46 protein-coding genes, 2 tRNA genes, 2 pseudogenes and 1 riboswitch (1 of these 51 running past the window's edge) are annotated in these 57671 nt (G+C 58.0%); of the genes and pseudogenes, 39 read left to right on the top strand and 11 right to left on the bottom strand.

Annotated features, from left to right (window positions below; genetic code table 11):
* From F3H58_RS22655 to F3H58_RS22610, 10 genes are all read left to right on the top strand, one after another.
* Positions 1–77, top strand: the 3' portion of a protein-coding gene (locus F3H58_RS22655) for an ABC transporter substrate-binding protein (RefSeq protein WP_149743862.1). 1216 nt of this gene lie to the left of the window's left edge; 77 of the gene's 1293 nt are visible here — the last part of the coding sequence; its start codon lies off the left edge, out of view; it ends in the stop codon at positions 75–77.
* Positions 78–143: 66 nt separating this feature from the next.
* Positions 144–944: a phosphodiesterase gene (locus tag F3H58_RS22650; RefSeq protein WP_149743861.1), complete on the top strand. Its 801-nt coding sequence runs from the start codon at positions 144–146 to the stop codon at positions 942–944.
* Between the two features lie 291 nt (positions 945–1235).
* Positions 1236–2732 carry a succinyl-CoA:acetate CoA-transferase ScpC gene (gene scpC / locus F3H58_RS22645; protein ID WP_149743860.1) on the top strand — a complete coding sequence of 499 codons (1497 nt, stop codon included), beginning with the start codon at positions 1236–1238 and terminating at the stop codon, positions 2730–2732.
* A gap of 186 nt (positions 2733–2918) precedes the next feature.
* Complete coding sequence (locus F3H58_RS22640; RefSeq protein WP_035265045.1) at positions 2919–4241, top strand: alpha/beta hydrolase; 1323 nt, start codon at positions 2919–2921, stop codon at positions 4239–4241.
* A 127-nt stretch (positions 4242–4368) separates the two neighbouring features.
* Positions 4369–5406, top strand: coding sequence for a 4-hydroxyproline epimerase (locus tag F3H58_RS22635; protein WP_149743859.1), 1038 nt, complete (start codon positions 4369–4371; stop codon positions 5404–5406).
* A 112-nt stretch (positions 5407–5518) separates the two neighbouring features.
* Complete coding sequence (pyrC, locus tag F3H58_RS22630) at positions 5519–6556, top strand: dihydroorotase (RefSeq protein WP_080856948.1); 1038 nt, start codon at positions 5519–5521, stop codon at positions 6554–6556.
* A gap of 167 nt (positions 6557–6723) precedes the next feature.
* Positions 6724–7422, top strand: a complete 699-nt coding sequence (locus tag F3H58_RS22625) for an orotate phosphoribosyltransferase (protein WP_003520012.1) — start codon at positions 6724–6726, stop codon at positions 7420–7422.
* Between the two features lie 100 nt (positions 7423–7522).
* A complete protein-coding gene (locus tag F3H58_RS22620; RefSeq protein ID WP_149743858.1) occupies positions 7523–8449 on the top strand; it encodes a carbohydrate kinase family protein in 927 nt (308 codons plus the stop codon).
* Between the two features lie 124 nt (positions 8450–8573).
* Positions 8574–9539, top strand: coding sequence for an acetylxylan esterase (locus F3H58_RS22615; RefSeq protein ID WP_149743857.1), 966 nt, complete (start codon positions 8574–8576; stop codon positions 9537–9539).
* Complete coding sequence (locus F3H58_RS22610) at positions 9536–10264, top strand: esterase family protein (RefSeq protein ID WP_149743856.1); 729 nt, start codon at positions 9536–9538, stop codon at positions 10262–10264. Before F3H58_RS22615 ends, F3H58_RS22610 begins: the two co-directional genes overlap by 4 nt.
* Positions 10265–10326: 62 nt before the next feature.
* Here F3H58_RS22610 and pgi read toward each other — a convergent pair whose 3' ends face one another.
* Together pgi and F3H58_RS22600 are read right to left on the bottom strand one after the other, a co-directional pair.
* On the bottom strand, positions 10327–11952 hold the full coding sequence (gene pgi / locus F3H58_RS22605; protein ID WP_149743855.1) for a glucose-6-phosphate isomerase: 1626 nt from the start codon (positions 11950–11952) through the stop codon (positions 10327–10329).
* Between the two features lie 139 nt (positions 11953–12091).
* Positions 12092–13804 (bottom strand): long-chain fatty acid--CoA ligase, encoded by a 1713-nt coding sequence (locus F3H58_RS22600; RefSeq protein WP_149743854.1) that lies wholly within the window; start codon positions 13802–13804, stop codon positions 12092–12094.
* Between the two features lie 356 nt (positions 13805–14160).
* Between F3H58_RS22600 and F3H58_RS22595 the strand changes: the two genes are divergently transcribed.
* The 6 genes from F3H58_RS22595 to F3H58_RS22570 all read left to right on the top strand — a co-directional run bounded on the left by F3H58_RS22595 (position 14161) and on the right by F3H58_RS22570 (position 22015).
* Positions 14161–15216 carry an ABC transporter ATP-binding protein gene (locus tag F3H58_RS22595; RefSeq protein WP_149743853.1) on the top strand — a complete coding sequence of 352 codons (1056 nt, stop codon included), beginning with the start codon at positions 14161–14163 and terminating at the stop codon, positions 15214–15216.
* Positions 15217–15365: 149 nt separating this feature from the next.
* Entirely contained in the window at positions 15366–16382 is a 1017-nt protein-coding gene (locus F3H58_RS22590; protein WP_149743852.1) for an extracellular solute-binding protein, read from the top strand.
* A gap of 73 nt (positions 16383–16455) precedes the next feature.
* Positions 16456–18132 (top strand): ABC transporter permease, encoded by a 1677-nt coding sequence (locus tag F3H58_RS22585; RefSeq protein ID WP_149743851.1) that lies wholly within the window; start codon positions 16456–16458, stop codon positions 18130–18132.
* 179 nt (positions 18133–18311) lie between these two features.
* Positions 18312–20501, top strand: a complete 2190-nt coding sequence (locus F3H58_RS22580; RefSeq protein WP_149743850.1) for a TonB-dependent siderophore receptor — start codon at positions 18312–18314, stop codon at positions 20499–20501.
* Between the two features lie 109 nt (positions 20502–20610).
* Positions 20611–21492 (top strand): helix-turn-helix transcriptional regulator, encoded by an 882-nt coding sequence (locus F3H58_RS22575; RefSeq protein ID WP_188129033.1) that lies wholly within the window; start codon positions 20611–20613, stop codon positions 21490–21492.
* A gap of 130 nt (positions 21493–21622) precedes the next feature.
* Positions 21623–22015 (top strand): PRC-barrel domain-containing protein, encoded by a 393-nt coding sequence (locus F3H58_RS22570; RefSeq protein WP_149743849.1) that lies wholly within the window; start codon positions 21623–21625, stop codon positions 22013–22015.
* Positions 22016–22110: 95 nt separating this feature from the next.
* Here the strand turns inward: F3H58_RS22570 and F3H58_RS22565 are convergent, their stop codons facing one another.
* Both F3H58_RS22565 and F3H58_RS22560 read right to left on the bottom strand, forming a co-directional pair.
* Positions 22111–22353 (bottom strand): DUF982 domain-containing protein, encoded by a 243-nt coding sequence (locus F3H58_RS22565; protein ID WP_065654540.1) that lies wholly within the window; start codon positions 22351–22353, stop codon positions 22111–22113.
* A gap of 317 nt (positions 22354–22670) precedes the next feature.
* Positions 22671–22829 carry a YqaE/Pmp3 family membrane protein gene (locus F3H58_RS22560; protein ID WP_020811433.1) on the bottom strand — a complete coding sequence of 53 codons (159 nt, stop codon included), beginning with the start codon at positions 22827–22829 and terminating at the stop codon, positions 22671–22673.
* A gap of 602 nt (positions 22830–23431) precedes the next feature.
* On the opposite strand from F3H58_RS22560, the gene F3H58_RS22555 reads away from it, so the two are divergent.
* Positions 23432–24337 carry a retron St85 family effector protein gene (locus F3H58_RS22555; RefSeq protein ID WP_149743848.1) on the top strand — a complete coding sequence of 302 codons (906 nt, stop codon included), beginning with the start codon at positions 23432–23434 and terminating at the stop codon, positions 24335–24337.
* Complete coding sequence (locus F3H58_RS22550) at positions 24337–25272, top strand: retron St85 family RNA-directed DNA polymerase (RefSeq protein WP_149743847.1); 936 nt, start codon at positions 24337–24339, stop codon at positions 25270–25272. The genes F3H58_RS22555 and F3H58_RS22550 overlap by 1 nt, the downstream gene beginning before the upstream one ends.
* 269 nt (positions 25273–25541) lie before the next feature.
* Here F3H58_RS22550 and F3H58_RS22545 read toward each other — a convergent pair.
* Together F3H58_RS22545 and F3H58_RS22540 are read right to left on the bottom strand one after the other, a co-directional pair.
* A tRNA-Thr gene (locus F3H58_RS22545) sits at positions 25542–25617 on the bottom strand.
* Positions 25618–25753: 136 nt separating this feature from the next.
* Complete coding sequence (locus F3H58_RS22540; RefSeq protein WP_149743846.1) at positions 25754–26716, bottom strand: NAD(P)H-dependent flavin oxidoreductase; 963 nt, start codon at positions 26714–26716, stop codon at positions 25754–25756.
* Positions 26717–26971: 255 nt separating this feature from the next.
* On the opposite strand from F3H58_RS22540, the gene F3H58_RS22535 reads away from it, so the two are divergent.
* Positions 26972–28117: a hypothetical protein gene (locus F3H58_RS22535; RefSeq protein WP_149743845.1), complete on the top strand. Its 1146-nt coding sequence runs from the start codon at positions 26972–26974 to the stop codon at positions 28115–28117.
* A 52-nt stretch (positions 28118–28169) separates the two neighbouring features.
* On the opposite strand, the gene ppk2 is transcribed toward F3H58_RS22535, so the two are convergent.
* Positions 28170–29051 carry a polyphosphate kinase 2 gene (ppk2, locus tag F3H58_RS22530; protein ID WP_149743844.1) on the bottom strand — a complete coding sequence of 294 codons (882 nt, stop codon included), beginning with the start codon at positions 29049–29051 and terminating at the stop codon, positions 28170–28172.
* A gap of 48 nt (positions 29052–29099) precedes the next feature.
* Positions 29100–29225, bottom strand: a complete 126-nt coding sequence (locus F3H58_RS27600; RefSeq protein WP_286169974.1) for a hypothetical protein — start codon at positions 29223–29225, stop codon at positions 29100–29102.
* Positions 29226–29284: 59 nt separating this feature from the next.
* Here F3H58_RS27600 and phoR point away from each other — a divergent pair, with 59 nt between their 5' ends.
* The 7 genes from phoR to phoB all read left to right on the top strand — a co-directional run bounded on the left by phoR (position 29285) and on the right by phoB (position 37219).
* Positions 29285–30556: a phosphate regulon sensor histidine kinase PhoR gene (phoR, locus tag F3H58_RS22525; protein ID WP_149743843.1), complete on the top strand. Its 1272-nt coding sequence runs from the start codon at positions 29285–29287 to the stop codon at positions 30554–30556.
* 195 nt (positions 30557–30751) lie between these two features.
* Positions 30752–31786 carry a substrate-binding domain-containing protein gene (locus tag F3H58_RS22520; RefSeq protein ID WP_149743842.1) on the top strand — a complete coding sequence of 345 codons (1035 nt, stop codon included), beginning with the start codon at positions 30752–30754 and terminating at the stop codon, positions 31784–31786.
* Between the two features lie 263 nt (positions 31787–32049).
* A complete protein-coding gene (gene pstC, locus F3H58_RS22515) occupies positions 32050–33534 on the top strand; it encodes a phosphate ABC transporter permease subunit PstC (RefSeq protein ID WP_149743841.1) in 1485 nt (494 codons plus the stop codon).
* Positions 33531–34853, top strand: coding sequence for a phosphate ABC transporter permease PstA (gene pstA, locus F3H58_RS22510; RefSeq protein ID WP_003519987.1), 1323 nt, complete (start codon positions 33531–33533; stop codon positions 34851–34853). The genes pstC and pstA overlap by 4 nt, the downstream gene beginning before the upstream one ends.
* A 14-nt stretch (positions 34854–34867) precedes the next feature.
* On the top strand, positions 34868–35683 hold the full coding sequence (gene pstB, locus F3H58_RS22505; RefSeq protein ID WP_003519986.1) for a phosphate ABC transporter ATP-binding protein PstB: 816 nt from the start codon (positions 34868–34870) through the stop codon (positions 35681–35683).
* 96 nt (positions 35684–35779) lie between these two features.
* Positions 35780–36505: a phosphate signaling complex protein PhoU gene (gene phoU, locus F3H58_RS22500; protein ID WP_003519985.1), complete on the top strand. Its 726-nt coding sequence runs from the start codon at positions 35780–35782 to the stop codon at positions 36503–36505.
* A 30-nt stretch (positions 36506–36535) separates the two neighbouring features.
* Positions 36536–37219, top strand: coding sequence for a phosphate regulon transcriptional regulator PhoB (phoB, locus tag F3H58_RS22495; protein ID WP_003493692.1), 684 nt, complete (start codon positions 36536–36538; stop codon positions 37217–37219).
* Between the two features lie 381 nt (positions 37220–37600).
* On the opposite strand, the gene F3H58_RS22490 is transcribed toward phoB, so the two are convergent.
* The gene (locus tag F3H58_RS22490) at positions 37601–38134 is read right to left on the bottom strand and encodes a GcrA family cell cycle regulator (RefSeq protein WP_003519984.1); all 534 of its coding nucleotides are present in this window, start codon (positions 38132–38134) and stop codon (positions 37601–37603) included.
* A gap of 431 nt (positions 38135–38565) precedes the next feature.
* On the opposite strand from F3H58_RS22490, the gene F3H58_RS22480 reads away from it, so the two are divergent.
* The 3 genes from F3H58_RS22480 (at position 38566) to F3H58_RS22470 (ending at position 41972) form a co-directional block, all read left to right on the top strand.
* The gene (locus F3H58_RS22480) at positions 38566–39765 is read left to right on the top strand and encodes an aspartate aminotransferase family protein (RefSeq protein ID WP_149743840.1); all 1200 of its coding nucleotides are present in this window, start codon (positions 38566–38568) and stop codon (positions 39763–39765) included.
* 57 nt (positions 39766–39822) lie between these two features.
* Positions 39823–40740 (top strand): ornithine carbamoyltransferase, encoded by a 918-nt coding sequence (gene argF / locus F3H58_RS22475; protein WP_003519982.1) that lies wholly within the window; start codon positions 39823–39825, stop codon positions 40738–40740.
* 242 nt (positions 40741–40982) lie between these two features.
* Positions 40983–41972: an Hsp33 family molecular chaperone gene (locus F3H58_RS22470; protein WP_065654528.1), complete on the top strand. Its 990-nt coding sequence runs from the start codon at positions 40983–40985 to the stop codon at positions 41970–41972.
* A gap of 49 nt (positions 41973–42021) precedes the next feature.
* Here F3H58_RS22470 and apaG read toward each other — a convergent pair whose 3' ends face one another.
* Together apaG and F3H58_RS22460 are read right to left on the bottom strand one after the other, a co-directional pair.
* Positions 42022–42414: a Co2+/Mg2+ efflux facilitator ApaG/CorD gene (apaG, locus tag F3H58_RS22465; protein ID WP_003503545.1), complete on the bottom strand. Its 393-nt coding sequence runs from the start codon at positions 42412–42414 to the stop codon at positions 42022–42024.
* A gap of 233 nt (positions 42415–42647) precedes the next feature.
* Positions 42648–43832, bottom strand: a complete 1185-nt coding sequence (locus F3H58_RS22460; RefSeq protein ID WP_149743839.1) for an O-succinylhomoserine sulfhydrylase — start codon at positions 43830–43832, stop codon at positions 42648–42650.
* Between the two features lie 42 nt (positions 43833–43874).
* Positions 43875–43953, bottom strand: a riboswitch (SAM riboswitch).
* Positions 43954–44025: 72 nt separating this feature from the next.
* Here F3H58_RS22460 and F3H58_RS22455 point away from each other — a divergent pair.
* The 10 genes and pseudogenes from F3H58_RS22455 to F3H58_RS22415 all read left to right on the top strand — a co-directional run.
* Entirely contained in the window at positions 44026–45123 is a 1098-nt protein-coding gene (locus F3H58_RS22455) for a 2'-deoxycytidine 5'-triphosphate deaminase (protein ID WP_149743838.1), read from the top strand.
* 56 nt (positions 45124–45179) lie between these two features.
* Positions 45180–45253 (top strand) — tRNA-Gly (locus F3H58_RS22450).
* 163 nt (positions 45254–45416) lie between these two features.
* A pseudogene (locus tag F3H58_RS27825) lies at positions 45417–45940 on the top strand (tyrosine-type recombinase/integrase); the annotation flags it as partial.
* Between the two features lie 111 nt (positions 45941–46051).
* Complete coding sequence (locus F3H58_RS22445) at positions 46052–46639, top strand: tyrosine-type recombinase/integrase (RefSeq protein WP_502706422.1); 588 nt, start codon at positions 46052–46054, stop codon at positions 46637–46639.
* 452 nt (positions 46640–47091) lie between these two features.
* On the top strand, positions 47092–48972 hold the full coding sequence (locus F3H58_RS22440; RefSeq protein ID WP_149743837.1) for a ShlB/FhaC/HecB family hemolysin secretion/activation protein: 1881 nt from the start codon (positions 47092–47094) through the stop codon (positions 48970–48972).
* Positions 48973–48990: 18 nt separating this feature from the next.
* Positions 48991–49443, top strand: coding sequence for a hypothetical protein (locus F3H58_RS22435; protein WP_149743836.1), 453 nt, complete (start codon positions 48991–48993; stop codon positions 49441–49443).
* A 36-nt stretch (positions 49444–49479) separates the two neighbouring features.
* Complete coding sequence (locus F3H58_RS22430) at positions 49480–56556, top strand: hemagglutinin repeat-containing protein (protein WP_286169966.1); 7077 nt, start codon at positions 49480–49482, stop codon at positions 56554–56556.
* The gene (locus tag F3H58_RS22425; RefSeq protein ID WP_149743835.1) at positions 56553–56765 is read left to right on the top strand and encodes a DUF2283 domain-containing protein; all 213 of its coding nucleotides are present in this window, start codon (positions 56553–56555) and stop codon (positions 56763–56765) included. Before F3H58_RS22430 ends, F3H58_RS22425 begins: the two co-directional genes overlap by 4 nt.
* 132 nt (positions 56766–56897) lie before the next feature.
* Complete coding sequence (locus F3H58_RS22420; RefSeq protein WP_188129032.1) at positions 56898–57347, top strand: hypothetical protein; 450 nt, start codon at positions 56898–56900, stop codon at positions 57345–57347.
* Between the two features lie 12 nt (positions 57348–57359).
* Positions 57360–57671, top strand: a pseudogene (locus F3H58_RS22415) (transposase); the annotation flags it as partial.

Genomic DNA, 57671 nt, shown 5'->3' with positions numbered 1-57671 from the left:
CCGTCATGCGCGGTGAGGTGACGCCGGAAGCTGGTCTCAAGCAGATCGTCGAGCAGACCAACGCCCTGCTGAAATAAGCAAAACCATCGAAAAGGCTGCGGGGAAATCCGTTCCCGCAGCCATTTTGCGCAGAAAGACCTGTTATGAAGATCATCCAGATCACCGACACTCATCTTGTACCCCCCGGCATTGCTGTAAACGGCGTCGACCCGGAAAAGCAGCTGCGCGCGGCGGTGGCCGATATTGTCGAAAAACATGCCGATGCCGATCTTCTTGTGATGACGGGTGATCTCTGCAATTACGGCGAGCCGGAAGCCTATGAGCTGCTTCGCGAAATCCTCGCGCCCGTCTCGATCCCCGTGCGGTTGATGCTGGGTAATCACGACCGCCGCCCGGAATTCGTCGCGGCCTTTCCGGAACAGCCGCGTGACGATAACGGCTACATCCAGTCCGTCATCGATACCGAATTCGGTCGGCTGCTGTTTCTCGACAGCCACGAGGCCGATGTGGTCGGCGGCATATATGGTGCGGATCGTCTGGCATGGCTGGAGAGTGCGCTGGAAAGGGCGGGCGACCTGCCGGTGACGGTGTTCATTCATCACCCGCCGATGGATTGCGGCATCCGCCATTTCGAACATATCGGCATGCATGATGACGGTGCTGTCATGCGCCGTCTCGCCGCTCATCCGGCCGGTATACGTCATATCATTTTTGGCCATATCCATGTGCCGATGGCAGGCACGACCGCCGAAGGCATCGCCTATAGTTCCGGTCAGGCCTGCGCACACCGTTTCATCACCGATATCGATGTTGTCGATCCGCTGTGGACGGGCGGCAATCCCTGTTACCGGGTCATAAGCATGGGTGCATTCGGTCTGCGCGCCTATGATGCGGAAGTGGGGCAGGTCGTGCTCGGTCAGGCGCCTGTCTGCGAAGGCCCCTGACATCGGACGTTTCCGTGTTGCACGGAGATGACCTTCGCCTCCTCGCCTGTTGCCGGTGGTGAGGGAGGGGTTTTTGACGATTGCAAGGCTGCGGTGGTCGGAAGACACCCGTGGCCTGTCGCGCCGATGCGCCACTTCTGGTTTGTTGAACGCGATGTGATGCATCGGAACCATGGTTCCCTGCGCACCCTTGATCTATGTCAGTTTCATCGATGAAACTGCACGCCATAGTCGACGAAAGGTGGCCAGCCGGATGCCGTGCCATCGTGATGACAGATCATGGAGAATTGCATGCTTGAAAAGCGTATCCGCAACGCGTCCCTCTTGAACAGGATCGTCAGTGCCGAAGAGGCCGCCAGTCTCATTCAGGACGGCATGACGGTGGGCATGAGCGGCTTTACGCGCGCCGGCGAAGCGAAGGCGGTGCCGCTGGCGCTGGCCGAGCGCGCCAAGACGAACCCCATGAAAATCACCCTGATGACCGGCGCCTCACTCGGCAACGATCTCGACAAGACCATGGTGGAGGCGGGCATGCTGGCGCGCCGCATGCCGTTCCAGTCCGATCCGGCTTTGCGCAGGGCGATCAATGACGGCAAGGTGATGTTCATCGATCAGCACCTTTCCGAAACGGTCGAGCAATTGCGCGGCGGCCAGATTCATGGCGTCGATATCGCCATTGTCGAGGCGGTAGCGATCACGGCGGAAGGCGGCATCGTGCCAACCACCTCCGTCGGCAATTCCGCAAGCTTCGCCATTCTGGCCGATAAGGTCATCGTCGAAATCAACCTCTCGCAGCCCGAGGTGCTGGAGGGGTTGCACGACATCTTCATTCCCGCCAGACGCCCGACCCGCATGCCCATTCCGGTGGTGGCGACGGATAGCCGTGTCGGCCTGCCATTCATTCCGGTGCCGCCGGAAAAGATCGCCGCCATCGTGCTGAGCGACAAGAGCGACAGTTTTTCAACGGTGCTGCCACCGGATGACGAGACGAAGGCCATTGCCGGGCATCTCACCGAGTTCCTGTTGAACGAAGTGCGTCACGGCCGCATGACCCATGAACTCCAGCCGCTGCAGGCCGGCATCGGCACCATCGCCAATGCCGTGATGCACGGTTTCATCGATACGCCGTTTCACGATCTCAAAATGTATTCGGAGGTCCTGCAGGATTCGACTTTCGAACTGTTTGATGCGGGCAAGCTGACTTTCGCCTCCGGGTCGTCGATCACGCTGTCTTCCGCCATGAACGGGCAGGTGATGCCGCGACTGGCGGAATATAAGAGCAGGCTTATCCTGCGGCCGCAGGAGGTCAGCAACCACCCGGAAGTCATCCGCCGCCTCGGCATTATCGGCATCAACACGGCGCTGGAATTCGATATCTACGGAAACGTCAATTCCACCCATGTCGGCGGAACGCACATGATGAACGGCATCGGTGGCTCGGGGGATTTCGCCCGCAACGCCTATATGTCCATCTTCGTCACCAAATCGATCGCCAAGGGCGGGGCCATTTCAAGCGTCGTGCCGATGGTAAGCCATGTCGATCATACCGAACATGATGTCGATATTCTCGTCACCGAAATCGGTCTTGCCGATCTGCGTGGGCTGGCGCCTCGTGAGCGCGCGGCGGTCATCATCGCGAACTGCGTGCATCCTGATTATCGCGATGCGCTGATGGATTATTACCGGCGGGCGGTGGCGCGGGGTGGACATACGCCGCATCTCATCGAAGAAGCGCTATCCTGGCATGCGGCTCTGCGCGAAAGGGGCACGATGCTGCCGCAGAAATAGGCCTGCATTTTAGAAGGCGCTCCCTTGCCGGTGTGACAGCTGTGCAATTGGGTCCGTTTGGACACACCGGGGCGGAAAGTGTCCGCTCCGGTGCTGTGGTTGCTGGCGCGGCGGTTCCGCCTCCGGTAGAAAATCCTCTCCCCCGGCTGCTGTCTGGCTGCCTCTGGGTTGTAGGAGAGTAATGTGATGCCCATTCGCTTCGTGGCCATGATCGCCATTGTCGCCCTGCTCGCCGGCTGCGGGGGGCGTCCGATTGGGGTCATGACGCCGACGGGGCAAACCGTGGCGGGAACCACGCCGGTCAACCTTCTGGTCGCCACCACCCGTGCACCATCGGAAAACGCCGCCGTGCTTTTTGGCGGCGAGCGTGGAACGGGTCTGAAGGTGGATGCGGTAACGGTTTCCATTCCGCCCAATGCCAACCGCAAGGTCGGGCAGGTGCAATGGCCGAAGAAACTGCCGCCGAACCCGCTCAAGGATTTCACCACGGTTGCGGTGGAGCCCATTCGCTCCGAAGCGGAAACACGAAGCTGGATCAGCAAGCATATCCAGAAAGACCGCCGCGTGCTGGTCTTCGTGCATGGTTTTAATAATCGTTACGAAGAATCCGTCTATCGCTTCGCCCAGATCGTCCATGATTCCGGCACGGATGTCGTGCCGGTGGTCTTCACCTGGCCATCGCGGGCGAGCATTTTCGATTATAATTACGACAAGGAAAGCACCAACTACTCTCGCGATGCGCTGGAGGAAATGCTGACGCGACTCGCCAAGGACAAGTCCATCGGCGAGGTCACGGTCATGGCCCACTCCATGGGTACCTGGCTTGCGGTGGAGGCGCTGCGCCAGATGGCCATCCGCAATGGCCGGGTCGATCCGAAGATCGGCAATGTCATTCTCGCCGCGCCGGATCTGGATGTGGACGTGTTCAGCCGGCAATTCGCAAGCCTCGGCAAAACCCCGCCGAAATTCACTCTGTTCGTTTCGCAGGATGATCGCGCTCTCAGCCTGTCACGCCGTATTTCCGGCAATGTCGATCGTCTCGGCCAGATCGACCCATCCGTCGAGCCCTATCGCAGCGAGCTTGAAAAGGCCGGCATCACTGTTCTGGATTTGACCAAGCTGCAATCCGGTGACCGCCTGAACCATGGAAAATTTGCCGAAAGCCCCGAGGTTGTCCGGCTTATCGGCGACCGCCTTATCGCCGGGCAGACGGTGACGGATTCCGATGTCGGCTTGGGTGAGGCGCTGGGCGCCGTCAGCATCGGGGCTGCGCAAACCGTCGGGACGGCGGCGAGCGTCGTGGTCAGCGCGCCGATTGCGGTCTTCGATCCGCGCACGCGTGAAAATTACGGCAGGCAGGTGGAACGGCTCGGCCGCTCCGTGGAAAATACCGTCGGATCGGTGGGCGATACCGCCGGTTCCGTGGTGGACGATCAAGCTGTTCAGTCATCGAGAGTGAATTGCGAGGCGGCCCCCAATCGAAACCGGGCAGAGTGCCGTAACCGATAGATCAAAGATCAAAAGCGAGATGGTGAAACCGTAAGGGGTTTTCATCATCTCGCCCTCGCAGATTTGTATACAGCTTGTATTTTTATCTGTATGGTCGGGTCTACAAACAACTTCCGGAGTAGACCCCATGCGTTGGAAACGCACCCTCCAGCTTCTCGATGTTCATTGCGAAGGCGAAATCGGCCGTGTCGTCACCGGCGGCGCACCGAAAATTCCCGGCAATACGGTGGCCGAACAGCTTCACTGGATGAATACCGATCCGCAGGGAGAGGCGCTTCGTCGCTTCCTGACGCTGGAGCCGCGCGGCACGCCGATGGGGTCGGTTAATCTTCTCCTGCCGCCGAAGCACCCGGATGCACACGCGGCTTTTGTCATTCTCCAGCCGGATCAGGCGCATGCCAGCTCCGGGTCCAATTCCATCTGCGCGACGACGGCGCTTCTGGAAAGCGGCATGGTGGAAATGCAGGAGCCGGAAACCGTCATCATCCTCGAAACAGCGGCCGGTCTGGTCAAGGCCACGGCCACCTGCCGCGACGGTCGTTGCGAAAAGGTCAAGCTGACCATGGTGCCATCCTTCGCGCATGAGCTGGATGTCAGCATCGACACGCCCGAATGGGGCAGGGTGACGATGGATATTTCCTATGGCGGCATTTTTTATGCGCTGGTCGATGTCCGCCAGATCGGCCTCACCATCGAAAAGGCCAATGCGGCCAAACTGGTCTCGGCGGGCATGATCCTGAAAGATCTGGTCAACCGTGAAATGACCGTCGTTCATCCGGAAATTCCGGCCATTTCCGGCGTTGCCTATGTCATGTTCCGCGATGTGGATGCGGATGGCTCCATCCGCACCTGCACCACCATGTGGCCGGGCCGGGCGGATCGCTCGCCCTGCGGCACCGGCAACTCCGCCAATCTCGCCACGCTATATGCGCGCGGCAAGGTGAAGGTGGGAGACGAGTATAAATCCCGCTCGATCATTGGTTCGGAATTCGATGTCGGCCTTTCCGCCGTCACCGAGGTGACCGGCCGCCCGGCTGTCATCCCCACCATTGCCGGGCGTGGTTTCACCTTCGGCCTGCATCAGGTGGGTCTCGATCCCTTTGATCCGCTGGCCGATGGTTTCGCCATGACCGATGTCTGGGGGCCGGAAGCGGGCAACATCTGAAGCGCGCTTCAAAAAAATGACATTTACGGCTGCCTGATCGTGTCGGGCGGCTGTTTTCCCGCGACAAAAGATGCTAAGCGGGCGCAATTCCATCATGCTCCGAGGTATCCCGATGAAGTCGCTCACCCTGCGCCGCCCTGATGACTGGCACCTGCACCTGCGTGATGGGGCAATGCTGGAAGGGGTGATCGGGGATACGAGCCGCCATTTCGCCCGCGCCATCATCATGCCGAACCTGGTGCCGCCGGTCGTCACCACGGCCGATGCCCGCGCCTATCGCGAACGCATCGTCAAGGCAATTCCAGCGGGTGACCGTTTCGAGCCGCTGATGACCCTCTATCTCACCGAGGACACGCAGGCCGACGATGTGGAAGAGGGCAAAAAAAGCGGCCTCATCACTGCCGTAAAGCTCTATCCGGCGGGTGCGACCACCAATTCCCACGGCGGCGTGCGCGATTTCAACAAGGCCATGCCGGTTCTGGAACGCATGGCGAAGATCGGCCTGCCGCTCTGCGTGCATGGTGAGGTCACGACGCCGGAAGTCGATATTTTCGACCGCGAGAAAGTGTTCATCGATACGGTTCTGGAGCCACTGCGCCAGCGCCTGCCGGAACTCAAGGTAACGATGGAGCACATCACCACCCGCGACGGCGTGGACTATATCAAGTCGTCCAAGGCCAACATCGCCGGCTCCATCACCACCCACCATCTCATCATCAACCGTAACGCCATTCTGGTTGGCGGTATCAAGCCGCATTATTATTGCCTGCCCGTCGCCAAGCGCGAAGAACACCGGCTGGCGCTGCGGGCTGCCGCGACTTCGGGCGATGCACGCTTCTTCCTCGGCACGGATTCCGCCCCACATGTGGACCCGCTGAAGGAATGCGCCTGCGGCTGCGCCGGCATCTATACCTCGATCAACACCATGAGCTGTCTTGCCCACGTCTTCGAGGATGAAAACGCCCTCGATAAGCTGGAAGCCTTCGCTTCGCTTAACGGCCCGGCCTGGTACGGGCTGGCTCCGAACGAGGAGACGATCACGCTGGTCAAGCGCGAGGAAGCGGTGGCCTTTCCTGAAAAAATCGAGACGGGCGCCGGGCCGGTCACCGTGTTCGATCCGATGTTCCCGCTCCATTGGGATGTGAGTTGATTTTTTAGTAACCGCCGGCACTGCCGGCGGTTTTGTTATGGTCCCTAGGCATTCGCCCTTCGGCGCCGCCTGCGGATGCCTGCAATGCTGAACCGAGACGTTGTGCTTTCCGAAAACCGATCCGGGTTTTCGGAGCGATAAACCAAGGCCGAAAAAGGAGAACGCCTATGAACCATTTCACATTCACTGACCGCGCCGTCGTTGCGGAACTGGTTGCGAAGATGTTGTGGGAAATCAAGGCGGTCCATTTTAATTCCGAAAGCCCCTATACCTTCGCTTCGGGCATGAAGAGCCCGGTTTACATCGATATGCGCAAGCTCATCTCCTTCCCGCGCATCCGCTCGGCAGCGATGGATTTTGCGGCGGCGGCGGTGATGCGCGAGGCCGGTTTCGAGAAGTTCGACTGTGTGGCAGGTGGTGAAACGGCGGGCATTCCCTTTGCCGCTTTCCTTGCCGAGCGCCTTGGCCTGCCGATGATCTATTGCCGCAAGAAGCCGAAAGGCCATGGCCGCAACGCTCAGATCGAAGGCCATATGCCGGAGGGAGCCCGCGTTCTCGTCATCGAGGATCTGACGACGGCGGGCGGCTCGATGTTCACCTTCATCGACGCCATCCGTGCGGCGGGCGGCATTGTGGATCACGGTATCGCGCTGTTTTATTACGGCATCTTCGAAGAGGCGGAAGCGCGCTTCGCCAATGGCAATGTCAAGCTGCATTACCTGACCACCTGGCGCGATGTTCTGGCCGTTGCCCGGGCTGAGAAACTGTTTGACGAAAAGACCCTCTCGGAGGTCGAGGCCTTCCTCGATAACCCGCTGCCATGGTCGGCAAAACGCGGCGGTGTCAGCGAATTGCCGCAATCTTAATTTCGGATGCGGCCAGCCCGGTTTTGCGGCTGGCCTTCCGATCGATCTTGGTCTAAATCGATTTAAGTCCATTTGATTTGCTGTTTTGAGGAGGACCGTAATGATCCTGTGTTGTGGTGAAGCCCTGATCGACATGCTGCCCCGGCAGACGACGCTGGGTGAGGCAGGTTTTGCCCCCTATGCAGGCGGAGCGGTCTTCAACACGGCGATTGCGCTGGGGCGTCTCGGCGTTCCATCCGCCTTCTTCACGGGCCTTTCCGATGACATGATGGGCGATATCCTGCGGGAAACCCTGCGCGCCAGCAATGTCGACTTCAGCTATTGCGCCACCCTTTCGCGGCCGACCACCATCGCCTTCGTGAAGCTGGTGGATGGCCATGCGACCTATGCCTTCTATGACGAAAACACCGCTGGCCGGATGATCACCGAAGTGGAGCTTCCGGCGCTGGGCGCCGATTGCGAGGCGCTGCATTTCGGTGCGATCAGCCTCATCCCGGAGCCTTGCGGCAGCACCTATGAGGCGCTGATGACGCGCGAGCATGAAAGCCGTGTCATCTCGCTCGATCCGAATATCCGCCCCGGCTTCATCAAGGACAAGCAGTCCCACATGGCCCGCATCCGCCGCATGGCGGCCATGTCGGATATCGTGAAATTCTCGGATGAGGACCTTGCCTGGTTCGGGCTGGAAGGTGATGAGGACACGCTTGCCCGCCACTGGCTGCATCACGGCGCAAAGCTGGTCGTCGTCACCCGTGGCGCCAAGGGCGCGGTGGGGTATAGCGCCAATCTCAAGGTGGAAGTGGCCTCCGAGCGGGTGGAAGTGGTCGACACTGTTGGCGCGGGTGACACATTCGATGCCGGCATTCTTGCCTCGCTGAAAATGCAGGGTTTGCTGACCAAGGCGCAGGTTGCCTCGCTCACGGAAGACCAGATCAGGAAGGCTCTGGCACTCGGCGCGAAAGCGGCCGCTGTCACCGTTTCGCGGGCCGGCGCGAACCCACCCTTTGCGCATGAAATCGGTTTGTGATGAGCGCGGTTGAACCATTTTGAAAAGGTGGTTCAACACTCTTCCCGGCTTTAGAACCGTAAAAAACCGTTATTTCGATATTATGAAGCTTGTGTCCGCTGTTTTTTCACGAAACAAGCATCGCATGAGCGTTCCCAAGTCCCATCCTTTCGATTTCGACCCGACCTATGGCATGCAGCGCGAGCAACTGCTGGCCATCACCCCGCCCGAAGCGCCGCCGGGCTTCGATGATTTCTGGAAAAAGCGCTATCGCCGCGCGCTCGCCACGGATTGCCGGCCGGTGCTACGCAAGAGCAGGCTCACCGACCCCCGCTGGCATGTCCTTGATATGACCTACACCTCCACCGGCGGTTTTCGCATCGGCGGGTGGCTGCTTTTGCCGCGCGAAGGGCAGGTGCGCCGCGGCCTCGTTGTGGGCCATGGTTATGGCGGGCGAGGGGAACCCGATTTCGACGTGCCGGTGGAAGAAACGGCCGTGCTGTTTCCCTGTTTTCGCGGGCTTTCGCTGAGCGCCTGTCCGCCGATCTCGTCCGACCCGGCGCTTCATGTTCTCTATAATATCGACAGGAAAGACGATTACATCATCGGCGGCTGCGTCGACGATCTGTGGGTTGCCGTTTCCACGCTCATCAGCCTTTATCCCTGGCTGGAAGGGCAGGTAGGTTACAGCGGCATCAGTTTCGGCGGCGGCATCGGTGCCCTGGCCATCCCTTTCGACGAGCGCATTGATCGCGGCCATCTTGTCGTGCCGACATTCGGACACCGGCCTTTCTGGCTGACGTTGCCCACCGTTGGCAGCGCGGATGCGGTTCAGACCTATCAGAAGACCCATGCCAATGTGCTTGAGACGCTGCGCCTGTTCGATGCCGCCAGTGCCGCCACCCGCATAAAAGTGCCGATGTTGGTCGCGCCCGCGCTTTTCGATCCGGCGGTCGCGCCGCCCTGCCAGTTCGCGGTGGCCAATGCGCTGCCGAAATCAAAATTTAATGAAATATTCATCCTCGACGCCGGGCATTTCGATTACCCTGACAGCGCATCGCAAGATGCGGTCCATAAGGACAAGGTCAGACGGTTTTTCAAGGTGCCATGAAACGCGAATATCTCCGCTGGTATAGTCAAAGGCTCCATCGCGACATGGAGCTGTTAATATTCGGACATTCCGGCGCCAGGGTGCTGATGTTTCCCACCCGCGACGGGCGTTTCTTCGAATATGAGGAACTGGGTCTTGTCGGCAGTCTGGCCGACAAGCTGGAGGCGGGCCACCTTCAGCTCTATTGCATAGAGGGGTTGGCCAGAGAGACCTTCTATGCGGCCGGGCATCATCCCGCCGATCGCATTCGCCGCCATGCCGCCTTCGAAGAGTATATTCTGAACGAAGTGCTGCCGCTGATGGCCGAGAAAAACCCGAATAGCGATACGATCGTGCAGGGTTGCAGCCTGGGTGCGTTTCAGGCCGCCAGTCTCGTTTTTCGCCACCCGCATCTTTTTCGCAAGCTCGTCGCCTTTTCCGGCCGTTACGATCTGACGATGAAGGTGGAATTCTTCGGCGATCTGTTCGATGGCTATTACGACGACGACATCTATTTCCACATGCCGAGCCATTTCCTGCCGGGCCTCGCCTGCCCATGGCGGCTTGAACACCTGCGCCACATCGACATGGTTTTCACCATCGGCGATGCTGACCCGTTTCTGGACAACAACCATCATCTGAGCCGGGTTCTATCGGAGAAGCAGGTGGGGCATCAAATGCATGTCTGGGATGGCCGCGCCCACCGGGCCGGAGCGTGGCGCAAGATGGCGGCGCTTTATATTTAAGGCCGCCGCATAAAAAAAGCCGGAGGTGTCTCCGGCTTTTAAGATTGAGGTCGTAACGTCCCTCAGCCTGCCAGACCGGCCAGCGCCTTCACCAGTCCCTGCGTAGAGCTGTCATGACCGGCAGCGCTTTCCTTGCCCTCAACGACGGGAAGCAGGCCGGTTGCCAGTTCCTTGCCAAGCTCCACGCCCCATTGGTCGAAGGAGTTGATGCGGAACAGCACGCCTTCGACGAAAACGCGGTGCTCGTAGAGCGCGATCAGACGGCCAAGCGCGAACGGCGTCAGCTTGTCGTAGACGAAGGTGATGGAGGGGCGGTTGCCGGTGAAGACGCGATGCGGCGCGATAAAATCGGCGAGTTTGTCTTCCATGCCCTTGGAGGTGAGCTGGGCTTTCGCTTCGGCGAGCGTGCGGCCCTTCATCAGCGCTTCCGATTGCGCCAGGCAATTGGCGATGAGAAGCTGGTGCTGGTGGCGCAGTTCGGGCTCGAAACCGTTGGCGGCGATCATGAATTCGGCCGGAATGACGCTCGTGCCCTGGTGGATCAGCTGGTAGAAGGCGTGCTGGCCATTGGTGCCAGGCTCGCCCCAGACAACCGGGCCGGACTGGCCTTCGACGGGCGTGCCGTCGATGGTCACACCCTTGCCGTTCGACTCCATGTCAAGCTGCTGCAGATAAGCCGGGAAACGCGAGAGCCGCTGGTCATAGGGCAGGATCGCCCGTGTCGGGTAATTCAGCACGTTGCGATTATAAAAGCCGATGAGACCGAGCAGCATCGGCAGGTTTTCGCGGATCGGCGCTTCGCGGAAATGCCTGTCCATGGCATGCGCACCATCCAGGAACTTGCCGAAATTATCCGGCCCGATGGCGATCATCAGCGGCAGGCCGATGGCCGACCAGATCGAATAACGTCCGCCAACCCAGTCCCAGAAACCGAAGATGCGGTCGCTTTCGATGCCGAAGGCGGCAACCTTTTCCAGTGCGGTGGAAACGGCGGCGAAGTGATGCTTGACAGCTGCCTCACCCAGTTTCTCGGCGATGAAGCGACGCGCGGTGGCGGCGTTCGTCATCGTCTCGATGGTTGTGAAGGTCTTCGACGCGACGATGAACAGCGAGGTTTCCGGGTCGATAAACTTGAGAGTATCGGCGATATGGGCGCCATCGATGTTCGAGACGAAATGCGCGCGCGGGCCGTCATGGAAAGGCGCGAGTGCCAGCGTCGCCATCACGGGGCCGAGATCGGAACCGCCAATGCCGATATTGATGACGTCGGTGATCTTCTTGCCGGTCGCACCCTTCAGCGAACCGGAACGGATCGCCTCGGCAAACTTGCCCATGGCGGTGAGAACGGCGTTCACGTCAGGCATCACATCCTTGCCGTCCACGAGAACCGGCGTGTTGGAGCGATTGCGCAGCGCAGTATGCAGCACGGCGCGGTCCTCGGTGAAGTTGATCGCCTTGCCCGAGAACATCTCCTCGCGCTTGGCTTCGACACCGCCCTCGCGTGCGAGCTGTTCGAGAAGCGTGACGATCTCTTCGTTCACGGCGCATTTGGAATAGTCCATCAGCAGGTCATCGAATTTGGCGCTGAAACGGCTGAATCTCTTGTCGTCGGCCGCAAAGGCGGCGCGAAGATCGGTTGCGGCTGTGCTGCTCGCCGTTGCTTTCAGTTTTTCGATGGTGGCCTGCATCTTGTGCTCCTCGGCTTCCGTGGAAGGATGAGGAAACTATTCTTTTTCAGGCGGCCAAATCAAGGCGACTTTGATAAAAGAAAAGGGCCAGGATGAAAGAAAGAGCCGGTCGCCCGGCTCTCCCCATTGCGCGAGACAATCAGTTCAGATTGCGCAATTCGCGCCGCAAGATTTTGCCGACATTCGATTTCGGCAACTCGGTACGGAACTCGATGATTTTCGGCCTTTTGTAGTTCGTCAGGTTCTTGGCGCAAAAGGCCTTGAGCTCCGCTTCCGTGAGCGACTGGTCCTTCTTGACCACGAAAAGCTTTACGGTTTCGCCGGAATGTTCATCCGGAACACCGATGGCGGCGCATTCCAGCACGCCCGGATGGCTGGCGGCCACTTCTTCCACCTCGTTCGGATAGACGTTGAAACCGGAAACGAGGATCATGTCCTTCTTGCGGTCGACGATCTTGGTGTAACCGCGCTCGTCCATGAAACCCATGTCGCCGGAACGGAAGAAGCCGTCGGCGGTCATGGCTTTTGCGGTTTCATCCGGCCGCTGCCAATAGCCTGCCATGACCTGCGGTCCGCGAATGCAGATCTCGCCGACTTCGCCTGTCGGCAGGCTGTTGCCGTCCTCATCGCGAATATCGATTTCCGTCGAGGAGATGGGCAGGCCGATGGTGCCGCTGAATTCCGTGGAATCGAGGCGGTTGACGGTGGCGACCGGGGACGTCTCGGAGAGGCCGTAGCCTTCGGCAATCGGGCAACCGACGATGGAAAGCCAGCGTTCCGCAACCGGCCTTTGCACCGCCATGCCGCCGCCGAGAACCAGAATAAGCGACGACAGATCGAGCTTGCGGAAATCCTCATTGTTCATCAGCGCGTTGAAAAGCGTGTTGATGCCGGGGAAAATATGCGGCTGATAATGCGTCAGCTCCTTCACGAAGCCGGGAATATCGCGCGGATTGGCGATCAGCAGATTATGACCGCCGAGCGCAATGCCCATCAGCGAATTCACCGTCAATGCGAAGATGTGGCAGAGCGGCAGCGCGCAGATGAAGTTGAGAACTTCCGGGCGGTCCTTTCGGCCGTTGAAGGCGGCGTCCAGCCACAGGCTGATCTGAAGCTTGTTGGCCAGAAGATTGGCATGGGTGAGAACCGCACCCTTGGATACGCCGGTTGTGCCGCCGGTATATTGCAGGAAGGCAATGTCCTGCGCCGTGAGGCTGACAGGCCTCAGCGAGAAACCCTGACCTTCCTTCAGCATGGCCTTGAAGCTGATGGAACCGGGGATGGTATAGGCAGGCACCAGTTTCTTGACCTTGCGAACCACCAGATTGACGATATGTCCCTTCAGGCCGAGGAGATCGCCCATCGCCGCGACGACCACATGCCGCACCGCGGTTTTAGGCACCGCCTGCTGGGCCACATGGGCGAAGTTTTCCAGAACGAAGATCGCCTTTGCGCCGGAATCCTTGAGCTGATGTTCCAGTTCGCGCGGGGTGTAGAGCGGATTGACATTGACCACGATCATGCCCGCCCGCAGGATCCCGTATACCGCGACGGGATTTTGCAGGATATTCGGCATCATCACGGCAACCCGGTCGCCTTTTTCCAGCCCTCTGGATTGCAGCCAGGCAGCGACCGCGCGGGTTTCAGCGTCCAGTTCCCGATATGTCAGGGACTTTCCCATGCTGGAAAAGGCCTTGCGGTCGGCAAATTGCGCACAGCTCTTTTCGAGAAGTTCGACAAGGGAGGCATGGGCGGATGCGGGGATTTCGGAAGGTACGCCCGGCGGATAGGATGCCAGCCAACGCTTCTCTGCGCTGACATTTTCCGGGTGTCCCAGGGACAGTTCACTCATGCTTCTCCTCCCAGAGTCTTTGTCGCGCCGCGCATTCCTTGAAACGCGTGAAGGGCGCTTTCGGCTGCCTGATGTTCACAAAGCTCCCGCATTCAGCCGGCTCAATCGGCCGGGTTGAGGGAACCTCATGTGGCGTCACCGGATCGACCGCTCCTCTCGCTCCCCGGTGACGAATGATAGACGCCTAATCCCTTGACGTCCATCTCGTAGGCAACCTATTTAACTCTAACGTAAACGTCAATATTGCTGCCTCACATCTCGCCAACTCGTGAAGGGAAAGCATTTTGCCCGGCTTTTTTGACTTTAATCCTGATTTGAGCGATCAACATAATTCGCAACGCAGGGCAGGATTGGAAATGGCAGGCAGGGCAGCGCTTGAACTGAAATCGGTCGGGAAGAGATTCGGCGAGACGGAAGTGCTGTCCGATATCGATCTTTCCGTTGAACGCGGCGAAATCATTTGTCTGGTGGGGCGCTCCGGCTGTGGAAAATCGACCCTGCTGCGCATCGTGGCGGGCGTGGAGACGCCGGACCATGGCAGCGTTTCCCTGAACGGCGCTGTTGTTGCCGGTCCTGCTGTTTTCATTGAGCCGGAAAAGCGCAATATCGGTTTTGTCTTTCAGGATTATGCGCTGTTTCCGCATCTGACCGTCGAGCAGAATGTCATGTTCGGTCTTCGATCTCTGTCGAAGGTGGAAGCCCGCCGCCGCGCTGCCGAGATGATAGAACATGTTCACCTGCAGGAACTGGCGAAACGTTATCCGCATACGCTGTCTGGCGGCGAGCAGCAGCGTGTGGCGCTTGCCCGCGCGCTTGCCCCGCAGCCCGGCCTGCTCCTGATGGACGAGCCCTTTTCCAATCTGGACAGGGGATTGCGCGACAGCGTGCGCGAGGAAACGCTCGGCCTGTTGCGGCAACTGGGCACGACGGCGATCATGGTGACGCATGATCCGGAAGAGGCGCTTTCGGCAGGCGACCGCGTGGTTCTGATGCAGCGCGGGCGCATCGTGCAGAGCGGCACGGGTTACGAAATTCACGATCATCCCAAGACCCGTTATGCCGCCGATTTTTTCTGCGCCTTCAACAAGATCGAAGGCCGGGTAAGACAGGGCCGCGTCGAAACGCCGCTCGGGCTTCTGGGCGATGCGTCCGATCTGCCTGACGGTCTCGCTGCCGTTGCCTATGTTCGCCCAAATGCGATTTCGATCATCGAGGACGGTGCGGCGAAAGAAGGAATTGCCGGCGAAATATCGAGCCGTGTCTTCCTCGGGGAAATCGAGCAGCTTGGCATAGCCGTGCCCGGACTGTCGGCAGATCTGCGTGTGAGGACGATGCAGCGCACACCCGCCCGGACGACAGCGGTGCGCTTCGGTATCGACCCCAAGGGAGTGCTGATATTTACTGCAAGTTGAGTGAGCGGATTTGTATGTTTATTTCCGCTCCATTTTCAACTCTTGGTGATCCAATCCGCCCGAAAAACAGAGAAATAAAACTTGATTTGGGTCATCAGGTATGATGTCTGCTCCCTCTATATTGCCGCTATCGGAGAGGGAGACAAAACATGACGAAATTTACCAGATTTGCCCTGCTTGCCAGCACGGTTGCCTTTGCGGCCGGAACGGCCAGCGCTGCGGAACTCAACATTTACACCACCCGCGAACCGGGCCTGATCCAGCCGCTGCTGGAATCCTTCACCGCCTCGAGCGGCGTCAAGGTCAACACCGTGTTCCTGAAGGACGGTCTTGCCGAGCGCGTTCTGAGCGAGGGCGCAAGCTCGCCTGCCGACGTTCTGATGACGGTGGATGCCGGCAACCTCGTCGATCTCGCTGAAAAGGGCGTCACCCAGGCAGTCGAATCCGAAACCCTGACCAAGGCCATTCCGGCTGAACTTCGCGACGCCAAGGGCCATTGGTTCGCACTCTCCATGCGCGCCCGCGTTCTTTATGCGGCGAAGGATGTCGATCTCGCCTCCTTCAACTATGAAGATCTGGCGGATGCGAAGTGGAAGGGCAAGGTCTGCATTCGCGCCGGCCAGCACCCCTATAACACGGCGCTCTTTGCCGACTACATCGCCCATTACGGCGCTGCGGACACCGAGAAGTGGCTTGCCGGCGTCAAGGAAAACCTGGCCCGCAAGGCAGGCGGCGGCGACCGTGACGTTGCCAAGGATATCCTCGGCGGCATTTGCGATATCGGCATCGCCAACTCCTATTATGTCGGTCTGATGCGCTCGGGCAAGGGCGGCGAGGAGCAGGTGAAGTGGGGCGACGCCATCAAGGTGGTTCTGCCGACCTTCAAGAATGGCGGCACGCAGGTCAATATCAGCGGCGCGGCCGTGGCCAAGAATGCACCGAACAAGGCGGAAGCCGTCAAGCTGCTGGAATATCTCGTCTCCGACGAAGCCCAGAAGATCTATGCTGAAGCCAACTACGAATATCCGGTCAAGCAGGGTGCGGCTCTCAACGAGATCGTCGCTTCCTTCGGCACGCTGAAGATCGATAACAAGCCGCTGACGGAAATCGTCTCGCACCGCAAACAGGCGAGCGAGCTGGTCGACAAGGTCGGTTTCGACAAGTAAGGGCCAATCAGCGATAACATGGTGGAAGGCGTTCGCATTCGCGGGCGCCTTTCCGCGTATTTTCTAGAAGCACATGAATCCAGACGCCATCCAGCCACTGACACCTCGTGCCCGAGCCAGGTTTTCATCCTCCTTCTGGTGGCTGTGCCTTTCCGTGCTGGCGGTCTGCGGCGCCATGGTGCCGGTTCTAGCGCTTGTATCGCAGGCGTTGCAGGGTTCTGAAGGCCTGTGGGCGCATCTCGGCTCGACCGTGCTCTGGACGGCGCTTCCGGATACGGCGATCCTTCTCGCCGGGGTCGGGTTGCTGGCCGGCGTCGTCGGAACCTATGCCGCCTGGCTGGTCACTGCCTATGATTTTCCTGGCCGCAAAATATTGGAATGGGCGCTGCTGCTGCCGCTGGCCATGCCCACCTATATCGTGGCTTACGCCTATCTGGATATTCTGCATCCCATCGGCCCGGTGCAGGGCGCGCTCCGCTGGCTGCTCGGTTATTCCAGCCCGCGTGAATTTCGTCTGCCGGACATAAGGTCCATGACGGGCTGCATCGTCCTTCTCGGCTTCGTGCTGTTTCCCTATGTCTATATTCCCGTCCGCGCCATGTTCCTGACGCAGGCGGGCAACCTGCTGGAAGCGGCACGAACGCTCGGCGTTTCCAGACGCACAGCCTTCTTCAAGGTCGCGGTGCCGCTGGCGCGCCCGGCGATTGCGGTCGGCATCAGCCTTGCCTTGATGGAAGCGCTGAACGATATAGGCGCATCGGAATTCCTCGGCGTCCGCACCCTCACCGTTTCCGTCTACACCACTTGGGTCACGAAATCCGACCTGCCGGGTGCGGCGCAGATCGCGCTTTCCATGCTGTTCATCGTTGTCGCCCTCGTGGCGCTGGAGCGCTGGGCGCGGCGCAGGCAGCGTTATGCCGTTTCGGCGCAGAAAAGCAGGGAACTGGAGCCGCTGCGGCTCAACGGCCTGAAGGGCTGGGCCGCTTTCGTACTCGGCGGCCTGCCGGTCCTGATCGGCTTTGTGGCGCCGGCCAGCTATCTCGTCATCGAGGCATGGAAACGGTTCCGTTTCAGCGGCCTCTCCGCCCGCTTTGCCGATGAGGCTCTGAACACCATCGTCTTTGCCGGCCTGGCGACGGTTATCACCCTTATCCTCGGCCTCGCGGTTGCTTACGCCATGCGCCTTGCACCGGGGCGTCTCTCGCTCTGGTCCTATCGCCTTTCGACGGTCGGATATGCGGCCCCCGGCACGGTCATCGCCATCGGCGTGCTGATCGCGCTTGGCGGCTTCGACCGGTTTGTCGACCAGACCATGCGTGACTGGTTCGGCATCTCTACCGGCCTCATCTTCATCGGCAGCGGTGCCGCGCTGATCTATGCCTATTCGGCGCGTTTCCTCACCATTGCGGCGGGCGGTGTGGATGCCGGCCTCAGCCGCATACCGCAATCCTTCGATCACGCCTCGCGAACGCTCGGGCGATCCGCGACGCAGACATTCCGCCAGATTCATCTGCCGCTATCCAAGGCGTCGCTTGCGGCAGCGGCGCTGCTGATCTTTGTCGATTGCGTCAAGGAGCTTCCCGCCACGCTTCTGTTGAGGCCGCTGAATTTCGAAACCTTCGCTACCCATCTTTATGGCGAAGCGGCGCGCGGCACCTATGAGGAGGCGGCAATCGCAGCGCTGGCAATCGTCGTCATCGGCATGCTTCCGGTCATGCAGCTTGCAAGGATCGGCCGGCGCAAGGGTTGATATCGAAGCCCTGCTTGATAAATGATGGACGCAAAACTGTGCGAGAGGCCAATAAGCTTCAAATCCCGCCAGAAAACGACAAGCATCCTGCCTTAATCCTGATGTAAATACTCAGCTTAATTGAGGTGCCGCGGCCTGTCGAATTTGGACATCGGCCGCGATCTGTTTCGGGGCATATCTTGAAAAATTTGCATGGGATGTTTTTGAGCCGTCTGGCTTTGGGCACGGCCGCCGTTGTTTTGCTGGCGCCAGCGATGGGTCACGCGCAGGACACGACCGTTCTGCAGCAGATTACCGTTGAAGGGCAGGGCGCGGAAAACGCGACGGGTCCGGTCCGGGGTTATGTCGCGAAGAAAAGCGCGACCGGTTCGAAAACCGAGACGGAAACCAGGGATATTCCGCAATCCGTATCGGTCGTCGGCCGCCAGGAAATGGATGACCGCGGCGCAGTGACGAAAATCGACGAGGTACTGCGTTACACCCCCGGTGTGACGGCGGAGCCCTTCGGTACGGACCCGGATACGGACTGGATTTACATCCGTGGTTTTCAGGCCACCCAGACCGGCGTGTTTCTGGATGGTCTGAACCTGTTCAGCTACGGTTTCGGCGGTTTCCAGATGGATGCCTACGGTCTGGAGCGCGTGGAAGTTCTGAAAGGCCCCGCCTCGGTGCTTTATGGCGGCGCCAATCCCGGCGGTATCGTGCAGATGGTCCGCAAGCGCACGCAGGATGAGCCGGTGCGCGAAACGGAAATCGGCATCAATAATTTCGGCAATGCCTTCTTCGGTTTCGATCTCGGCGACAAGGTCGATGGTGAAGGCGTGTGGAAATATCGCGTCACCGGCAAGGTCTCCGGCGGCGACAATTACACCGATTATTCCGAGGATTTGCGCGGCTTCATCATGCCGCAGATCACCTTCGAGCCGGACGCGCAGACGAGTGCCACGCTTTACGGTTATTTCTCGGCGCTCGACCAGGTTCATATCGGCAACGGTTTCCTGCCCTATGTCGGCACCGTGGTCGACGCGCCCTTCGGCAAGCTCGACCGAAAGGCCTTTTATGGCGAGCCGGATATCGACAATGGCCGCGTCTACCAGTCCATGGTGGGTTACGAGGTCAGCCACGAATTCGACAATGGCTGGAAGATCAGCCAGAACGCCCGCTATGGCCACCTCTACAAGCACGAAACCGGACCCTATGCCGGTGGCTGGGCCAATACAGACGCAAACGGCCAGCCGATCCTCGATGCCACCACCAACGACTATATGTTGACCCGCTTCGGTTACGATGGCGTGTCGAAAGTCGACAGTTTCGGCGTGGATAATCGGGTCGAAGGCCAGTTCGATACAGGCGCGGTCAACCATTCGTTGCTTTTCGGTCTCGACTATAAATATTACCGGCTGGACCAGGTGCAGGCCTGCTGCGGATCGAATGCAATCGGTGCGCTCAACCCGGTCTATGGCTCCACGCAGGGAACGAATTTCGTTTATGCCGACAATATCGTGACCCAGCAGCAGATCGGCATTTACGCGCAGGACCAGCTGCGTTTCGGCGATGGCTGGCTGGTCACGCTGAATGGCCGTTACGACTATGTCGACACCGAGCTGAACAACAGGCTCCCGGCGGGCCTCTCCCGCCGCTCGAATGACGATGCGCTGAGCGGCCGCGCCGGTCTCGCCTATGAATTCGACAATGGCCTGACACCCTATGTCTCGGCCGCCACTTTCTTCAATCCGCTCATCGATACGCTTGCGGATGGCACTCCCGCTTCGCCGGAAGAGGGACACCAGTTCGAGGCTGGTATCAAATATGAGCCGACCTTCTTCGACGGCAGCATCACGGCCTCCGTCTTCAAGCTGGTCAAGGACAATGCCATCGTTTCCTATACGGCCGGTGGTGTGACCACGAGCGGTCAGTTCGGGCAGGTGGAATCCACCGGCTTCGAGCTGGAGGCCAAGGCCAATCTCAGCGAGAACTGGAAGGCGCTCGCCTCCTATTCCTATACGGATCTCGAGATTACTCGCGATGCCAATCCCAATCTGATTGGCAAATCGCCATGGATCGTGCCCGCCCACACCGCCTCGCTGTGGCTGGACTATGCCTTCACCACAGACGCGCTGGAAGGCCTGAGCCTCGGCGGCGGCGTGCGGTATCAGGGCAAGTCCTGGGCGGATGAGGCAAATACGTTGCGCGTTCCGGATGCTGCCGTCTTCGACGCCGCAATCCGCTATGAGAAGAACGACTGGACCGCATCGATCAACGTCGCCAATGTCTTCGACAAGGAATATGTGAAGAGCTGCGCCGGCGTCTCCGTCTGCGGCTGGGGCGATAGCCGCACCATCACCTTCAAGCTTTCCAAGAAGTGGTAAGAGTTGGCTGAAGGCCGGCAGTTGCGGGGAAAGCAGTTTGCCACTATAAACATGAATAGATTTATCATGTTTATAGTGGCGCCATGGCGCCCTGTCGGATCGAGAGGCCATGGCTTTCCGCGTGCGGATGGAAAATGAGATCGAGGGTTTTGCCGTCATTGGCGGGCCGCGCTCGCGGGTCTGGAACGGCATCGTCGCCGATCTCTGGGATGTGCGTTGTGCCCCGAAGGCCGGCGGCCGTTATGTCGGCAAGGATCCGCGTTTCGTTTTCCTGCTGGATATGGACGGGACGGATGACGGCCGGTTCATGATGAACCGCTGCCGTCGCGACAATTACAGCTCGTCAAAGGCGAACCGTATTTCCTTCGTGCCCGCCGATCTGGATGTGCATGCCGAACTGAGCAACGTCTCCTTCGTGCGCCACCTCGATCTGCATTTCGATGCGGGATTGCTGGGTGCCCGGCTGGTGCAGGGCTTCGACCCGCACAGCCTGCTCGATCCGCATCTGATGTTCGAGGATGAGCGCCTGCTGGCGCTGGCGCGACTGATTGCCGCCGAATGCGATAATCCCGATCCGCTGCATGACCTTTATGGCGAAAGCCTCGTGCTGGCGCTATTGACGGATTTCCTGAAAGTGAAGCGGGAGCCGGTCAAAAAACGCAGCAAGCTCGCCGCCTGGCAGTTGAGGGCGGCCACGGATTACATTCGCGAACATTGCCTGCGGTCGATCCGGCTGGAGGAACTTGCGGAACTCACCAACCTGTCGCAATCGCATTTCAGCCATGCCTTCAAGGCCTCCACCGGCGTGCCGCCCCACCAATGGCAGATGCAGGCGCGCATTGATCACGTGAAGGAACTGATGATGCGGACCGACATGGCACTGACCGACATCGCCATTGCCGCCGGTTTTTCGGATCAGGCGCATTTCTCCCGTGTCTTTCGCAAGATGGTCGGTGTTTCTCCCTCCGTCTGGCAGAAAATCCGCCAATAAAGACGCGTTTTCGTTCCGTTCTCCTTCAAAAAAATTCCCGCCGAAGCGCCTGAAACGCCGCGGAACGAATTGTCCGTCGAGGGGTTTACCAGACGTGACACAAACGAGGAAAATCAAGGAGGAAAGGCAGATGATGCATCAGGAACCCCGCGCCGGACAGGACCCCTATGTCAAGGATACGCCGAGCCTGATCGCCAGCGACAAGGTGGAAGGCACGCGTGTTTATGGCGCCGACGGCAAGCATATTGGCTCGATCCAGCGCATCATTCTGGAAAAGCGCGGCGGGCGCGTTGCCTATGCTGTCTTGAGCTTCGGCGGCTTCCTCGGCATCGGTGACGACTATTATCCGCTGCCCTGGGAAAAGCTGCACTACGACGAAGAACTCGACGGCTACCGCATCGATCTCACCAAGGAAGAGATCGAAAACGCGCCGCACTTCGCCAATCTCGATGATAACGACCTGCTGAACGCCAAGGACAGCAAGGTCTATGATTATTACGGCGTCGCACCCTATTGGATGTAACGCCGAGAGAAAAAGCGCTTCCGGCCCATCGATCGCCGAAAGCGTCGCAAATAAAAGAACGGCTCCTTTTCGGGAGCCGTTCTCTTTTGGGTGCGTCAATGCGGGTTTTTCTGCATCTCGGAAACCGCGTCGGTGAAGCACTTGCGCGCTTCTTCGGGCGATTTACGGCCGTCAAGGGCGGCACGGCAGGCGCTTCTCGCTCTCACGAAGCTCAATCCGCCAGTTTTGGGCCAGCCTTCCGTCAATAATGTCAACGCTTCGAAGGGGCCGGCGATGACGCTCTTGCCATTCGCCTCGAGATTGACCTCGACAGGCTCTGTCCATCTCTCGTTCTTCATCGTGCACCTCCCAGAGCAACGCGATCCCGAAATACACTCGACAGCGAAGCAACCCATGAACGCAGTCGTGTGTCACTGCTGCTTAGGATATGCGCAAGCAATCGAATTGACAACGGGGATCAGCGGAAGCCGAAAAACGACAGGATCGCCAGAACGATGACGACAAGACCGACGATGTAGATGATCTGATTCATGATTTTCTCCTTGGCTGGTGTCATCACCATAACGTGAGGGAGAAGACGAGGTTCCAGCAGCCAATGAGAATTTAATCACGTACTAAAATGTTGCGGACGTCCCATCGCCGGTGAGAGAGGATATCACCTCCGCAGGATCACCCAGATCGCGTGGATAATGCCGGGAACATAACCGCACAGCGTCAGGAGAATATTCAGCCAGAAATGCAAGCCGAGCCCGACCTGAAGAAACACGCCGACGGGCGGAAGGATGATGGCGATCAGGATACGAATGACGTCCACGATGACAGGCTTTCCAGTTAACAAGATTCGGCGATCAACGTCCGGGAAGGCGAGTTTGTTTCAAACGTTTTCAGTACAAGGGAAGGACGGCAAACAATGATCAACTCGTGAACAGTGATCGTGCATTGATTGACTTAAGGAATAAAAATGGTTCCGCTTACGTGACTCGACCACGTGACCCTGTTATTACGAAGCTTATGACAGAGTTTCTATTGCATTGATTTATATGATTCTTTTTTTGACTGTATGCATCTGTAGGCAGACGCAAAATCACACATCATGTATTAGATTGTCAGTTATCATAACTATGCATGCTTGAAAATACGCATTCACAAGAGGGATTCTTGAGGGTGGGTAAAAATTTCCACATCTAAAAATTGCATTGAGCTTTTCTTTAATTGGCAACCGGCGAATCTCTGATATTATCAATATCGCCTCTTAGTTGGGTGTGTGTAGCTACAGCTCACTCTATGCCGGGTGTTTAGCCAGGCTGAATCTTATTGTGCGACATTGGGCGCCGGCTTCGGGAATCCGAGGCGGCACCGGCATGCGCTCGGCACCACCTCGGATTCCCGAAGCCGGCCGCTTAAAGTAAGGGGTCATTGGAATTGGATCACCCGTTAATCAGCGAAGCTCAAAAAGGACTTCGTCGGCGGGTGCTCCTTTTTCTCAAGGAAGCATTCAAGGTACAGCGAGAGAGCAATGTCGTGTTCGTTTGCGGTGGCAATGCCGCGACTGACATGCGTAGTCTGTTCAAAGTTTTTGCCGCAGATCACGCTCCTGATTACGATATTTTTCAGCCAGAATTTGCGATGGAGAACTTATTTTCCAGCGGGTTCCCAGAGCCATTTGATATTACCGATTTCGAAGCATTGATAGGGAGTTTAAGCAGGGCGATAATTATCTTCCCTGAGGCTCCCGGGTCTTTTGCTGAAACAGGATATTTTTCAGCGAAAGAAGACCTCTGCAGGCGAATAATTCTTGTTCTCGATTCCGACAGGCAACGCGATGACAGTTTCATATCGCTCGGCCCGGCGAAAAAAATCGGACAGGCATCGATCTTCTATCCCGTAATTCAAATGAGCTATTCCAATCCAAAGTTCGATGTTGTGGTAGAGCGTTTGAAGCGAGTGACGTTGAAAAAGACGCTAAAACAACTTCGGTGGAACGAGCTTTCGGAGCTATCAGATTTTGAGTTGTTTTGTTTGGTTCATGAAATTGTGCGCGTCCTGACCGTTGCAACTATTGAGGACCTGAAGTTCATATTTCGAGGCATGTCCGAAGGACATTTGTCCGTCTCAAAGCTTCATCAGATCGCATCCATCTTAGTAGGCTCCAAGTACCTACTTGAGTATGGTGAGTTTGGTCATTTGCGGGCTAATCCTGACAAAGGTGTTCTTCTCGATGTCTCTGACGGAAAGGTGTCTGAATACAACGAGATAAAGCTAGAGCTTGCGAACCTGTATCTGGACGATCCAGATTTTAATGCATTGATCGGAGGCCTCTAATGTTGATCGAGGCCCTTATCAAGCAATCAGGGATGAATGATGTCAGCCTAGAGTGGTTGGCCCTGACTGCGTCCAAGCGATATAAAACGTATGATATACCGAAACGGAACGGTGCCACTCGGACAATCCATCATCCGAGCAAGAGCATTAAGAGTATTCAACGGTGGGTCAGCAAATTTCTGCTTCGCCGACTTCCGGTCCACGTAGCTGCGCAAGCCTATGTGCGTGGTGCGAGTATTAGGAAAAACGCCGAACTCCATGCGGGTAGCAAATTCACCCTCCGTATCGATTTCTCAGATTTCTTTCCTAGCTTCTCTCGTGAACACGTTGAGCTATTTCTGGCGGCGGTTGAAAGAGATCGGTCAATTGGGTTAACCAACCGTGACATTTCATTTCTCAGTAGGATTGTGTCGCGCCACGGTCAGCTTACCATTGGTGCGCCGTCGTCTCCGATATTGACTAATGCGATGATGCATTTTTTCGATAGTCAAATTGCCGAATTCGCAGATCGCAAAAATCTGATTTACACACGCTATGCTGACGATCTCTTCTTCTCCAGCAATAAGCCGGACAATTTGACTGACGTGCTCGCCATAGTTCAGCAGGTATCTGCAACTTATCCTTATGCCAACTTACGCATAAACCCTGACAAGACCGTTTTCCTTTCTCGACGCTATTCGCGGCGGGTCACCGGACTAGTTCTCACCACAGATGGGAAGGTCTCGATTGGGCGTGCGCGAAAAAGAGCGGTGAAAGCCCAGGTCCATAAGCTTATTCAGGGAGAATTCGATAATTTCGAGCTTCCCACGTTGCGCGGCTATCTAGCATTCATTCAGGACGTTGAACCAGAGTTTTGGGAGAGCCTGAAGAGTAAGTATGGGGCTGATGCCATGTTGACCGTTGTCGGAAAACAGCATTTTTCGAATCTGCTGTAGATAGCCTTTTCAGCATAAAAAACTGAGTCAGAAAATCTGTCGTTGGCGTTCGTCGTATCGCGAGTAACGCACGCAGGCCGTATGCATTACATGCAAAGGCAGTGGAGTGACATAGTCCTGCAAGGCTCCAGAAGGCTGAAATAGGCCAAAAAAGGCCAGAAAAGGCTTAAGTCAGGGCGAAGTTGGCAGGGTGGAAAATAATGTGACAGTATTTTTGACTACAAGGTTTTGTTGTAAATCATTGAATTTAATGGAAGATTTTAAAAAAATGGTGCCGCTTACGTGACTCGAACACGTGACCCCGTCATTACGAATGACGTGCTCTACCAACTGAGCTAAAGCGGCCCGATTGTGACCCGTTTGTTGCGGATCAGCTTCATGGCGGGCTGATACAGGCAATGCTGACGGATTTCAAGCCTTGAATGTGCTGGTTTTGAAATTTCCGCAAAAAGCTTTGCCTGTCCATTGTTTGCCGGAGACTTCAGCCTTTCCCGCAGATGCGCTTTTTGGCTGTTTCATATTCATTTGCCAGACGATCGACGAGCGCCGCCACCGGTTCCACCGCCTTGACGGCGCCGATGCCTTGCCCTGCGCCCCAGATGTCTTTCCAGGCCTTGGCGCCGCCGGAGACCGTTTCGAAGTCCATTTTCGAAGGGTCGGCTTCGGGCAGATTGTCCGGGTCCATGCCGGAGGCGACGATCGAACTTTTCAGGTAGTTGCCGTGCACGCCCGTGAAGTAGTTCGAATAAACGATATCCTTGGCCTGCGCGTCCACAATCGCCTGCTTGTAGCCTTCGGAAGCGCGCGCCTCCTCGGTGGCGATGAAGGGGGAACCGATATAGGCCATATCGGCGCCCATGGCCTGCGCCGCGAGAATGGAACCGCCATTGGCGATAGCACCGGCCAAGAGCAGCGGGCCGTCAAACCATTCGCGGATTTCCTGAACGAGGGCGAAGGGCGAAAGCGTGCCCGCATGTCCGCCCGCACCGGCCGCCACCGCAATCAGCCCATCCGCGCCCTTGCGAATGGCGGAGCGGGCATGGCGGTCGTTGATGACGTCATGCAGCACGATGCCGCCATAGGAATGCACGGCCGCATTGACCTCCGGTACCGCGCCAAGCGAAGAAATCACCACCGGCACCTTGTATTTCACGCAAAGGCCGAGATCGTGCTCCAGCCGCCGGTTGGACATGTGGACGATCTGGTTGACCGCGAAGGGCGCCGCGGGGCGTTCGGGATTGGCCCGGTTGTGAACGTCAAGCTCCTCGGTGATCATTGCCAGCCACTCGTCGAGCTGGCTTTCGGGCCGTGCATTGAGCGCCGGGAAAGCGCCGATGACGCCGGCCTTGCACTGCGCCAGCGTCAGTTGCGGATGTGAAATGATGAATAGCGGTGATGCTATGACCGGAAGACGCAGATTGTCTTTCAGCACGGACGGTAGCATGTCTCCTCCCACGAATTACGTTTACGCGCACGTAAGTCAATATCGTGTTCAGCAGCAGATTGAAAGCGAAAACAGCGTGGCATTCGCCTCCCGAATCTGCGTTCGTAGCGCCACAATGAATTGATTTTCCCCAAGGCAATCCGGTCTTTATCACAAACGATGCTTGCGGAGGGGCGGTATAGCCGTTACCGAATCGTGAACCCATGGCGCAGCGCCGCATATTTTTTGCAAAGCGTAATAGAACAAGGATCGGTCGTGAGCGGACTGGAAACGGCAATCAGAAATGCTCTGGAAAAATCGGACAGATCGAACGCCGAAGTTCGTGCACGGATTTACCAATCCTCCCGCCAGGCACTGGAAGCGGGCCTGCGCAAGCAGGGCATAGACGATCCGCAGATTGTCTCCCAGCAGCGCCAGCGGCTTGAAGGCCTGATCCACCAGATCGAGAATGAAGAGCGCAACCGGCTTCTGGACAGGGTGGAGCAGCAATTGCGCCCGCCCGCACCGGAAAGTCCGGCGCAGGACGATCACTCCGTCGATCCCGTTTCGCAGCCGTCCCACCACGGCGATATGGGTGTTGAGCCGGAGCTGCGTGGCGAAACGCGCGATGTGCGGCCGGGCGCCGCCGCTGCTCCGGAACCGCTGAGTGCGGGGCAGCGCAATGGCAAGCCGCCGAAGAGAAGCTCCCGCGCGGGCGACTCCTCGCTTGCCTTCCGGCCGGAAGGCGCGGTTGGCCGCCGCAAGCGCCGGGGGCTTTTCGCCCGGCTTTTCATTTATGTGACTCTTCTGGCCTTTATCGGTTTCGGCGCCTGGTGGGTCTATTCCTCAGGCCTCCTGCTGTCGCCGGAGCAGCGCGATACCAGCGTGCCCAATCCGCCGGCGCAGGTGCAGGCGGAGGATTTCAACGGGACGGAGCCTGCGCCGAGCCTTTCCGCCGGCCGTGGTTTTTCCGATGACTGGGTGGAAGTCTTCAATGCGGAACGTGGCAGTTCCGGTGTTTCGGCCGGCCCGCGCGCCAATGTCGAAAACATCGCCACACCCGCCGGCAAGGCAATAAAGGTGACCTCGAGGAGTGTCTCGCAGGATGGTGCCGTCAGCGTCGAGGTTCCGGTGGAGGTGATGCGGGATATGGCGGGCAAGTCCTCGACCATTTCGATCACGCTGCAATCCTCCAGCGACCGTCAGACCCAGGTGTCCGTCGCCTGCGATTTCGCGACATTGGGCGATTGCTCCCGCCACCGCTTCACCGCCACGGCCGAGCGCGCGGACATGCTGCTGAATACGACATTCGAACGATCTCTCGCCCCCAATGCGCCGGGCAGGATCTTCATCAACAGCGACATCGATGGCAGCGGCCGCCCGGTCAATCTTTATTCCGTGCGCATTCTACCGGGCCAGTAACGGAAAAAGGACAGGCGCCTGCAATGGCGGCGCCTGTCAGCGTCTTCCGGTCCTATTTGAGAAAATCCGGCCCAGATCCCAAAATTTTGTCGTCGATTTCGCCGATTGCCTTTTTGTCCTTGCCCTCATAGTCGAGCGCAAGAAGAATGTGACGGATGAGGTTCACCCGCGCGCGGCGCTTGTCGTTGGCGCGCACCACCGTCCAAGGGGCGGCATCGGTGTGGGTCTTTTCCAGCATTTCGTCGCGCTTCTGCGTGTAGTCGCCCCATTTCGTCAGCGCGGCTATGTCCATATCCGAAAGTTTCCAGCATTTCAGCGGGCTGTGGCGGCGGTCATGGAAGCGTTCGATCTGCGTTTCGCGGCCGATGTCGAGCCAGAATTTGAACAGATGAACGTCCTCATGGACCAGCATCTTTTCCAGGCGCGGCGTCTCCTTGAGGAAACGCTTGTGTTCCTCCGGCGTGCAGAAACCCATGACCGGCTCTACGCCTGCGCGGTTATACCAGGAGCGGTCGAAGAGAACGAATTCGCCGGCGGTCGGAAAATGCGAGATATAGCGCTGGAAATACCATTGGCCGCGTTCGGTTTCCGTCGGTTTGGTCAGCGCCACCACGCGGGCATAGCGGGGGTTGAGATAGGCCCGGGTCGCGAAGATCGCGCCGCCCTTGCCCGCCGCATCGCGGCCCTCGAAAACCGCCATGACCCTTTTGCCGGTAGCCTGCAGCCAGAACTGCACCTTGACCAGCTCCACCTGCAGCGCCTCGAGGGTGCTGTCGTAGTCCTCCCGCTTCATCTTCTTGTCGTAGGGAAAATCGCCTGCGGAAAGTTTCTTTTCCTCAACCCAGTCAGGAAGAACCGGATCGTCGATGTCGAAGCTGCGCAGTTTGCCGCCAATGGTGATCTCGACCGTCCGCTTCTTCGTTTCTTCGCCCATGGTTTCCTCCGGCTGTTGTTGTGTAAAGGCAACTCGACGCCAATGAGTTCACATCCATTGCCAGAATTCAAGTGAAACAGGACCGCTTGACAGGGTTGCGGCGGCGGCAGCGATTGCGGCGTCGATTTTGCGCATATACGTTGTGGAAAATGCGCGATGATGAATCTCTGTCATGAAGCTGGCCTATGAGATTTCGATGCGCTGTCAGATGAAAGTGGAAAGAGCAGGCTGAAATGGCAGTCATGGAAGGCGATGGTGGATTAAGGCGTTTGGGAAGGAAGCTCGGCCGAAACTGGTTGCCCGTTCTCATCGTCAGCATGCTCGCCATCGTGGCCGTTGCCGAGCTCAACACGCCCTATATGCCCGCCGCCCTGTGGCTTTGCGCCGTCATTGCCATCCTCGCCGCTCGGGAGGGGCCGGCGGCGGCTCCCGCAAAGGACGGGAGCCCGGCTGAGGAGGCAGATGAGCAAGAAGTGCCCGGCGAAAGCGTCATTTCCGGCGTAAGGGCGGGCCTCGCGGTTCTGGATACCCCCGTTTTCATTCTCGACAGAAACGCCAGCGTGCTGTTTCAGAACGGCGCGGCCGAGCGCGCCTTCGGCCAGTTGCCCGCCGGGGCGCATATTTCCGCCCGGCTGCGCTCTCCCGGCCTCCTGGATGTCATTCGCGAAACAATCACCACCGGCCAGCCCAACCAGGTCGAACATTCGGAACGCTTCCCTTCCGAACGGGTCTTCATCGTCCGCATCGCCCGTGCGGATGTGGGAGAGGGGGCAGGTCCGCCATTCTACATCCTGTCGTTCCGCGACGTCTCGGAGCTTCGCCGCATCGACCGCATGCGCAGCGACTTCGTCGCCAATGCCAGCCACGAATTGCGCACGCCGCTCGCTTCGCTGCGCGGTTTCATCGAAACCATGCAGGGGCCGGCACGCAACGACCCGAAGGCGCAGGAACGTTTCCTCGCCATCATGCTGGATCAGGCAACCCGCATGAGCAGGCTGGTGGACGATCTCATGTCCCTGTCGCGGCTGGAATTGCGGGCCAACATTGCACCCGACCAGAAGGTCGATCTCGTTCCCGTCATCGGCCATGTGCGCGATACCCTGCTGCCGCTTGCCGACGAGCTGGATGTGACCATCACGCTGCACCTGCCCGACCGGCCGGCAGAGGTGCAGGGGGACCGCGACGAGCTGGTGCAGGTATTCCAGAACCTCGTTGAAAATGCTTGCAAATACGGCCAGGAAGGCAAGGTCGTGGATGTCTGGCTGCGGGCCGAACCCGGCAAGCCGGTGGAGGTGAGCGTTATCGACAAGGGGCCGGGCATTCCCGCCGAACATGTGCCGCGCCTGACGGAGCGTTTTTATCGTGTCAGCGTCGCCGACAGCCGCTCGAAAAAGGGCACGGGTCTCGGACTTGCCATCGTCAAGCACATCCTCACCCGTCACCGCGCCCGCCTCATCATTAAATCGGAATTGGGCAGCGGCACGGACTTCACTGTGAGATTCTGACATAAAATATGCATCTGCTTTTAATGTCGCGTATACTTGTAAATAAAATCAATAATTTAGATTGTCACAAATCTTTCGTCAAAGTGACATAAAAGGATGGGGCTACGGTGGTTAAGAAAAGGTCGCCGAGCGCAAGCTAAGAGCGAGTGTCGCTATCGGCTGCGTCCACAACAAAGCCCACGACGGGAGAGACAAATGAACATCGTTAAATTTTCCGCAGCAGCTCTGGTGGCTTCTGTCGCCTTCGCTGGCGCCGCCGCTGCTCGCGACCAGATCCAGGTTGCCGGTTCCTCCACGGTTCTGCCTTACGCCAAGATCGTTGCCGAGACCTTTGCCGAAACCTTTCCGAACTTCAAGGCTCCCGTTGTTGAGTCCGGCGGCACGGGCGGCGGTCTGAAGGCGTTCTGCTCGGGCGTCGGCGAAGGCACCATCGACATTGCAAACGCTTCGCGCAAGATCAAGAGCGACGAACTGGCCGCCTGTAAGGCTGCTGGCGTTGCCGACGTTCAGGAAGTGAAGATCGGTTACGACGGTATCGTCTTCGCAATGGACTCTTCCAACAAGGACATCAAGCTCGAGCCGAAGGATCTGTACCTTGCGCTCGCCGCTGAAGTCGTCAAGGACGGCAAGCTCGTTGCCAACCCTTACAAGAAGTGGTCGGAAATCAACAAGGAACTGCCTGACGTAGCGATCGCTGCTTATATCCCGGGTTCCAAGCACGGCACCCGCGAAGTCTTCGAAGAGAAGATCATGGCTGACGGCTGCAAGGAAGCCAAGGCGACCGACGCCATCAAGGCACTGGTCCCTGACGCCAAGCAGGCTGCTGCCAAGTGCATTGCAGTCCGCAAGGACGGCGCTGCAGTCGACATCGACGGCGACTACACCGAAACGCTTGCTCGTATCGACGCCAACAAGACCGGTCTCGGCGTTTTCGGCCTCGCTTTCTATGAAAACAACGCTGACCGTCTGAAGGTCGCGACCGTTTCGGGCGTCGTTCCGTCCACCGAAACCGTTGCCAGCGGCAAGTACCCGGTTTCCCGCCCGCTGTTCTTCTACGTGAAGAAGGCTCACCTGGGCGTTATCCCGGGCCTTAAGGAATATGTCGAGTTCTTCGTTTCCGACGAGATGATCGGCCCGGATTCCCCGCTCGCCAACTACGGCCTGGTTGCTGCTCCGGACGCAGAGCGCGAAGAAATCCGCTCGAAGTTCTCGGCCGGCTCCACGATGTAATGAAGAAAGAGGGGTGCGGCTTTGCCGTGCCCCTCATTCGGCTTCGCTTGGGCCGTCGTCCGCGGTTGACAGTTCCTACTCATCGCCATCCACATGATTGTCGATGGATTACAGATGGATAGGATGTATCAACCTTGACGCTTGCCAGACTATGATACAGTCAGGCGGCAGGCATCATGGGATGGTCCAGCGGTCTCGTTTTGATGACTTTTTGATTTGCCCGATATCGCACCGTGCTCTTGAGGCACGCCGAGGGAACTCTAATGAACACATCGATCCTTTTGCTGATACTGGCGCTCATCGGCATCGGCAGCTATCTGCTCGGCAGCCGCCGTGCCGTTGCCCTGTCTGGCGGTCGCCCCTCCAGCATGCATTCCCGTGCTGGTTATCACGGTTCCTACGCGGTCGTCTGGGCGGTGCTGCCCGCGGCGTTCATTCTCTGTGCCTGGCTCATTGTCAGCCCATTGCTCGTCACTTCGGCGGTGCGCAGTAGTTTCCCCGAGGATGTCCGGGCGCAATCCGAAGCGCAGCAGAGCCTGACCTACGGTATGGTGACCTCCATCGCCCGTGGCCTCCAGCGGCTGACACCGGAGGAAACCGCGCAGGTCGAGGCCGATACGGCTGCGGTCCGGCCGCTTCTGGCATCGAAGGGTGTTGCAATCGCCGGCGATCCCGAGCGGTTCATGGTCGATGCCGCCCACACGCTCAACAGCATGACCTCCACCAGCCGTATCGCGATGATCGCCGTTGTGCTGCTGGCCGCGCTCGGCGGCGGCGCCTATGCGCTGCGTGCAATCGCGCCGCGTTTCCGGGCGCGCAACCAGGTCGAGAAAGTCATTCTCGCGGCCCTGCTCGTCGCCTCGTCCATCGCCATCCTCACGACCATCGGCATCGTCCTTTCGATGCTGACCGAGGCGATCCAGTTCTTCACCATGGTTCCGGCGCACCAGTTCTTTTTCGGAACGGTCTGGGATCCGCGTTTTGCGGCGGCAGGCGCCACCGACTCCTCCGGCCAGTTCGGCCTGATCCCGCTGCTCGCCGGCACGCTTTATATCGGCTTTGTCGCCATGCTGGTTGCGGTTCCGGTCGGTCTCTTCTCGGCGATCTACATGGCGGAATATGCCTCGCCGCGCTTCCGCTCCATGGCAAAGCCGCTGCTTGAAGTGCTCGCCGGCATTCCCACCATCGTCTACGGCTTCTTCGCGCTCACGACGGTCGGTCCTTTCCTCAGAGACATTTCCACGCAGATCAACGGTCTGGCGACGGGCAACTACGCCAACTTCATCCAGGCGCAGAGCGTCATCACCGCCGGCTTCGTCATGGGCATCATGCTCATTCCCTATGTGTCGTCGCTGTCGGATGACATCATCACCGCTGTGCCGCGCTCGCTGCGTGACGGTTCGCTCGGTCTTGGCGCCACGCGCTCCGAGACGATCAAGAGGGTCATTATTCCGGCCGCTCTTCCCGGCATCGTCGGCGCCGTACTGATGACGGCTTCGCGCGCCATCGGCGAGACCATGATCGTGGTTCTTGCGGCCGGTGTTGCTGCCCGCCTGCAGCTCAATCCCTTCGAACCCATGACCACGGTGACGGTCAAGATCGTCAGCCAGCTCACCGGCGACCTTGAATTCACCTCGCCGCAGACGCTGGTTGCCTTTGCACTCGGCATCACGCTTTTCGCCATCACGCTTTGCCTGAATATCTACGCGCTTTATATCGTGCGCAAATACCGGGAGCAATATGAATGACCGACATCGTTTCTCCCGCAGCCGGCGCGAGCGCCGTTAACAAGGCCACGCGCCGTGATATCGGCATCAAGCGCCGCTATGCCGCCGAACGCCGCTTCCGTGCCTACGGCATGGCAGCGATTTCCTTCGGCCTCATCTTTCTCTTCCTGCTGCTTTTCTCGGTGGTTTCCAAGGGTTACACCGCCTTCCAGCAGACGATGATCACCGTTCCGGTCGAATTCTCGGAACAGATCATCGATCCGAAAAATGAGCGGGCCACAAATCCCACAAAGCTGATGACGGCCAATTATCCCGTCATCGCCCGCGATGCTGTCGCCAAGGTCCTTGGCGTTGCGCCGACGGACCGCGCCGGTCTTCGCGCCGTCAACCTCTTGATCTCGGACAGCGTACGCACGCAGCTTCGCGATATCGTCGTCGCCGATCCCGCCGTCATCGGCACCACGCGCACTGTCACGCTGCTGGCGTCTGGCGACGTCGACAGCGCCTTCAAGGGCCAGGTCGACCTGACGGCGGATGAAGCCAATCGCCGTATCTCGAACCAGCAACTCGGCTGGATGAACCAGCTCGCCGAAAGTGGCCAGCTCGGCAAACATTTCAATACCGGCATCTTCGTCAACGGCGCGTCGAGCCGTCCGGAAGCGGCGGGTGTGGGTGTGGCGCTGATTGGCTCCTTCTACATGATGCTGATCGTGCTGGTGCTGTCATTGCCGATTGGCGTTGCGGCCTCCATCTATCTCGAGGAATTCGCCCCGAAGAACCGTCTGACGGATCTTATCGAGGTGAATATCAACAATCTCGCGGCCGTTCCTTCGATTGTCTACGGTCTGCTCGGCCTCTCGGTCTTCATCAACTTCATGGGCTTTCCGCGCTCGGCCTCGCTGGTCGGCGGCCTCGTCCTGACGCTGATGACGCTGCCGACGATCATCATCGCGACGCGCGCAGCCCTGAAAGCCGTGCCGCCGTCTATCCGCGCCGCAGCCCTCGGCCTCGGTGCTTCCAAGATGCAGACGATCTTCCACCATGTGCTGCCGCTCGCCATGCCTGGCATTCTGACCGGCACCATCATCGGTCTCGCCCACGCGCTGGGCGAAACGGCGCCGCTGCTCTTGATCGGCATGGTGGCATTCGTTGCGAATTATCCGACAACGCCGATGGATCCGTCCACGGCCCTGCCGGTGCAGATTTACATGTGGGCGAACGAAGCCGAGCGCGCCTTTGTCGAAAGGACATCCGGCGCTATCATCATCCTGCTTCTGTTCCTCATCGTCATGAATGTTGGCGCAATCCTGTTGCGTCGCCGCTTCGAACGGCGCTGGTAGAGGGAGCTTGAGCAATGAACATGTTGTCGGAAGCAGCAGTTGAAAAGGCGCTGGACAAGAAAATGAATGAAGTCTCATACAAGATGATCGGCAAGGACGTTTCGGTTTATTACGGCGAAAAGCGCGCGCTTTACGACGTGAACCTCAACGTTCGGGAAAATACGGTGACCGCGCTTATCGGCCCGTCCGGCTGCGGCAAATCCACCTTCCTGCGTACCCTGAATCGTATGAACGACACGATCGACGGTTGCCGGGTCACCGGCAAGATCACGCTCGACACCGACGATATCTACGACCAGGCGATTGACGTCGTGGAATTGCGCGCCCGCGTCGGCATGGTGTTCCAGAAGCCGAACCCCTTCCCGAAGTCGATCTATGAAAACATTTCCTATGGTCCGCGCATCCATGGTCTCGCCCGCAACAAGGCGGATATGGACCAGATCGTCGAGCAGAGCTTGCAGAAGGCGGGTCTCTGGAACGAGGTTAAGGATCGTCTGCACGAATCCGGCACCGGTCTTTCCGGCGGTCAGCAGCAGCGTCTGTGCATCGCACGCGCCGTTGCCGTCAGCCCGGAAGTGATCCTGATGGACGAGCCCTGCTCGGCTCTCGACCCTATCGCGACCGCAAAGGTCGAAGAATTGATCCACGAGCTGCGCACCAATTACACCATCGTCATCGTCACGCACTCCATGCAGCAGGCGGCGCGTGTTTCCCAGCGCACGGCCATGTTCCATCTTGGTCATCTTGTCGAGGAAAACGAAACCGACAAGATGTTCACCAATCCGGACGACCAGCGCACGCAGGATTACATCATGGGCCGCTTCGGCTGATCCCGGCCGGTGCTTTATCGAAACCGAACAAGACTGGTGCTTCTGCCGTGCCCGCTTCCGGGTACGCGCATGCAGGCCAAGCCGGAGGACTAGACCATGACACAGACAACGACCCATTCGCACATCGTTTCCGTTTATGACGATGAATTGAAGTTTTTGACGCGCCGCATCGCCGAAATGGGCGGTCTTGCGGAGCAGATGTGCGCCGATGCCGTGCGTGCGCTCGTCAATTCCGATGCCGCGCTCGCCCAGAAGGTCATTTCCGACGATGCGATCCTCGACCACGCCGAGCGCGAGATCGGCGACAAGGCCATCGTCACCATCGCCAAACGCCAGCCGATGGCGGCAGACCTTCGCGAAATCATCGGCACCCTGCGTATTGCAGCTGACCTTGAGCGCGTCGGCGACCTTGGCAAGAACACCGCCAAGCGCGTCATCGCCGTTGCCGGCACCGGCGTGCCGCGCAAGCTCGCCCGTGGCATCGAGCACCTGTCGGAACTGGCGCTGGTGCAGCTCAAGGAAGTGCTGGACGTCTATTCCACGCGTTCCGCCGAGAAGGCCAATGCCATTCGCGAGCGCGACGAAGAAATCGACGCCATGTACACGTCGCTCTTCCGTGAGCTTCTGACCTACATGATGGAAGATCCGCGCAACATCACCACCTGCACGCATCTTCTGTTCTGCGCCAAGAACATCGAGCGTATCGGCGACCACGCCACCAATATCGCCGAGACGATCTATTACATGACCACCGGCAGCCAGCCGGAAGGCGAGCGTCCGAAGGACGACAGTTCCAACACCCTCGGTTCGGTGACCGAGTAACAGACAGGCAGCGGCTTGCGGAGTTAGTATATGGTGCCCAAGATTGCAGTTGTGGAAGACGAGGAAGCGCTGAGCGTCCTGCTTCGTTACAATCTCGAGGCTGAGGGATATGACGTCGACACGATACCCCGTGGAGACGAGGCAGAAATCAGGCTGCAGGAACGTATTCCGGACCTCCTTATCCTGGATTGGATGCTTCCCGGCGTTTCCGGTATCGAACTGTGCCGTCGGCTCAGGATGCGGCCGGAAACCGAGCGCCTGCCCATCATCATGCTGACGGCGCGCGGCGAAGAAAGCGAACGGGTTCGCGGTCTTGCCACCGGCGCCGACGATTATGTCGTCAAGCCGTTCTCGACCCCGGAACTCATGGCCCGCGTCAAGGCCATGCTGCGCCGCGCCCGCCCCGAGGTTCTGTCTTCGGTGCTGAAATGCGGCGATATCGAACTGGATCGTGAGACCCATCGCGTTCACCGCAAGAGCCGCGAAGTGCGCCTCGGCCCGACGGAATTCCGCTTGCTGGAATTCCTGATGACCTCTCCCGGCCGGGTGTTTTCCCGCTCGCAATTGCTGGATGGCGTCTGGGGTCACGATATCTATGTGGATGAGCGCACCGTCGACGTGCATGTCGGACGTCTGCGCAAGGCGCTCAATTTTTCCCACATGCAGGATGTCATCCGCACCGTGCGTGGCGCCGGATATTCAATGGAAGCCTGAGAAAACCGAAACCAATGGTTTCACTCGGGGTAAATTCCCTAAAAATCAGAAGGCCCGAGACCGGAACGGTGTCGGGCCTTTCGATTTTGAACCTTCCGCACGTGCGTATCCTCGTTCTTTTGAAGGTGACAGACGGTCTGCTGAAAGCCGGATTGCGCGGTGAAACCTGACAGTAGGAAGGCGCGGCACGTCGCCGACGAATTCAGAGCATTTGCCGCAAGGGCCTATCGCGGTTTTTGCATCCGGAGAATGCGCAAGAACAGGGATGGGGAGCGCCTCTTAAACAACGCGGGCTCCGCGTCTGAACCACTTTGGATTCCGCCATAAAAAAACGGGCCCGAAGGCCCGTAGTTTTTGAGTGTCGAATGCGTGCCGCAACACTCAAGCCTTGCGACGCTCGCTTACCGGCTGGTAGGCAAGCTTTGCATGGAACTTGCAATAGGGCGAAGATTCCAGTGCTTCACAACCGCAGAAATGGAAATCATCCTTCAGCGGATCGCCGACCGGCCACTTGCAGGTGCGCTCCGTCAGTTCCGTCAGCGTCAGGCGGCGGGAAATCGGTGTCACGACATTTTTGGAGGGAACGTAATCGAGAACTTCGGCGGTCTCGATATCGATCTCCTCGTGCAGCGCCGTTGCCGCGCTCGAGCGGTTCAAGGCGCGTGCAGGTGCTGCGCTGACGCGGGTCGCGAAATTTGTCGCGCGCGGGGCAGGGGCAGCGGTGCGCTTGGGCGCGGAACGCGCCGAAGTAACCGGGCCGCCGGCCTTCACGCGTCCCGGCAGGTTGAGGCGATGGACCTTGCCGATGACGGCATTGCGGCTCACACCGCCCAGCTGTGCTGCTATCTGGCTGGCGCTAAGCCCCTCGGACCACAATTTCTTGAGTTTTTCGACCCGTTCGTCTGTCCAGTTCATGCCGCTTCTCCGCTCGTCGCGTATAATGTCGGCAGAATCCCTCTCCGTCTCGCGGGCGTGCCGCGAGCGTGGTTTCTGCCTGATTTTTGGTGACTAGTTCCGCCGCAATGCAGTCTAGTAATTAGCGATTAACCTAGTGCCACGCAGACTCCGTGGCAAGAGTCGCGGGAATCATCTCGAATCGATTTTCCGGTTTTCCCCAACTTGCTGGCGAGTTGAGTCTGAAAGGCAACACCTTGGGCCTCATTCGCCGCCGCCTACTAGGGCTTGAGAAGCCCGGGAAACGCGGACTTTTGTTGACATCGGCAGGCGAAGTGACAATAGTGCCCCTGCCGCCGCGAGGCGGCATTTTTGATTTTCAGGCAAGGGATAACCCCGAAAGCCTATTGACAACCGTCTGACAGCGCATCCGCGCAAGGAGTGATACAGCCATGGCCGAAGCCGCCGCGCCATTGTTCGATACGTTTGCAAGAGCCCCCCTGCGCTTCGAGCGAGGCGAGGGCGTCTGGCTGTTCACGGAAAGCGGCGAACGATATCTGGATTTTGCAGCCGGCGTCGCGGTCAACTCGCTGGGCCACGCCCATCCGCACCTCGTTGAGGCGATCAAGACCCAGGCCGAGAAGGTCTGGCACGTCTCGAACCTTTATGAAGTGCCGGGCCAGGAAAAGCTTGCAAAGCGCCTGACGGAAGCGACATTCGCAGACAAGGTCTTCTTCACCAATTCCGGCGCGGAAGCGCTGGAATGCGCGATCAAGACCGCGCGCCGTTATCATTATTCCAAGGGGCATCCGGAAAAGTTCCGGATTATTACTTTCGAAGGCGCCTTCCATGGCCGCACGCTGGCGACGATTGCCGCCGGCGGCCAGCAGAAATATCTCGAAGGTTTCGGCCCCAAGGTCGAAGGTTTCGACCAGGTGCCCTTCGGTGACGTCGATGCGCTGAAAGCCGCCATCACGGCCGAGACGGCCGCGCTTCTGATCGAGCCCATTCAGGGTGAGGGCGGCATTCGCGCGCCAGCCAAGGAATTCCTGCAGCTGCTGCGGTCGCTCTGCGATGAGCATGGCATGCTGCTGATTTTCGATGAGGTCCAGACCGGCGTTGGCCGTACGGGCAAGCTCTTTGCCTATGAGCAGACGGGCGTTGCACCGGATATCATGGCGGTTGCAAAGGGTATCGGCGGCGGTTTCCCGCTCGGCGCCTGCCTTGCGACGGCGGATGCCGCTTCCGGCATGACGGCGGGCGTGCATGGCACCACCTATGGCGGCAACCCGCTGGCCATGGCTGTCGGTAATGCCGTGCTCGACGTCGTCCTCTCCGAGGGCTTTCTGGAAAAGGTTCGTGATGTCGCGCTGGTCTTCCGCCAGGGCCTTGCTTCGCTGAAGGATCGTTATCCTGACGTTATCGAGGAAATCCGTGGCGAAGGCTTGCTTCTCGGCATCAAGGCCAAGGTTCCATCGGGCGAGCTGTTGCAGGCCATGCGCGCCGAGCGTCTGCTGGGTGTGCCGGCGGGCGACAACGTCATCCGTCTTCTGCCGCCGCTCGTCACCACGGCGGAAGAGGCCCGCGAGGGTCTGTCACGCGTGGAAGCGGCCGCCGCTTCCCTGACAGCGAAACAGGCAAAAATCGCCTGAGGAAACAATAAAGGGCGGGCCTCTTCCCCGAGGCTCGCGAGCATGGGACAGTTTGAAATGGCTTCACCTAAACATTTTCTTGACCTGTCGGCCGTCAGCTCGCAGGACCTGCGGGCAATTCTTGACGATGCCCGCGCACGCAAGGCGGCCACGAAGGCCGGAACGGCGGAAAAGCCGCTTGCCGGCAAAATGCTGGCTATGATCTTCGAAAAGCCTTCCACCCGCACCCGCGTCTCCTTCGATGTCGGCATGCGCCAGCTCGGTGGCGAGACGCTTTTCCTCTCCGGTACGGAAATGCAGCTCGGTCGCGCCGAAACGATCGGCGATACGGCCAAGGTGCTGTCGCGTTACGTCGACGCCATCATGATCCGCACGACGGATCATTCGCGCCTGTTGGAGCTTGCCGAACACGCGACCGTGCCGGTCATCAACGCCCTGACGGACGACACGCATCCCTGCCAGATCATGGCGGATATCATGACCTTCGAGGAACATCGCGGCCCGGTCAAAGGCAAGACCATTGCCTGGACGGGTGACGGCAATAACGTCCTGCATTCCTTCGTCGAAGGCTCGGCCCGTTTCGGTTACCGCATGACGATGGCCGTGCCGATGGGCTCCGAACCGCATGACAAGTTCCTGAACTGGGCGCGCAACAATGGCGGCGAGATCATGCTGTGCCACGACGCCGACAAGGCCGTTGCGGGTGCTGATTGCGTCGTTACCGATACCTGGGTGTCCATGAACCAGGAACACAAGGCGCGCGGCCACAACATCTTCCAGCCCTATCAGGTGAATGAAGCCCTGATGGCCAAGGCGGAAAAAGACGCGCTGTTCATGCATTGCCTGCCGGCCCACCGCGGTGAGGAAGTGACGGATGCCGTGATCGACGGTCCGCAATCCGTCGTCTTCGACGAGGCGGAAAACCGCCTCCACGCGCAGAAGTCCATCATCGCATGGTGCATGGGCGTCATTTGATGAGCAATCGCCCGGCCTGACACGCGTCACGCCGGGTGCTTGAACTTGACCGCATAGATTACCATCTGTGGGACTTCGAAGAGGCTCGTCGGTTTTGCTGGCGGGCCACATTCACGATTTGCACGTTTTTCCCCGGAAGCGGTTTCTCTTCCCGGGTCTCTGTGCGACAAGCGAAAAAAGCACATTTTAAAAGCCGGACTTTTGGACGGTAGCGGCGCCACGGCTGCGCCAGGGAGTATGACATGGCAGATGTAACGGTTGAACTGGACGATCTCGATTTTGCTGGCGACGACAAGGTTGTGCCCTTTCAGGTCGAAGGTCTGGATGTGCGCGGCCGCGCCGTGCAGGTGGGTCCGCTGCTGAATGCCATCCTCGAACGGCATGACTATCCCCCGGCGGTCGCACGCCTGCTGGCGGAAGCGACCGTTCTGACGGCGCTGATCGGCACGTCGCTCAAGTTTTCCGGCAAGCTGACCGTCCAGACCAAGGGTGACGGCCCGGTCGACCTGCTGGTTGCGGATTTCACCGCGCCGGAAAGCATGCGCGCTTATGCCCGTTTCGATGAGGAGCGGCTGGCGGAGGCGATTGCGGCCGGGGCGACGTCGCCGGAGCAATTGCTCGGCAACGGCATTCTGGCCTTCACGATCGATCAGGGTGCGGGCATGCAGCCTTATCAGGGTATCGTGCCGCTCGATGGCTCCTCGCTGGAGGACATTGCCGGGGTTTATTTCCGCCAGTCGGAACAGCTTCCCACCCGCGTGCGGCTGGGCGTTGCCGAATTCTTCGACCGTGATGGCGAAGGCAAGCCGCGTCATGGCTGGCGTGCGGGCGGCGTTATCGCGCAGTTCCTGCCGCAGGCGCCTGAGCGGTTGCGCATGCGCGACCTGCATGGCGGCGATGGCGATGAAGGCGGTCACGAGGTGCAGGAAGACGATGCCTGGACCGAGGCGGTAACGCTGCTGAACACGGTGGATACCGACGAGCTGACCGATCCGCAGGTGCCGGTGGAACGTCTTCTCTTCCGGCTTTTCCACGAGAGCGGTGTGCGCATCTACGATCCGCAGGCGGTTTTCGACCGTTGCAGCTGCTCGCGGGACAAGATCAAGGGGGTGCTGTCCGGCTTCACCGCCGAGGAGATCGAGGCAAGCGAGGAAGACGGCGCCATTGCCGTGACCTGCGAGTTCTGCTCCACCACCTATCGCTACGATGTCAGCGAATTTGAGAATGCCTGAATGAAAGCCGCGTCCTGAAGGGCGCGGCTTTTTCATTGCCGGGTGAATGTCAGTTCAGGACCCGCATCAGGCCGGGTGAATCCAGCGAAAAGGCGGGTATGGTGACGTTGAACACCTCGCCATTTTCCGTTTCCATTTCATAATGGCCGAACATCAGGCCGGAAGGTGTATCAAGCGGGCAGCCGGAAGAATATTCGTAGCTGTCGCCCGGTTTCAGATGCGGCTTCTCACCCACAACGCCCGGCCCATAGACCTCATCCACCTGTCCGTTCTGATCGGTGATGTGCCAATAGCGATTAACGAGGGTAACCGGAATATCGGAATTGTTCGCGATCACGACTTTGTAGCCCCAGACGTAACGATCGTCATCCGGGTCGGATTGTTCCTCGAGATAATACGGATCGACCGTTACCTCGATATCCCTTGTCAGAGCACGATACATACGCGCCACACCTCGATATTATGCCTGCCGCCGCATTCTACACTATAGGCTCTGGCTATCGTCAAGAAAATGAATGACTTGACGGGCAGGAGGCGTCTCCTGTTGCGCTGTTTTCCACCGTTAGGGATAACAGTAAAGGTAAATATTGGTTGCCTGAAGCGGTCTTTTTGGACCGTGCAGGGGAACCATGGCCCGACACGCGGTCAGGCCATGGTGCCTTGCGGATTGAATTTTTAGGCCGAAACGGCCGTCAGACCCTTCTCCAGATCCTCCAGCAGATCGTCGGTATCCTCGATGCCGCAGGAAAGGCGCAGGGTGCCGCCGGAAATGCCGAGTTCGGCACGCGCCTCGTCGGTGAGGTTCTTGTGCGTCGTCGTGCCGGGATGGGTGATGAGGCTCTTGGCATCGCCGAGATTGTTGGAAATCTTCACGATCTCAAGCGCGTTCTGCAGCTTGAAGGCTGCTTCCTTGCCACCCTTCAGCTCGAAAGCCACCAGCGTCGAGCCGCCGGACATCTGCCGGGCGATGATATCGGCCTGCGGGTGATCGGCGCGGCCGGGATAGATGACCTTGGCGACCTTGCCGCTATCGGCGAGAAAATCGGCGATTTTGCCGGCATTGGCCGTCTGCTGCTTCACACGCAGTGGCAGGGTCTCGATGCCTTTCAGAAGCGTCCAGGCATTGAAAGGCGACATGGCCGGGCCGGTATGGCGGAAATAATCCTGCAGCTCTTCCTCAATCCACTTCTTGTCGGAAAGGACCACGCCGCCAAGGCAGCGGCCCTGGCCATCAATATGTTTGGTGGCCGAATAAACCACGATATGGGCGCCGAGTTCGAGCGGCTTCTGGAAAAGCGGCGTGGCGAAGACGTTGTCGACAACCACCTTGGCGCCGATCTGGTTGGCGAGCTTCGCCACCCCGGCAATATCCACCACTTCAAGCGTCGGATTGGTCGGGCTTTCGAGGAAGAACAGCTTGGTGTTCGGCTGGATAGCCTTTTCCCAGTTGCCGAGATCGCGACCGTCGATCAGCGTGCATTCGATGCCATATTTCGGCGCAAGCGTTTCGACCACCCAGCGGCAGGAGCCGAAGAGGGCGCGGGCCGCAACGATATGGTCGCCGGCGCGCAGCTGGCACATGATGGCGGCGGTGACGGCGGCCATGCCCGACGCAAGTGCACGGGCGTCTTCAGCGCCTTCCAGCAGGCACATGCGCTTTTCGAACATGTCGTTGGTCGGGCTCGCATAGCGGGCGTAGATAAACCCATCCGTTTCACCCTTGAAGCGCGCTTCGGCGGCTTCGGAGTTTTCATAGACAAAACCCTGGGTCAGATAGATCGCTTCCGACGTTTCACCGTAAGGGGAGCGTAGCGTACCGCCGTGAACGAGCTGGGTTGCCGGGCGCCATTTATTGCTCATGTGATCACCTTCAAAACAAAAAACCGGCCGCAAAAGCAGACCGGTTCCTAGCACCCGGTCTTTTTAGCCACTTATTTAACGTGGCTGCAAGCCGACCGGCCAAATCACCACGGGATAAGCTTGCCATACTGCCGTTACCGGCTTGCGTCAATGCTTTCCTTTTGGTTTTGTCGCCGGAAAAGGAATGACGATCATGACGAGAACCACGGGCATTTTGGCGGATGGTGCAATCCGGGCGCTGTTTGCGAGCGGCAAGCTGAAAAGCGAGGCCGGTCTCGATGTCGACCAGGTGCAGCCCGCCAGCCTCGATCTCAGGCTCGGCTCGAAAGCTTACCGCGTCCGCGCGAGCTTCATGCCCGGCCCCGGAACCCGTGTCATCGACAAGCTCAAACGCTTCAGCCTGCACGAGGTCGATCTCAGCCAGGGTGCGGTGCTGGAAACCGGTTGTGTCTATATCGTTCCCTTGATGGAAAGCCTTGATCTGCCGGCAGACATGTCGGCCTCGGCCAATCCGAAAAGCTCGACCGGCCGTCTCGATATCTTCACCCGCGTGATGACCGACAACGCGCAGGAATTCGACAAGATTCCGGCTGGTTATACGGGCCCGCTTTATCTGGAAATCAGCCCGCGCACGTTTCCTGTCGTCGTGCGCCGTGGCTCTCGCCTGTCGCAGATCCGCTTCCGCATCGGCCATTCGCTGCTCAACGAAAGCGAGCTTGTGAAGCTACACGAGACGGAAATGCTGGTCGCCAGCGACACGCCCAACGTGACTGGTGGCGGCATCGCGCTCTCGATCGATCTCAAGGGTTTCGGCGAAAACGGGTTGATCGGTTATCGCGGCAAACATCATACGGCGGTGGTGGATGTCGACAAGAAGGCCCAGCACGACGTTCTCGATTTCTGGGAGCCGCTCTACGCGCGCGGCCGCGCGGAACTGATCCTCGACCCGGATGAATTCTATATTCTCGTCTCGCGCGAAGCCGTGCACGTTCCACCGCTCTATGCGGCCGAAATGACACCCTTCGACCCGCTGGTGGGTGAATTCCGCGTGCACTACGCCGGCTTCTTCGATCCCGGCTTCGGCCATGCGCAGGCCGGCGGCACCGGCAGCCGCGCCGTGCTAGAAGTGCGCAGCCACGAGGTTCCCTTCATCCTCGAACATGGCCAGATCGTCGGCCGGCTGGTTTATGAACACATGCTGCAGAAACCGGAAGGCCTCTATGGCACCGGCCTCGGCTCCAATTATCAGGCGCAGGGGCTTAAGCTCTCCAAGCATTTTCGCGCCGAATAACGACCCCGGCGGGTGCTTGACACCCGCTGTGAACTATCCGATGTCTTATGCCGCGCGCGGGTGTAGCTCAATGGTAGAGCAGCAGCTTCCCAAGCTGAATACGAGGGTTCGATTCCCTTCACCCGCTCCAGTGACCTTTCCAACAAGATCGATGACGTCCAAGAAGCGCTGATTTTACAGCATTTTTGCCTCGCGCGCGCGTAAGGTTGTGCAACGGTATGCAGTGACATCCAGCAATTTTGTCGGTAAAAATCACGGTATTCGTCATCGTGGTGGGAAGCCGATACCGTAAAATGGCACTGACAGACATTCAGGTTAAGAACGCCAAGGCCGACAGCAAGCCGCGCAAGCTATCTGATGAGAAGGGGCTTTACCTCTTCATATCGGTTGCCGGTGGCAAGTCTTGGCGCTTCGACTACGATTTTTCGGAAAGCGGAAAACGCTGACTATCGGGGCGTACCCGACTGTGGGGTTGGCAGATGCCCGACGATTGCGTGATGAAGCCAAGAAAAAGCTGGCTGAGGGCCTTGACCCTTCACTCGCGAAAAAACGCGATCAGCTTGCCGCCAAGGCAGCTGCTGGGAATACGTTCGGTGTAATTGCCGATGAATTCATTGAAAAGCTGAAACGCGATAAGCGGGCAGAGCCCACCATCACGAAGAATAGATGGATGTTGAAGGACCTCGCCGAGAAGTTGGGACCTTATCCGGTTACCCAGATAACGGCGCGTGACATTCTTGTTGTGCTGACCAGCATTGAAAAGAGCGGCCGTGTGGAGAGCGCGCTGGCTACTCGCGCTGCCATCGGTCGCGTGTTTCGATATGCCATTGCGACAGCGAGGGCCGAGAACGATCCGACGTCGGCGCTACGCGGGGCTCTCCAGCGCCATGTGCCTGTCAACCATGCCGCCTTGACGACAAAGGCCGAGATGGGTGGCCTGATGCGGGCGATTTACGGCTACGAGGGGTGGCCGTCGTTGGTCGCGGCTCTGAAAATCCAAGCGTTATGCTTTGCCAGACCCGGTGAGACGCGCTCGATGGAGTGGACTGAACTGGATTTTGATAAGTTAGTTTGGACCATACCGGCAGAGAAAACCAAAATGCGCAGAGAGCATCATGTGCCGCTTTCGACACAAGCAGTAGAAGTTCTCACGGAGATGAAGGAGTTTTTTGGCGATAAGCCCTATGTCTTTCCTTCAATGATGTCTGGCAAGAAAATTCTGTCCGAGAACTCGCTGAATTCAGCTTTGCGGCGCATGGGGGTGACTGAAGCCCAGCATACCGCGCACGGCTTTCGTTCTTCCGCCAGCAGCATATTGAACGAGTCTGGAGAGTTCAGCATCGATGCTATCGAAGCTCAGCTTGCGCATCTCGATACGCGGGCTGTTAGACGTATCTACAATCGGGCTACATATTGGGACGAGCGAGTGAGGATGATGCAGTGGTGGGCGGACTTGCTGGAGAAAGAGCGTGTCAAAAACCGAAGCTTGGCTGAGACTGCGGATAAAAAACTTTAAGGTCGAGGAATTTTTGGCAACCGGGAAACTCCGACAGCTTCGTATGTGATCACGGGCGATCTTCGGAATCCGCGGGCACGATTGAGGCTTGCATTCGCCTGGTTACACCTAATGCCAGAAGCAATTTTAGTTTCCTCTTAACTTTGGGCTTCATCGGTGTCTTGCAGAGAGATGTGGATTGCAGTAACTTCTGGTTGTTGTTTGACTCGAAGAACCGAAGGGCTTGAAATTGGCGGATCGTGCTTAAAATTCACGGATGAAAAATGATATGCATGCCATTGTGTTGGTATGATTGATTATTATGCGAATTTTTAATGTGTACGGTTCTTTGAGCAAATGATCGGGACTATCGTCTCGTAAAGAAAGATACTACTTTAACGCTTCTTGGATCAGATGAGCTGATCTATGCACCCGGTAGGGGATCGACAGCAAGGACAGCTGCAGAGTGAAGCATGGGCGGCATTGCCGCGACAAACTTCATTTCAAATGCAGGCCTCCGAAATATGTTACTTGCTGCTTTCATTCCTGGTTTCCGACGACCAGTCTTACCTGATTTTTGGCTCGCATTTTTGCCGGCTATTCAGATTTCAACCAAATCCCCGAGGAGCGCGCAAAACAGTTTCAAGCGGACCTTTGTCATTGCGCTTTTTGCAAGCCTGATCGCGTCAGGGCAGGCAAGTGCACAGTCACCCGCCGACGATTTTTCCCGTCGGCAAGAACAACAAGAACAGTTGCAGCGGCTGGAAAACCTGAAGCGGGTCACGCCTGGTGGCGTCACTAGCCGTGCGGACAGGGCACCAGGAGGCGAGGCGAAGTCCAATGGCCCATGCTTCAATATCTCGCGCGTGGAGATCGAAGGTGCGACACGGCTGTCCGCCGCTGAATTCAGAAAAATTACGCAGCGTTACGACAATCGCTGCATCGGTGTTGCGGATATCACCACTCTGCTCAAGGCCATCACCGACCTCTATCTCGACAAGGGATTCGTGACGTCTCGCGCCTATGTTCCCCCACAGGATATTGCCGGAACAGGGCTGCTGCGGCTGGTCGTCGTCGAAGGCACGATCTCGGATATCTACCTAAACGGTCAACCGGCCCAGAGAAACGGTTCATTCGCCACGGCCTTTCCCGGCATGAAAGGAGAGGTCGCCAACATCCGCGATGTGGAGCAGGGGCTGGACCAGATCAACCGCCTGTCATCGAACGACGCGAAAACCTCGATGTTGCCCGGCAAGGAGGATGGAACGTCCATCCTGAATGTCGAGAACAAGCCGGGCAAGCGCTGGTACGCGAGCATTTCCAACAACAACCTCGGTCAAGAGAGTACCGGTTACTCCCAGACCAATGTTTCGTTCGGCTTCGACGACCTGCTGGGCATCAATGATCAGTTGGGGTTCTCCTATGGGCGTAGCGGCCCGGACTATCCTTGGGACGATGATGGTCGCGGGCACAGCAACAGCTATTCGCTCAATACAAGCGTACCTTATGGCTACTGGACTTTTTCAACGAATGGGTCCTGGTACGAATACGAGAGCACCATTCCCGGCAATTTTGGACCGATCGAAACCTCGGGCAATTCAGGTCAGGTTGGATTTGGCATAGACCGCGTCATTCTGCGCGACAAGGATTCCATCACGACCCTCAGAGGCGGTCTCAACTACAAGCAGACCGACAACTTCCTTCTCGGCAATCGAATTGAGGTTGGAAGTCGCCGATACACGATAGGCACTCTGGGCCTCTCGCGTTCGCAAAGAATACTGGGTGGCGTCATCGCTCTCGATTTTGCCCTTGATAAGGGTCTTGATCTCTTCGACGCTGTGGAGGCAGGAGAGCCGGGAGCCGGCACCGCCGATCCTCGGTTCTTGAAATTAAACACGACTGTCAGCGCGACGCGGCCGTTCGAGGCCGCTGGCCAGCGGTTCGAGTTAGCGACGGTCCTCAATGCCCAATATTCGCCCGACAACATGTTTGGCGCAGAACAGATCGGACTTGGTGGCTCCAGCAACGTACGGGGCTCAAGGGAAAGCGTCATATTCGGCAACAACGGGTTTTTCAGCCGTAACGAACTGACGTGGCGGACAATGCCATGGGAGGGCACAAGTCTGGCGCCCGTTCTCGGTGAGTTACGCCCCTACCTAGGCCTCGATTACGGCCGCGTGTTTTCACAGGATCGTTTCGATATCTCCGACGGCTATCTCGCGAGTTGGACCGTTGGTGCGAAACTCGTGGGCGGAAACATCAGCGCCGATTTTGGCTACTCCCAGGCATTTTCCAGCAGCGTGAGTGGCGGACGCGGAAATCTCATTTTCGCCAGCGTGACGGCACGCTGGTAGGCTTCAAAAGAGAATATTATGATCAGATCTTCGTTTAACACCTCCAAATTATCTTTCATCTCCGCCCTGGTGGCGACAGCTATTGTCGTATCCGGTTGCGGTGGCCGGGCTGCACATCCGGTGTCTTCCACCAATCCGGCCGACAGTGCTTTCGACTGCGCCGGCATAAAGCGCGAGTTCGAGGCTAACGAACGGCAGGTGCTGGCGACGGTGAAGGAACGATCCGATGCGCAGGGTAAAAACGTGATCCTTGGTGCGACAGGTGTTCTTCTGTTCTGGCCGGCCCTTTTCTTCATGGATCCGAAATCGCCGGAAAAACTGGAGATCGACGCCTTACGTAACCGCAATCAGGTCCTTGCCGAGATTGCCAAAAGCAAAAAATGCCCAGCTCTGCAATCGAAGCTGGCAGATGTCTACAAGAAACTCGACAGCAAGCCATCCCCGGCCGACACGAGCAGAAAAGACCGCTAAGCCCAAACTTCCGTCTGCCACGAGAGGCGAACAACAATGACATCCCAGTTCAAGCGTCTTCCACGCAAAGCAACCGACCTCGCGTTGTTCGCCAATGCCGGAGCGCTGGCTCAAAAAATCATTGCAACGGTCGTCAGTTGTACGCTCGTGCTTCAGCCGGTGCTGCTCCATGCACAGGACATATCGTCGGAAGCTGGAGGATCTTTTGCAAATCGCCCCGGGATAGGGGCTGCTCCGAACGGCGTGCCGCTCATTGATATCGTCGGACCCAACAGCCAAGGTCTGTCGCACAACAAATACAACAATTTCAACGTCGGCACACCGGGGGTCATTCTCAACAACTTCAATGGTGAGATCGGTACGTCGAAACTGGGTGGCGTGACACCCGGCAATCCAAACCTTCAAGGCAAAGGTTCCGTCACGGTCATCCTCAATGAGGTCACGTCGCAAAACCGCAGTTCGCTTCTCGGTCCAACCGAAGTGTTCGGTGGCAGGGCCGATGTCATCATCGCCAATCCGAACGGGATCACCTGCGACGGCTGCGGTTTCATCAACACGCCACGCGCCACGCTGACGACGGGTGTACCTGACATCGGCACCGATGGACGTCTCAATGGATTCACGGTCAACGCAGGGGATGTCACTTTCGGCCCTAGGGGTGGGAATTTTGCGCTCGGTGATGGTGCAGTCAGTCTGTTCGATGTCGTGTCCCGTACCATCCAGATCGACGGAACGATCTATGGCGAGGACCTGCGTCTGACCGCCGGTAAGAGCAAGTTCGATTATACCACCGGGGAGGCAACAGCGCTCGATGCCACCTCCGGGACACCTGAATACGCAATCGATGGTTCAGCACTCGGGGCTATGCAGGCCGGCCGCATCAAGATGGTTGTCACGGAAAAGGGCGCTGGCGTTCGCATGCGCGGCGACATGGCGGCCAATGCCGGTGAGCTCTCGCTGTCGGCAGACGGTAAAATTTCGATCGGCAATGCCTCTGGCAATAACGGCGTCAGCATCTCTTCGAAGGGGAGTGTTTCGACAGGTCGTCTGACCTCGAAAAAATCGGTGTCGGTCAAGGCGGGGAAGGACGCCAGGGTCGCTTCTATCGGTACAGAAGAGGATATCCTGATTAATGGCGGGGCAGGCTTCATCGATGTCAGCGGTACTCTCGGGGCCAGTGGCGCACTCAACCTTCTGGCAGACGGGCGTATTGCCTTGGCCGACGCGTCGGCTGCCGGCCCTGTTTCGCTATGGTCGGGGGCTGGCTCCATTGCCATCAGCGGCACGGCCCAGTCTGGCGCGGCGATGTCACTTACGGCGGCCTCGGGAGCGATCACGGCGGGCTCACTCCTTTCGAAAGGCGACCTGGCTCTGCTCTCCGGCCTTGATCTTGGGATTTCGGGGCTTGTGCTTGCAGAAGGGAGTTTGCAGGCTTCGGCTAGCGGCGACATCCGCTATGACAGTCTAGAGGCAAACGGAGACATTTTGCTGTCTTCGACAAGTGGTGTCATCAGCTTCGATAAACGCACGGCAGCAGGGGGCGACATCAGGGTCAGGCAGCAAAATGCCGATCTTTCCAATAACAGGAGCAGACTTGCCACATCCGGCACGCTCTACATCAATGCCAATAATATCAATCTCACCAACACAACGCTGACGTCAGGTGGCATTGATCTCACCTCATCTGGAACGACAGATCTGACCGGTGCGCGGCTCAATGCTGTCACCGCGAGCAGCACAGCTCGGTCCGTTCAGGGGTCAGGTGACATCGCGATCACAGCAGGTAGCCTTACTGCGAATGACGCCACCAATATTCTTGCGGCCCATGATCTGACGCTGTCGCTTTCACAACTTGGCAACTCCGGTCAGTTGGCTGCTGGCAATGATCTTACCCTCAATATCGCCGGCAACCTGATCAACACCGCCACGGGGCTCATCTATGCCGGTAACGACGCGGCGCTTTTCGTGGGCGGCGTGCTTGCCAACGAGCAGGGGGCGATTGTCGCAGGTCGTGACCTCACAATTGCTGGAAGTGCTTCTGGCGGGCGCAATGCTGCTACGGTCAACAGTTCAGGTCTGATTTCCTCTGGTCGCAATATCTCGATCCTGACGGCAAATCTGCGTAACGAGAAAAGCGTGGCTCCGACCTACACGAGCCAGCAAATCTCAAACGCACTCGTGTCGGCTTATGACACTTATTATGCACGCCTGTGTGGAGATTGTTCATCTTCCGTCTCTTTTGCTGATAAGCAGTTCGTCATTGGTGCCCCCATTCGCCATGTCTATCGTGATGTGACCGAGGACCGCCTCACGTCGGCTGGAAGCCCCGCGGCGACAATCAAGGCGGGTAATACGCTTTTTGTCGATACCGTGGATCTTACCAATGCCTATAGCAACATTGAAGCCGGCTCCGGCATGACGCTTGTTGGCACAGGCACGCTGACAAATCTCGGCTTGCAGCTGCAGCGCACGACGTCGGTCAACTGCAATCAAAGCTCGGGCTGCCAATATTATCCTGATGTCATCTTCCAGTGGGAAGAAAGGCGGGACAGCGGCGATACCGGAGGCCATGAATTCTCATATCAGGTTTCCATGCCTGGCCCCAGCCCGTTTGGAACGCGGGATGCGTCAAAGGATATCGGCCCCGGACTAACCGTAGAAAGCGTCGAGGCGATCGGTGGGGTTCCAGCGGCAATCCGCTCGGGCGGAGCACTTGGTATCACCGGCTTTACTGCCGTTAACAATACCGCGATTGCCGGATCGATCGCCGACCATGTTGCCGTTGCAGCGCCTGCGCCTTCGAACAATCCGACCGCATTACTGTCCAGTATGACGGCAAGCGGTGCGCTGTTCACGCTTGGCGGCGTCGCCACCCCACAGTCCGGCGGCTTTGGCGGCACCATTCCCGGCCAGAGCTTTCTCTATGAAACCCGCGCCACCTTCCTCGATGTCTCGAAATTCTATGGTTCCAGCTATTTCCTTGGTCGCATTGGCTACCAGCCGGACCGGCAGATCCAGTTCCTTGGCGACGCCTATTTCGAGAACCAGTATATTGAGCAACAGATCAGACTGGCCACGGGCTCAGGTTTTACCGGGCAGGATTCAATTACCCAGATAAAGCAGCTTCTCGACAATGGAGCCGCCTATCTCGGAGCGGAGCAGCGCCCGCTCGGCCAACCTTTGACGGCTGAGGAGATCGCCAGCCTCACCGAATCCGTCGTCGTTTATGAGTGGCAGACGGTGAACGGTACGACCGTTCTTGCGCCGGTACTGCATCTCGCCGCCAATGACAGGGAAAGATTGAATTCTGCGGGCGCGCTGATCGCGGGCAATCAGGTGACGATCGATACCGGCCTGCTTGCAACATCAGGGATGATTGCATCGACTGGTGATCTTAGCGTTTCCGGTTCGTCGATTGCCGCAATCGGCGGCACCTTCACGGCGGGGGGTAATGCCTCGCTGAAGGGCAATGGGGGCATTCTGCTCGCCAATGCGAAGGTGAAAGCAGGTGGCGATCTCGGCCTGACGTCGAATGGAGACATCAACATCTCCGTTACCGAAAGGTCGACAACCAGCACCTTGCGCGACAAGCGGAGCTCGACGACCGTTGTGAGAACCACGAGCCAGGGTTCCGAGATCACCGCGGGCGGGTCGGTCTCAGCCAATGCAGGCGGCAACCTCAACGTCATCGGCAGCAACATTGCTGCCGATGGAACGGTTGGTCTGAAGGCGACCGGCGATGTGACAGTCGCTGAGGCTATCGACACCACCACGATCGATTACGCCTACAGGAAAAAGGGCGGTCTGTTCGGCGGAAGCAAACAGACGACGAGCCACACAGAAACGCAGACTGTCGTCGGATCATCGGTTAGCGGCGGGAAGGGCGTGTCCATCGTCTCAGGTGGAGATACCGTCGTCTCCGCCTCGAAGGTGATGGCTGGCGACGAGACCAACAAAGCCGATATCAATGTCAGCGCGGGCGGCGATCTGCTGATCGCGTCGGGCAAGAATACTGCTGAGTTTGAGCAGAACTCCTCATCCAAGGGCTTTCTCTCGAAAAAGAGCTCGACGCAGTACAACTACGACGAAGCGACAGTAGGCTCAGAGCTTTCCGCCTCCGGCAACATCAAGCTGGATGCTGGCGGCAACACCGTCATAGCGGGATCGAACATAACGGCCGGGGATGCGATCAGCGTCGCGGGCGACAGCGTCGCCATCATCGGGGCGGAGGAGCAGCACGCGCTGGAGAGCAGCAGCAAGAAATCCGGTCTGTTCGCCGGTTCCGGCGGTGGCTTCCTTTCGCTCTGGGGCAAGGAGCAGAAAGAAAAGAGCCAATCATCTACCCTAAACGTTGGATCTGCGCTGAAGGCGGGGACCGATGTCACGCTCACGGCACGCGAAAACGACGTGAATGTCATCGGCTCCTCTATCGCAGCCAGCAGTGACATCACGCTTGATGCAGCTCGCGACGTCAATATCACTCCCGGGGCAGAAAGTGCCTCGTCGGCGCAGAAGGAGCAGCGCTCCGGTTTCGGTCTTTCTTTCAGTTCAGGCGGTGGTAGCGCCTCTGTGGGCATTGGCTACGGCAAGTCGGTTGATCAAACAAGCCAGTCTTCCGAGACCAGTGCCAGATCCACCCTTTCTGCCGGCCGTGATTTGATAATCTCGGCGGGCCGCGACGCCAACCTTCAAGCGGCTGAGGTGTCCGCTGAGCGGGATGTTGCTATCCTCGCAGAGCGCAACGTCAATCTGCTTTCGGCGCAGGACAAGTCCAACTACGAAAGCCTGCATGAGGAGATGTTTGCTGGCATCAGCCTGTCGGTGTCCTCCGGCCTCGCGAGTGCTGCGGGTAGTCTCGCTAACGCTGCCGGAAAGCTTGGCGGTCCGAACGGTGCCTATGCTCTCGCACCGTCTGCGCTCGCGGCGTATCGAGTAAAAGAAATTCTTAAGCAGATCGACGGCGGTTCTCAGCCGCTGGCCTCTGCAAGCCTGTCCATCGGCTTCACATACCAAAAGAGTAGCGCAACTCTCTCGACATTAACGCCGGTTGTCACAACGATTGAGGCAGGGGATTCGGTCAGCATTGTCGCCAACTCCGGCGATTTGACCGGTCGTGGCGTTCAGATTGCAGCAGGCACCCAAAGCGATCCGGCATCAGGAAATGTGCTTCTCATGGCTGGCGGCTCCATTCTGTTGGAAAGCGCCCAGTCTGCTTCATCCTCATCGAGCAGCAGCCAGTCAGCAAACGCTTCAATTGGTGTCAATCTTACGAACGGCGGTCTGAGTGGCGGTTTTGCAGCAGGCAGCGGCAAGCAGGACGCTAACAGCGTCACTCACCTCAACACCCATGTCATGGGCACCGGCAATGTCACACTGGCTTCTGGCAACGACACCACGCTTGCGGGAGCTGTTGTGTCCGGTGAACGGGTTACTGCTGCCGTCGGTGGCGATCTCAACATCGTCAGCCGCCAGGACACGATGGTTTACGACGAAAAGACAGCTGGTGGTGGCCTCAATCTTTCCTCGGCGGGCAAGGTTGGCGGTGGAGTTCAGAAAAGCGATGTTGAAGGCAACTATGCCAACGTCTCCGAACAAAGCGGATTAATCGCGGGCTCTGGAGGATATAACGTCAAGGTCGGTGGCAATGTTGGTCTCGTCGGTGGCGTGATAGGTTCCACAGCCGATCCTGCTCAGAATACGCTTTCTGCCAATTCGCTGACATGGTCGGATATGACCAACCGCTCCGAGGCGTCGAGCTCCAGTCTTGGAATATCCCTGACGCCCGGCGGCATTCCCGTTCCTGTGGTCGGCCAGCCGGCCAAGGAGGAGGATCAGGGGGTTACCCGCGCCACACTGACGCCAGGTCAGCTGACGCTCACCAATCAGACACAGGATTTGGCCTCACTCAACACGGACCTCTCTAAAGCCAACACAACAGCCGACCCATTTGACATCGAGCGTCTGAAGGCGAAACAGGAGAGTGTAGCTGCCCTCTCTGCGCTTGCTAATATTGCGATCGGTGATCTTTCTGCCAAGCTCGGCTTTGCCGAAGGCAGTCCGGCGAAAGTTGCCCTTCATGCCGCAGTTGGAGGGCTGGTCGCACAGCTTGCCGGTGGCAATGCCGGATCGGGAGCGTTGGCAGGTGGATTGAGCGAAGTCGTCAATGGCGTCTTGCAACAGGTGTTGAGCGCCAATCCTAACCTGACAGATGATCAGAAAAGCGCCATTACGCAGTGGGTGGCGGCAATCGTCGGTGCGGCGGTCGGAGGCGAAACAGGCGCGGCGGCCGGGCTAGACAACGTCAATTATAATTTCCTGACTCACAAGCAGAGTGAGGATCTCGCCAAGGAACTAAAGGGCTGCGACAGTGCTGGCGATCCTGCTGCGTGTAAAGCTGCCGTGTCAGATAAATATAGCCAGATCGACTTCGATCAGGACCGTCAGCTTGATGCCTGCCGGACGAGGCAGTGTGTACAGGACCTGTTGGGTGATCTGAACGATGACCCGCGTTTTGCATACCTTGATGTGATGAAACTGCAGGAACTTGGCGTCAGTGAGTCACTGGCGCAGCGCTTGCTCTCCTATCAGGTCATGGAGCGATGGCTAACGGGAGATTCCACCGTCTTCGAGCAGAAGATCATGGATGTTGCTTCTGGTGTGGGTTACTGCGAGGACCATGGTCAATCGAATGGGTGTTTCGCTACTGGTCAAGCTCTCAAATACGTGTCCGCAACAGTAACCGAAATCTCCTATCTTGCAATCGGTTTGCGGATTGCTGCTGCTGCGAAAAATTCACTCGAGGGACAGGTGAAATCTGTGCCTGACGCAGTTATCATAGTTGATTCTGCGGGCGTTGCTAACATCGTAATTAAAGGCATTGAAATGAGTTTTCACGCCGCAAACCAAGCTACCACTCGTGGGATATCTATTGAAAACATTAGAAATGCGATAGTTAGCGGGGAATCGTTCAAATACATGCAAGGCGGAGAGCCCCTTACGGGATACTATGACGCGGCCAGTAATACTTTCGTGGGTGTGGGTAACCGCATTACTACGGTAATAAGGCCAAAGAACCCAGATACATATATCGCTAACGTAAGAGGTAGACAGTGAAGATTAGTTACGATGCCAGCGTAGATGCAGCCTACATTAAGCTTAGGAATGAGGACGACATAGCGCCGTTCGGGTTTACCTATTCATGTGATCCAGATGATGTTGACGGCCAAATAAACCTCGATTTCGATGCGGAAGGTCGGCTGATGGGCATCGAAATTTTGTCCGCCAGTAAAAAGCTGCCTTCGTATCTTCTTGATGCAACTTAGATCAGAGCGCATCGCTAAGAAACAGGCAAGAATGAAAGCGCCGTTAGCCCAAAATATCAATGGACTTGTAATAATTATCAATAAAATATATTAGGATATATTTCCCGTAATCAAACATGCGTTGTATATCCCATGAGTGACATAAGCTTCGCCGCTGAAGGCGTTTCCTTAGAGATGAACTATTTAGAGTGTGACTCAAATGATCAAGGTTCATCGCGTTGGAGCGTTAAGTTGACTCTGTCACATTTTACGGGATGCTTTACGTATGAAGCGACGGATATCTGGTTCGAAGCGTCAATGTGGGACTTGTTTGTTGATGGTCTCTCTTCGTCACGAGCCCAAAATCTCAAGTTTTTTGATATGAGTCAGTATTTTATTTTTTCCATTGAGCGAACTGCAACCTGCTTTGAGATTGAAATTCAGGCATACGAACCGCTGAACTCAAACGGGTTGATGCGCCTTGGAGCTCAGTTGAAAAGTGGCCTCGACGGGACATTTGTTAGCAAACTAGGCGACGCATTTATGGAGTTCCCAAGGTTCTGGTTGAACCGCACCGGATTTACCGGAGACCCCAACTCGTGAGAAGTAGGGTCTATGACAAGCAAGACGACGAACAAATTCTCCCCTGAAGTCCGCGCCCGTGCCGTGCGTATGGTGACGGAGCATGAAGCCGAACATCGCTCCCGCTGGGCAGCGGTATCATCGATAGCGGCCAAGATCGGCTGCTCGGCGCATACCCTCCATGAATGGGTGAAGAAGGCCGAGGTCGACAGCGGCAAGCGGGCTGGCCTGCCGAGCGACGTGGCCGAGAAGATGAAGGCACTGGAGCGGGAGAACCGGGAGCTTCGTCAGGCGAACGAGATTTTGCGCAAAGCCTCGGCATATTTTGCCCAGGCGGAGCTCGAC

This window comes from Rhizobium sp. NFACC06-2 (assembly GCF_900101425.1).
Lineage (GTDB): Bacteria > Pseudomonadota > Alphaproteobacteria > Rhizobiales > Rhizobiaceae > Agrobacterium > Agrobacterium leguminum.
Note: the sequence above shows the minus strand (reverse complement) of the source record. Positions and strands in the feature narration are given on the sequence as shown.

Coding starts and splice junctions, on each gene's coding strand:
- F3H58_RS22650 (WP_149743861.1), top strand. CDS start 144: ATGAAGATCATCCAGATCACCGACACTCATCTTGTACCCCCCGGCATT.
- scpC (WP_149743860.1), top strand. CDS start 1,236: ATGCTTGAAAAGCGTATCCGCAACGCGTCCCTCTTGAACAGGATCGTC.
- F3H58_RS22640 (WP_035265045.1), top strand. CDS start 2,919: ATGCCCATTCGCTTCGTGGCCATGATCGCCATTGTCGCCCTGCTCGCC.
- F3H58_RS22635 (WP_149743859.1), top strand. CDS start 4,369: ATGCGTTGGAAACGCACCCTCCAGCTTCTCGATGTTCATTGCGAAGGC.
- pyrC (WP_080856948.1), top strand. CDS start 5,519: ATGAAGTCGCTCACCCTGCGCCGCCCTGATGACTGGCACCTGCACCTG.
- F3H58_RS22625 (WP_003520012.1), top strand. CDS start 6,724: ATGAACCATTTCACATTCACTGACCGCGCCGTCGTTGCGGAACTGGTT.
- F3H58_RS22620 (WP_149743858.1), top strand. CDS start 7,523: ATGATCCTGTGTTGTGGTGAAGCCCTGATCGACATGCTGCCCCGGCAG.
- F3H58_RS22615 (WP_149743857.1), top strand. CDS start 8,574: ATGAGCGTTCCCAAGTCCCATCCTTTCGATTTCGACCCGACCTATGGC.
- F3H58_RS22610 (WP_149743856.1), top strand. CDS start 9,536: ATGAAACGCGAATATCTCCGCTGGTATAGTCAAAGGCTCCATCGCGAC.
- pgi (WP_149743855.1), bottom strand. CDS start 11,952: ATGCAGGCCACCATCGAAAAACTGAAAGCAACGGCGAGCAGCACAGCC.
- F3H58_RS22600 (WP_149743854.1), bottom strand. CDS start 13,804: ATGAGTGAACTGTCCCTGGGACACCCGGAAAATGTCAGCGCAGAGAAG.
- F3H58_RS22595 (WP_149743853.1), top strand. CDS start 14,161: ATGGCAGGCAGGGCAGCGCTTGAACTGAAATCGGTCGGGAAGAGATTC.
- F3H58_RS22590 (WP_149743852.1), top strand. CDS start 15,366: ATGACGAAATTTACCAGATTTGCCCTGCTTGCCAGCACGGTTGCCTTT.
- F3H58_RS22585 (WP_149743851.1), top strand. CDS start 16,456: ATGAATCCAGACGCCATCCAGCCACTGACACCTCGTGCCCGAGCCAGG.
- F3H58_RS22575 (WP_188129033.1), top strand. CDS start 20,611: ATGGCTTTCCGCGTGCGGATGGAAAATGAGATCGAGGGTTTTGCCGTC.
- F3H58_RS22570 (WP_149743849.1), top strand. CDS start 21,623: ATGATGCATCAGGAACCCCGCGCCGGACAGGACCCCTATGTCAAGGAT.
- F3H58_RS22565 (WP_065654540.1), bottom strand. CDS start 22,353: ATGAAGAACGAGAGATGGACAGAGCCTGTCGAGGTCAATCTCGAGGCG.
- F3H58_RS22550 (WP_149743847.1), top strand. CDS start 24,337: ATGTTGATCGAGGCCCTTATCAAGCAATCAGGGATGAATGATGTCAGC.
- F3H58_RS22540 (WP_149743846.1), bottom strand. CDS start 26,716: ATGCTACCGTCCGTGCTGAAAGACAATCTGCGTCTTCCGGTCATAGCA.
- ppk2 (WP_149743844.1), bottom strand. CDS start 29,051: ATGGGCGAAGAAACGAAGAAGCGGACGGTCGAGATCACCATTGGCGGC.
- F3H58_RS27600 (WP_286169974.1), bottom strand. CDS start 29,225: ATGACAGAGATTCATCATCGCGCATTTTCCACAACGTATATGCGCAAA.
- phoR (WP_149743843.1), top strand. CDS start 29,285: ATGGCAGTCATGGAAGGCGATGGTGGATTAAGGCGTTTGGGAAGGAAG.
- F3H58_RS22520 (WP_149743842.1), top strand. CDS start 30,752: ATGAACATCGTTAAATTTTCCGCAGCAGCTCTGGTGGCTTCTGTCGCC.
- pstC (WP_149743841.1), top strand. CDS start 32,050: ATGAACACATCGATCCTTTTGCTGATACTGGCGCTCATCGGCATCGGC.
- pstA (WP_003519987.1), top strand. CDS start 33,531: ATGACCGACATCGTTTCTCCCGCAGCCGGCGCGAGCGCCGTTAACAAG.
- pstB (WP_003519986.1), top strand. CDS start 34,868: ATGAACATGTTGTCGGAAGCAGCAGTTGAAAAGGCGCTGGACAAGAAA.
- phoU (WP_003519985.1), top strand. CDS start 35,780: ATGACACAGACAACGACCCATTCGCACATCGTTTCCGTTTATGACGAT.
- phoB (WP_003493692.1), top strand. CDS start 36,536: ATGGTGCCCAAGATTGCAGTTGTGGAAGACGAGGAAGCGCTGAGCGTC.
- F3H58_RS22490 (WP_003519984.1), bottom strand. CDS start 38,134: ATGAACTGGACAGACGAACGGGTCGAAAAACTCAAGAAATTGTGGTCC.
- F3H58_RS22480 (WP_149743840.1), top strand. CDS start 38,566: ATGGCCGAAGCCGCCGCGCCATTGTTCGATACGTTTGCAAGAGCCCCC.
- argF (WP_003519982.1), top strand. CDS start 39,823: ATGGCTTCACCTAAACATTTTCTTGACCTGTCGGCCGTCAGCTCGCAG.
- F3H58_RS22470 (WP_065654528.1), top strand. CDS start 40,983: ATGGCAGATGTAACGGTTGAACTGGACGATCTCGATTTTGCTGGCGAC.
- apaG (WP_003503545.1), bottom strand. CDS start 42,414: ATGTATCGTGCTCTGACAAGGGATATCGAGGTAACGGTCGATCCGTAT.
- F3H58_RS22460 (WP_149743839.1), bottom strand. CDS start 43,832: ATGAGCAATAAATGGCGCCCGGCAACCCAGCTCGTTCACGGCGGTACG.
- F3H58_RS22455 (WP_149743838.1), top strand. CDS start 44,026: ATGACGAGAACCACGGGCATTTTGGCGGATGGTGCAATCCGGGCGCTG.
- F3H58_RS22445 (WP_502706422.1), top strand. CDS start 46,052: ATGGGTGGCCTGATGCGGGCGATTTACGGCTACGAGGGGTGGCCGTCG.
- F3H58_RS22440 (WP_149743837.1), top strand. CDS start 47,092: ATGGGCGGCATTGCCGCGACAAACTTCATTTCAAATGCAGGCCTCCGA.
- F3H58_RS22435 (WP_149743836.1), top strand. CDS start 48,991: ATGATCAGATCTTCGTTTAACACCTCCAAATTATCTTTCATCTCCGCC.
- F3H58_RS22430 (WP_286169966.1), top strand. CDS start 49,480: ATGACATCCCAGTTCAAGCGTCTTCCACGCAAAGCAACCGACCTCGCG.
- F3H58_RS22420 (WP_188129032.1), top strand. CDS start 56,898: ATGAGTGACATAAGCTTCGCCGCTGAAGGCGTTTCCTTAGAGATGAAC.